Source organism: Bradyrhizobium sp. CCBAU 11434, assembly GCF_028128895.1.
In the GTDB taxonomy this organism is placed as follows: domain Bacteria; phylum Pseudomonadota; class Alphaproteobacteria; order Rhizobiales; family Xanthobacteraceae; genus Bradyrhizobium; species Bradyrhizobium zhengyangense.
This window is the reverse complement of the sequence record NZ_LBJX01000078.1, coordinates 1-55633: the sequence shown is the minus strand read 5'-3', so window position 1 is coordinate 55633 and position 55633 is coordinate 1. Positions and strand designations below refer to the sequence as shown.

Annotated in this window: 48 protein-coding genes; 29 read left to right on the top strand and 19 right to left on the bottom strand. The window is 63.6% G+C overall.

The window, feature by feature from the left end; all coding sequences use genetic code 11:
* The first annotated feature begins 132 nt into the window (after positions 1-132).
* The 3 genes from XI06_RS16885 (at position 133) to XI06_RS16875 (ending at position 2767) form a co-directional block, all read left to right on the top strand.
* A complete protein-coding gene (locus XI06_RS16885; protein ID WP_271605924.1) occupies positions 133-450 on the top strand; it encodes a DUF1648 domain-containing protein in 318 nt (105 codons plus the stop codon).
* Positions 451-479: 29 nt separating this feature from the next.
* Positions 480-719, top strand: a complete 240-nt coding sequence (locus tag XI06_RS16880; RefSeq protein ID WP_271605923.1) for a hypothetical protein — start codon at positions 480-482, stop codon at positions 717-719.
* Between the two features lie 236 nt (positions 720-955).
* On the top strand, positions 956-2767 hold the full coding sequence (locus XI06_RS16875) for a methyl-accepting chemotaxis protein (protein WP_271605922.1): 1812 nt from the start codon (positions 956-958) through the stop codon (positions 2765-2767).
* A gap of 126 nt (positions 2768-2893) precedes the next feature.
* On the opposite strand, the gene XI06_RS16870 is transcribed toward XI06_RS16875, so the two are convergent.
* The 4 genes from XI06_RS16870 to XI06_RS16855 form a co-directional block, all read right to left on the bottom strand.
* Positions 2894-4714 (bottom strand): ArnT family glycosyltransferase, encoded by a 1821-nt coding sequence (locus XI06_RS16870; RefSeq protein ID WP_271605921.1) that lies wholly within the window; start codon positions 4712-4714, stop codon positions 2894-2896.
* Positions 4715-4776: 62 nt separating this feature from the next.
* Positions 4777-5268, bottom strand: a complete 492-nt coding sequence (locus tag XI06_RS16865) for a DUF2059 domain-containing protein (protein ID WP_237871449.1) — start codon at positions 5266-5268, stop codon at positions 4777-4779.
* Between the two features lie 23 nt (positions 5269-5291).
* Positions 5292-6503, bottom strand: coding sequence for an OpgC domain-containing protein (locus tag XI06_RS16860; protein WP_237865803.1), 1212 nt, complete (start codon positions 6501-6503; stop codon positions 5292-5294).
* A gap of 33 nt (positions 6504-6536) precedes the next feature.
* Positions 6537-7868: an OpgC domain-containing protein gene (locus XI06_RS16855; RefSeq protein WP_271605920.1), complete on the bottom strand. Its 1332-nt coding sequence runs from the start codon at positions 7866-7868 to the stop codon at positions 6537-6539.
* A gap of 538 nt (positions 7869-8406) precedes the next feature.
* On the opposite strand from XI06_RS16855, the gene XI06_RS16850 reads away from it, so the two are divergent.
* Positions 8407-10674, top strand: a complete 2268-nt coding sequence (locus XI06_RS16850) for a cation:proton antiporter domain-containing protein (protein WP_271605919.1) — start codon at positions 8407-8409, stop codon at positions 10672-10674.
* A 274-nt stretch (positions 10675-10948) separates the two neighbouring features.
* Here XI06_RS16850 and XI06_RS16845 read toward each other — a convergent pair whose 3' ends face one another.
* Both XI06_RS16845 and XI06_RS16840 read right to left on the bottom strand, forming a co-directional pair.
* Positions 10949-14104, bottom strand: a complete 3156-nt coding sequence (locus tag XI06_RS16845) for an efflux RND transporter permease subunit (protein ID WP_271605918.1) — start codon at positions 14102-14104, stop codon at positions 10949-10951.
* 12 nt (positions 14105-14116) lie between these two features.
* Positions 14117-15310, bottom strand: coding sequence for an efflux RND transporter periplasmic adaptor subunit (locus tag XI06_RS16840; protein WP_271605917.1), 1194 nt, complete (start codon positions 15308-15310; stop codon positions 14117-14119).
* Between the two features lie 253 nt (positions 15311-15563).
* On the opposite strand from XI06_RS16840, the gene XI06_RS16835 reads away from it, so the two are divergent.
* The 3 genes from XI06_RS16835 (at position 15564) to XI06_RS16825 (ending at position 19606) form a co-directional block, all read left to right on the top strand.
* Positions 15564-16355 carry an ABC transporter substrate-binding protein gene (locus tag XI06_RS16835; protein WP_271605916.1) on the top strand — a complete coding sequence of 264 codons (792 nt, stop codon included), beginning with the start codon at positions 15564-15566 and terminating at the stop codon, positions 16353-16355.
* 186 nt (positions 16356-16541) lie between these two features.
* Positions 16542-18245, top strand: a complete 1704-nt coding sequence (locus XI06_RS16830) for a phospholipase C (RefSeq protein ID WP_271605915.1) — start codon at positions 16542-16544, stop codon at positions 18243-18245.
* Between the two features lie 17 nt (positions 18246-18262).
* On the top strand, positions 18263-19606 hold the full coding sequence (locus tag XI06_RS16825; protein WP_271605914.1) for a cytochrome-c peroxidase: 1344 nt from the start codon (positions 18263-18265) through the stop codon (positions 19604-19606).
* A gap of 20 nt (positions 19607-19626) precedes the next feature.
* Here XI06_RS16825 and XI06_RS16820 read toward each other — a convergent pair whose 3' ends face one another.
* From XI06_RS16820 to XI06_RS16805, 4 genes are all read right to left on the bottom strand, one after another.
* On the bottom strand, positions 19627-20268 hold the full coding sequence (locus XI06_RS16820; protein WP_271605913.1) for a glutathione S-transferase family protein: 642 nt from the start codon (positions 20266-20268) through the stop codon (positions 19627-19629).
* Between the two features lie 47 nt (positions 20269-20315).
* Positions 20316-21389 carry a hypothetical protein gene (locus tag XI06_RS16815; RefSeq protein ID WP_271605912.1) on the bottom strand — a complete coding sequence of 358 codons (1074 nt, stop codon included), beginning with the start codon at positions 21387-21389 and terminating at the stop codon, positions 20316-20318.
* Positions 21390-21481: 92 nt separating this feature from the next.
* Positions 21482-22975 carry a flavin-containing monooxygenase gene (locus tag XI06_RS16810; RefSeq protein ID WP_271605911.1) on the bottom strand — a complete coding sequence of 498 codons (1494 nt, stop codon included), beginning with the start codon at positions 22973-22975 and terminating at the stop codon, positions 21482-21484.
* A 106-nt stretch (positions 22976-23081) separates the two neighbouring features.
* Positions 23082-23531, bottom strand: coding sequence for a cupin domain-containing protein (locus XI06_RS16805; protein WP_194479904.1), 450 nt, complete (start codon positions 23529-23531; stop codon positions 23082-23084).
* Between the two features lie 186 nt (positions 23532-23717).
* On the opposite strand from XI06_RS16805, the gene XI06_RS16800 reads away from it, so the two are divergent.
* A complete protein-coding gene (locus XI06_RS16800) occupies positions 23718-24743 on the top strand; it encodes an AraC family transcriptional regulator (protein ID WP_237865938.1) in 1026 nt (341 codons plus the stop codon).
* An 18-nt stretch (positions 24744-24761) separates the two neighbouring features.
* On the opposite strand, the gene XI06_RS16795 is transcribed toward XI06_RS16800, so the two are convergent.
* Both XI06_RS16795 and XI06_RS16790 read right to left on the bottom strand, forming a co-directional pair.
* Positions 24762-26624, bottom strand: coding sequence for an ATP-binding protein (locus tag XI06_RS16795; RefSeq protein WP_271605910.1), 1863 nt, complete (start codon positions 26622-26624; stop codon positions 24762-24764).
* A 166-nt stretch (positions 26625-26790) separates the two neighbouring features.
* On the bottom strand, positions 26791-27423 hold the full coding sequence (locus tag XI06_RS16790) for a helix-turn-helix domain-containing protein (RefSeq protein ID WP_237865815.1): 633 nt from the start codon (positions 27421-27423) through the stop codon (positions 26791-26793).
* 204 nt (positions 27424-27627) lie between these two features.
* On the opposite strand from XI06_RS16790, the gene XI06_RS16785 reads away from it, so the two are divergent.
* The 7 genes from XI06_RS16785 to XI06_RS16755 all read left to right on the top strand — a co-directional run bounded on the left by XI06_RS16785 (position 27628) and on the right by XI06_RS16755 (position 36504).
* Complete coding sequence (locus tag XI06_RS16785; protein WP_271605909.1) at positions 27628-29319, top strand: peptide ABC transporter substrate-binding protein; 1692 nt, start codon at positions 27628-27630, stop codon at positions 29317-29319.
* Between the two features lie 27 nt (positions 29320-29346).
* The gene (locus XI06_RS16780; RefSeq protein WP_237871423.1) at positions 29347-30297 is read left to right on the top strand and encodes an ABC transporter permease; all 951 of its coding nucleotides are present in this window, start codon (positions 29347-29349) and stop codon (positions 30295-30297) included.
* 4 nt (positions 30298-30301) lie between these two features.
* Positions 30302-31177 carry an ABC transporter permease gene (locus XI06_RS16775; protein WP_237865818.1) on the top strand — a complete coding sequence of 292 codons (876 nt, stop codon included), beginning with the start codon at positions 30302-30304 and terminating at the stop codon, positions 31175-31177.
* A 34-nt stretch (positions 31178-31211) separates the two neighbouring features.
* Positions 31212-32540, top strand: coding sequence for an NAD(P)/FAD-dependent oxidoreductase (locus XI06_RS16770; protein WP_237865819.1), 1329 nt, complete (start codon positions 31212-31214; stop codon positions 32538-32540).
* Between the two features lie 7 nt (positions 32541-32547).
* The gene (locus XI06_RS16765; protein ID WP_237865820.1) at positions 32548-33474 is read left to right on the top strand and encodes a 2-hydroxyacid dehydrogenase; all 927 of its coding nucleotides are present in this window, start codon (positions 32548-32550) and stop codon (positions 33472-33474) included.
* An 8-nt stretch (positions 33475-33482) separates the two neighbouring features.
* Positions 33483-35351: an ABC transporter ATP-binding protein gene (locus XI06_RS16760; protein ID WP_237865821.1), complete on the top strand. Its 1869-nt coding sequence runs from the start codon at positions 33483-33485 to the stop codon at positions 35349-35351.
* 223 nt (positions 35352-35574) lie between these two features.
* On the top strand, positions 35575-36504 hold the full coding sequence (locus XI06_RS16755; protein ID WP_237865822.1) for a helix-turn-helix domain-containing protein: 930 nt from the start codon (positions 35575-35577) through the stop codon (positions 36502-36504).
* Positions 36505-36545: 41 nt separating this feature from the next.
* On the opposite strand, the gene XI06_RS16750 is transcribed toward XI06_RS16755, so the two are convergent.
* Complete coding sequence (locus XI06_RS16750; protein WP_237865823.1) at positions 36546-37769, bottom strand: polyhydroxyalkanoate depolymerase; 1224 nt, start codon at positions 37767-37769, stop codon at positions 36546-36548.
* Between the two features lie 121 nt (positions 37770-37890).
* Here XI06_RS16750 and XI06_RS16745 point away from each other — a divergent pair, with 121 nt between their 5' ends.
* The gene (locus XI06_RS16745) at positions 37891-38547 is read left to right on the top strand and encodes a glutathione S-transferase family protein (protein ID WP_237865824.1); all 657 of its coding nucleotides are present in this window, start codon (positions 37891-37893) and stop codon (positions 38545-38547) included.
* Positions 38548-38825: 278 nt separating this feature from the next.
* Here XI06_RS16745 and XI06_RS16740 read toward each other — a convergent pair whose 3' ends face one another.
* A complete protein-coding gene (locus XI06_RS16740) occupies positions 38826-39050 on the bottom strand; it encodes a hypothetical protein (RefSeq protein ID WP_237865825.1) in 225 nt (74 codons plus the stop codon).
* Positions 39051-39236: 186 nt separating this feature from the next.
* Between XI06_RS16740 and XI06_RS16735 the strand changes: the two genes are divergently transcribed.
* The 6 genes from XI06_RS16735 (at position 39237) to XI06_RS16710 (ending at position 44489) form a co-directional block, all read left to right on the top strand.
* Complete coding sequence (locus XI06_RS16735; RefSeq protein WP_237871415.1) at positions 39237-39584, top strand: hypothetical protein; 348 nt, start codon at positions 39237-39239, stop codon at positions 39582-39584.
* 213 nt (positions 39585-39797) lie between these two features.
* Positions 39798-40655 carry an AraC family transcriptional regulator gene (locus XI06_RS16730; RefSeq protein ID WP_237871413.1) on the top strand — a complete coding sequence of 286 codons (858 nt, stop codon included), beginning with the start codon at positions 39798-39800 and terminating at the stop codon, positions 40653-40655.
* A 136-nt stretch (positions 40656-40791) separates the two neighbouring features.
* Positions 40792-41718, top strand: coding sequence for an SMP-30/gluconolactonase/LRE family protein (locus XI06_RS16725; RefSeq protein WP_271605908.1), 927 nt, complete (start codon positions 40792-40794; stop codon positions 41716-41718).
* A 111-nt stretch (positions 41719-41829) separates the two neighbouring features.
* On the top strand, positions 41830-42423 hold the full coding sequence (locus XI06_RS16720) for a GNAT family N-acetyltransferase (protein WP_271605907.1): 594 nt from the start codon (positions 41830-41832) through the stop codon (positions 42421-42423).
* 16 nt (positions 42424-42439) lie between these two features.
* Positions 42440-44086 (top strand): GMC family oxidoreductase, encoded by a 1647-nt coding sequence (locus XI06_RS16715; RefSeq protein WP_271605906.1) that lies wholly within the window; start codon positions 42440-42442, stop codon positions 44084-44086.
* A 97-nt stretch (positions 44087-44183) separates the two neighbouring features.
* Positions 44184-44489 (top strand): hypothetical protein, encoded by a 306-nt coding sequence (locus XI06_RS16710; RefSeq protein ID WP_237865831.1) that lies wholly within the window; start codon positions 44184-44186, stop codon positions 44487-44489.
* 219 nt (positions 44490-44708) lie between these two features.
* On the opposite strand, the gene XI06_RS16705 is transcribed toward XI06_RS16710, so the two are convergent.
* Complete coding sequence (locus XI06_RS16705; protein ID WP_237871410.1) at positions 44709-45551, bottom strand: AAA family ATPase; 843 nt, start codon at positions 45549-45551, stop codon at positions 44709-44711.
* Positions 45552-45656: 105 nt separating this feature from the next.
* Positions 45657-45902 (bottom strand): GlsB/YeaQ/YmgE family stress response membrane protein, encoded by a 246-nt coding sequence (locus XI06_RS16700; protein WP_237871409.1) that lies wholly within the window; start codon positions 45900-45902, stop codon positions 45657-45659.
* Between the two features lie 123 nt (positions 45903-46025).
* On the opposite strand from XI06_RS16700, the gene XI06_RS16695 reads away from it, so the two are divergent.
* From XI06_RS16695 to sseA, 3 genes are all read left to right on the top strand, one after another.
* Entirely contained in the window at positions 46026-47201 is a 1176-nt protein-coding gene (locus tag XI06_RS16695; protein ID WP_237871407.1) for a vWA domain-containing protein, read from the top strand.
* Between the two features lie 128 nt (positions 47202-47329).
* The gene (locus tag XI06_RS16690; protein ID WP_061027208.1) at positions 47330-47743 is read left to right on the top strand and encodes a rhodanese-like domain-containing protein; all 414 of its coding nucleotides are present in this window, start codon (positions 47330-47332) and stop codon (positions 47741-47743) included.
* A gap of 125 nt (positions 47744-47868) precedes the next feature.
* The gene (sseA, locus tag XI06_RS16685) at positions 47869-48720 is read left to right on the top strand and encodes a 3-mercaptopyruvate sulfurtransferase (protein ID WP_271605905.1); all 852 of its coding nucleotides are present in this window, start codon (positions 47869-47871) and stop codon (positions 48718-48720) included.
* Between the two features lie 18 nt (positions 48721-48738).
* Here the strand turns inward: sseA and XI06_RS16680 are convergent, their stop codons facing one another.
* Positions 48739-49539 (bottom strand): hypothetical protein, encoded by an 801-nt coding sequence (locus XI06_RS16680; RefSeq protein WP_271605904.1) that lies wholly within the window; start codon positions 49537-49539, stop codon positions 48739-48741.
* A 45-nt stretch (positions 49540-49584) separates the two neighbouring features.
* Between XI06_RS16680 and XI06_RS16675 the strand changes: the two genes are divergently transcribed.
* A complete protein-coding gene (locus tag XI06_RS16675) occupies positions 49585-49761 on the top strand; it encodes a hypothetical protein (RefSeq protein WP_237865835.1) in 177 nt (58 codons plus the stop codon).
* 142 nt (positions 49762-49903) lie between these two features.
* A complete protein-coding gene (locus XI06_RS16670; RefSeq protein ID WP_237871403.1) occupies positions 49904-51061 on the top strand; it encodes a L,D-transpeptidase in 1158 nt (385 codons plus the stop codon).
* Positions 51062-51133: 72 nt separating this feature from the next.
* Here the strand turns inward: XI06_RS16670 and XI06_RS16665 are convergent, their stop codons facing one another.
* Positions 51134-52096, bottom strand: coding sequence for a D-2-hydroxyacid dehydrogenase family protein (locus XI06_RS16665; protein WP_237865837.1), 963 nt, complete (start codon positions 52094-52096; stop codon positions 51134-51136).
* A 132-nt stretch (positions 52097-52228) separates the two neighbouring features.
* The gene (locus tag XI06_RS16660; RefSeq protein ID WP_194466555.1) at positions 52229-52438 is read right to left on the bottom strand and encodes a hypothetical protein; all 210 of its coding nucleotides are present in this window, start codon (positions 52436-52438) and stop codon (positions 52229-52231) included.
* A gap of 236 nt (positions 52439-52674) precedes the next feature.
* On the opposite strand from XI06_RS16660, the gene ettA reads away from it, so the two are divergent.
* Both ettA and XI06_RS16650 read left to right on the top strand, forming a co-directional pair.
* Positions 52675-54324 carry an energy-dependent translational throttle protein EttA gene (gene ettA / locus XI06_RS16655; protein WP_237865838.1) on the top strand — a complete coding sequence of 550 codons (1650 nt, stop codon included), beginning with the start codon at positions 52675-52677 and terminating at the stop codon, positions 54322-54324.
* Positions 54325-54331: 7 nt separating this feature from the next.
* Complete coding sequence (locus XI06_RS16650; RefSeq protein WP_237871401.1) at positions 54332-55558, top strand: lytic murein transglycosylase; 1227 nt, start codon at positions 54332-54334, stop codon at positions 55556-55558.
* Positions 55559-55633 lie beyond the last annotated feature (75 nt).

Genomic DNA, 55633 nt, shown 5'->3' with positions numbered 1-55633 from the left:
GAAGCGGTCGTAGCATCCAGTCAATCTACTAGCAACCATAGGAGGTAGACGCGGGCGGTTCCATCTTAACAAGAATGGATTGCTTCTCAGCCTTTGGATATTCTCGGGCTGGTGTTTGGAAGGCGGAAAAACATGGTGCCAGCAGACTACGTCTTTGGCTTCGCTATCGCGGTCGTCGTCGGGGCAAACCTTTATCTTGGTCCGCGTATCGCGAGCGAGCGCGTTGCCATGCAATGGGGTCCGAATGGCGAGCCAACTTGGTACGCCCCAAAATGGCTCACTATGTGGGGGATGATTGCCTTCATGGCAGCCGTCCGGCTCTTCATTTGGCTGGCTGCAACATACGCGCCGCAGCATGTGCACGGTGTTGAATTAGGGATAGTTATGTTCTCGCTGATCGCCGCCGTTTCTCATCTGTTCGTTTTGATGAAAGCGAGAACGGCGCGCTGAACGAGGTTCTGGCAGGGTGAGATGGTCGAATGCTGTGCTTGGTCAAGCCGGATAACAAACGCAACATCCCGACCGGACGGACCTATCTTGGGTTTGCCCTGGCTTGGACGGTCCTGCTTTTCTTGGTCTATCTGATTTGCATTGCTCTATTTGCCGCGGGTCGTTGGGAGATTGGCCTTCTCACCATCCTGCTCACCGTCTGTGGATTTGTTCGACACAGCGTGTGGCTTGGAAAACGTGCGAAGCGGGGCCTCGTTCGCAGGCGCTGAAGTCCGCTGGGGGTCAAAACCGGCAATACTCTGATTGAGCAGAAAAGTTCTGCTTAGACCCCAAAGCCGGCGTCTGCGCCTTTGCGAGTGTGCGCCCGCGTCTGCTCATTCTCAGAAGCTTATGCGCGCAGTTTGAAAGCCTCGGCAGATAGCCAGGGCCTAATTTTTATCTCGGATCGCGCGAAGCATAGTCGTAGCTTTTCGCTCCGGTCGTCGATGCAAGATGCGACTGGCCGATGCAAATTTCGCATAACATTTTGCGGATGGCGCCGCGTTCGGCGCTGTCGTTGAAAGTCCTCGTCAAGCTTTCGATTGCAAGCTTCGGCATTCATTGCAACGACAAGGGATTTCGCATGAAGAAGGTCAAGATCGCGTGGCGGTTGGGCATGCTCACGCTCGGCAGCGTACTCGCGATGATGGTTCTCGTTGGCGTGTCCCTGGTCCAGCTGCGCGATCAGATGGAGGCCGAGAGGACGCGGGCGCTGCGCGGCGCCGTGGACGCGGTCGCATCGCAGATCGCGGCCTATCAGCAGGACGTCCTGTCCGGCCGGATGAGCCGCGACGATGTGATTGGCAGGGTCCGGGAGATCATCGCGAAGTCGCGATATGACGGCAACAACTACTTCTTCGTCTATGACTGGGACGGGCTCAATCTCGCCGATGGCGGCACGCCTGAAAACGTCGGCAAGAACCTGATCGACAAGGGCGACGTCAATGGACATCTATTCCGGCGCGAGATCGTCGATCTCGCGCACACCGCCGGCGCCGGGACCGTGACTTATCATTTCCCCCGCAACGGCCAGCCGCAGCCCCTGCGTAAACAGGCCTTCGTCAGGGCGCTCCCGGAGCTGAAGATGATGGTCATAAGCGGCATGTATGTCGACGATCTCGACGATTCGTTCAGGGGCGCGGCGCTGCGGCTCGGGGGGCTCGCGCTGCTGGTCGTGCTCATCAGCGTGGCGTTTGCGGTGTTGATCGCAGGAACGATCTCCCGGCCATTGCGGCGTCTGGAGGAGCGGCTGCGCAAGATCGTGTCGGGCGAGATCGAGGGCGACATTCCGGGGCTGGACCGGGGGGACGAGATCGGCGCCATGGCCGCGGCGGTCGCCGTCTTGCGTGACCATTCGGCCGATCGATTGGAGCTCCAGGCGTCCCAGGCGAAGCTCAAGATGCAGGCTGAGAGCGAGCTGAAAGGCGTTCTGGCGCGCGCCGCCTCGTCCTTCGAGGAGTCGGTCGTTGGATCCGTGGATGAGGTCGTGGAGGCCGCCGGCCACATCGCCGATGCGATTCAGGAGTTGGAACGGTTCAACGCGGACAACATGCTGTGCAGCCGCACGGCTTCTGAATCCGCAGGCGGCATTGCCGGCAGCGTGCAGGCCATGGCTGCCGGGGTCGAGCAGCTCGATGCCTCCACCCGCAACATCAATGGACGGGCCCAGGAAGCAAGCCAGGTGGCTGACGTTGCCAGCGGCCGCGCGACCCAGGCCGGATTGATGGTGGAGAGCATGGTGCAGGCCGCGACAAAGATCGGAAGCGTCGTGGAATTGATCAGCGATATCGCCGGCCAGACCAATTTGCTGGCGCTCAACGCGACCATCGAGGCGGCGCGCGCGGGCGAAGCGGGCCGCGGCTTTGCAGTGGTGGCGGCGGAGGTCAAGACCCTCGCGACGCAAACGGCGCGCGCGACGGAAGACATCTCCTCCCAGGTGCTCGGCATCCAGTCGGCGACGCAGGCGGCGGCCGGCGAAATCGCTGCGATCGTCGCCGTGATCAGCGATATCAGGGAGCAGAGCGCGACGATCGCCAGAGCGGTCCAGGAACAGAGCGGCGCCACCAGCGACATCAACCGCGCGGCCCGCAGCGCCGCGGAAGGCGCCGAGCATCTCCAGAGGTCGGTCGAGGATGTCTGCTCGAAGGCCGCCACGGGGCAGTCGATCGCGCAGGGCGCGGGCTCGCGCGCGGAGGCGCTGCGAAGCCGGTTCGGCGATTTGAACGAAGCGGCGCTGGGATTCGTCCGGCGGCTCCAGGCTCTGCAGTCGGCGGCGTAGGACTCTCGCCAGCCGCTCATGAGCCAATGATGACATTATGGCGGTGTTGCACGCGTATGCGGGCCCGTGCCTGCTGGCGATTGCAGCCGCCATCATCCTGCCGCGCGGGATCCGGACGCCGGCGGGTCAGAACGCCTGACCGGAAGACGATAGCTGTCGAAATTCTCGCGCGATCTCGTTCGCAGCGGGAATCTGACGCGTGAGCGGCGATGAGACGTCTGTCGTTGGGTGCTTCACGATGGCCCGCCTGTCTTTCACATAGGCGATGGGAACGCCCATCCTTTCCACGCGGCCGATGATCGCGCCATTCAGGTCGCGATCGCAGTTCATGTGCGTCGGGGCGATGAAGAATTCCGATTCGTCCCATTCGGACCGGAAGTCCCAACGCAATTGCGGAAGCGTGACGGTGTGATCGAACGCTGGACGTTCTCCACACACAGCGACCGAATAGATCGTCGGCGATTTGATGTCGCCGGGCGGTGTCGTTTCGCGGACGAAGGTCTCGAGCACGCGGATCGCTTCCGGCATGCTGTTGAACCAGTAGTCAAGGTCATAGCGACGGAATGCGCCCGGAAGGCCTCCGACCATCGCGTTGTAGGATAGATTCTCGTAGGGATGAAGCCTTGCCAGCAGGACCCCTTCCGAGAGGAAAGACGCGCACATCGCTGCAAGGGCCGCCCAGGCCAGTCGTCGGCTTCGCACGGCAATTGCATCGAGGAAATCGCTCAGGCCCACGCCGGCCAGCACGGCCAAGGGAGGAAGCACAAAGAGAAAATGACGCATGCCGCTGAACGCAGGGCCATGAACGAGGGCTTGGCATCCCAGGGGAAGCAGAATCATAGTCGATAGCAATGCAAGTTCGCGCCAGCGGTGCGAGCCTTTCTTGAGGGGAAGCCAAAGAAGCGAAGTCATCCCCAGCGCGGCACCCGCCTGGGTGATCAGCGGCACGCGGATGAAGAGATAGAAGGGAACATAGGCGCGCGGCACCTTGGCCATCTCGTACACGTGCCCGGCAAAGAGCGTGCGGATCGCATACTGAAATTCCGAGAAGGCAAACAGGCCGCGAATGGGATTGAGCGGCGACAGCGCAGCCCATGGCCAGGCCAGGATCATCAGCAGGTAGGCGCCTGCCATGGCGGGGCATGTCTTCAACACGGAGTTAGCCACGAAGGTCAGGCGCGCCCCGCAGCTTTCCGTCCAGGGCAGATAGATCAGGATTGCAATTCCGAGGTAGACGAACACCAGCAATCCGTAGCTACGCAGCCCGAGAGCTGCTCCGGCAAGACAGCCGAAGACCACAAGGTCAACGGCGCGCGGCGCCGGCAGTTGGCGCGCCAGGCGGAGAAGGACGAGCGTCGCTCCGGACATGGCCGCTGCAAATGGAATGTCCTTGGTATGGTTGAACATGGCGCCGTACCAGGCGCCGCAGAGCGCAAGCGCAATCGTCGCAATAAAGCCCGCGCGCGGTCCGGCGATCAATCGCGCGGCGGCGCCACTGAGGGCGATGCCGGCGAGGCCCGTAGCGGCGCAGAGGATGTGCCGCAATTCGTAGATGTCGATGGGGATAACCTGGCCGAGCGCGATTGCCGTGACGTCGAACAGACCTCCATAGAGATACAGGTTATCGAAGCTGAAGAGATCGCGTACCCGCAATCCACTCCGATAGTAGGCAATGATCAATTCACCGTAGTGATGCTGGACGCCCTCGTCATTGGAGATCGCGTAATCCTTCGCCGTGAAGCACACGAGGACAGCCAGAGCCGTGAGAAACGCCAGGGCCAAGAAATCGAAGGTGTTCGAAGGGATGCTGCTGCGCGCAGGGCGCTCGCCAAGCCCCTTCAGTGCGTCATCGACGAAAGCACGGTCGTCCGCTGCTTTTGATCCAACTCTCGACAACACATGATCGGATCTCATGTGCGCCCCGCTCGCCTGCAAGGCGAGCCGCAAGGCCGTTTCCCGGCGGCGGCCTCTTGTTCGCTGCGTGCTGAGTTATCCGTCACGACCGATTCCTAGAGTTTGTGGCCTTTGTCCCGCAGCAACCGGGTCATCTGCGCCTTGATCTCGTCGGTCGCTTCGCGCGAGATTTCATCGCCGATCTGTCGGCCGATCTCCGAGAGCTCGTGCGATTTCCCGGTGTACTTTTGGCCGACCGCGCTGCCATAGAACGCCTCGATCGCGTGCAGTTCATCCGCGGAGAAATTCGCCGCATAGGCCGCCGCAGCACGCTCGATCATCGAATTGCTGTATTTCGACTGGCCGGCTTCCAGGATCGCCGGCACTGCGGCGTCGAAGTCGCGCTCGATCTCGGGACGGTCCTGAGACAAAACCGGTCGAAGGCTGAACAGAATACCCGGAAGCAAAACCTTGTATTGATCGGTCACCCGCAGCGTCGTGACGAGGCGCCGAGCCGCGTCCATTGCGGCGGGTGATGGGTCGTCTGCCCGCGCTAAACCCATTGTGAACAGGATGGCGCAAACAATGATCGTCAGTACCTTGTACATGCCTGTCTCCTCCTCGAATCTACTCACGCGGCACTCGGCTGAGTGCGAGCCACGGGCGCGACCTCCTGTTGGAGTTTAGTGGCCAAGCGCTCATCGCCGCCGGCGTCCACAAAGAGATTCCGGACCCGCTGCGCACGATCCAGAAGCCAGGCGACAGCGGTCATGATGACCATTCCGCCGATGCTGAGCAGAATTTGCTCGACCACCTGGTGCTTCCACTGAACCAGCATCCAATGCACCCCGAACGACAGGAAGACGCCGAGGCAGAACAGCGGCAGCGAATGCTGCCCGCACAACACCAGCGGTCGCAGCCATTTCGACTTCAGTCCTTCCCAATCCGGGTTGAGATAACGCGAGACGATGACTGCCAGCGCAAGGAAGTGCGTGAACCGGAGCATGTCGAGGTCGGTCTTGTCGATCGGATAGATCAGCTTGATCATCCATTTCGGGATCAGCGACTCCAGAAATGCGCTGTGCCAGGTCATCACGATCACCAGCGCAAAAGCGATCCAGCCGATCGCGACTGCGAAGACGATGCGCGACTGAATGAATTTGCTGATTTGAGCGACCGCGCCGCACCCGCACCAGGCGCCGAAAAAGAACATCAATTGCCAGGCGAACGGATTGAAATACCAGGTCGCCCCTTTCGGATAGGACGGCAGGTTCCAGTCGAAATAGCGAGCGAGCAGGTACAGCACGATCGAACCTGCCAAGGTCAGATTCGGGCGTCGCACGAGGCACCACACCACGAACGGCGAAACGAGCACCAGGGAGATGTAAAGCGGCAGGACGTCCAGATCGACAGGCTTGTATTGCAACGTGAGCGCCTTGCCTATCAGCTCGTCGGGATGCGCGAGGAAGTTGGCGACGTTGAACTCATCCTTGTACATGGGATTGTCCCACTTCCTTGCCGCACGGGCGATCTGTGCCGTGAAGGCGAGGAACAGCAGGATGTGAGCAACGTACATTTGCCAGGCGCGCAGCCACAGCCGCTTCAACGCCGGAAGAAACTGGCCCGCGGCCACGATCGGGACGTAAATGAACCCGAGGAGATAACCGGAGATGAATACGAAGAACTCGGCTGCGTCGCTGAAGCCGTAATTGCGCAGCGTGAGCCAGGCCACCACGTCGTCCGGAATGTGGTCGAGAAAGATCATCCAGAGGCCGAGACCGCGCAGAAGATCGAGCCTCAAGTCCCGTTCTACGACGAAAAGATCCGTGCTCTCTTTTGCCATGTCAGCCTGTCCGATTCGTTGAGTGGGCCATCATTAAGAACTTTGCGCGATCAGCTTGGGAATATCCGCCTTGGCGCGTTCGTGCCCCGACATCGCCCATTTGTACCAGGTGAATACCCTTGCTACGCCGTACAGGATCAAGATGCCGCCGGCGCCGACCGCCGCGTGCAGCACAAAACCCGCATCAAGCTCGATGAGCAGGGCGTAGCCTGCGAATGACAGCGCAACGCCGAGCGCAAAAATTTGAAGAGAATACTGTCCGCAAAGGATGAGAGGGCGCGCCCAGGCCGATCGTAGCCCCGTCCAATCGCCCGGCACGAAGCGTAGTGCGACGACGGCCAGCGCCAGGAAATGGGCAAACCTCAGAACGTCGAAATCGGTCTTGTTTATCGGATAGATTAGTCGCGCGACCCAGCCGGGGATCAGGCGCTCCAGGGGCGGAAAATACCACGTCATAGTCACAAAGAAAGCAGCGCAGAGATAGGCGACGGCCAGCCACAACACCGATCGGGAATTGAGGATCGGCGATAGTCGCTTGCCTCCTCCAAGCGCGCACCAGGCGCCGAACACGAACAGCAGCTGCCATCCATACGGATTGAACGACCAGAAGCCGTCTGGATAGGTCGACAAATGCAAGTCGTATCGAAGCATGAGCACATACAGTCCGGCCGACAGGGCGAGCGGCAGATCCCTGTGCAATCTAGCGAGCAGCAGCACCAACGGTAGAACAGCCATCAGAACGACATAGAGCGGCAGGACATCCATGTTCAGCGGGCGGAATCGCAACAGCAGCGCCTGGATCATTTCGGAGCCAGGTTGCTTGAAGAATTCTCCGACCTCCATCTCCTGGATGTAGAACGCCGGCTTCTCGGAAACCGCAGTAGCGAAAGCGATTTCAGCCATCAGAACCAGGAAGAGCAGAAGATGCGCGGTGTAGATTTGCCAGACCCGCCGCAGCACACGTGCTGTCCCGATCACGAAGCCAGCCTCGAAGGTCGCGCGACCGTAGACCAAAGCTGCGGTGAAGCCGGAGATGAAGATGAACACTTCGGCCGCATCGCTGAACCCGTAGTTGCGTATCGTGACCCAGGCCAGGAGGTCGGGTGAAACGTGATCGACATAAATGAGCCAGAGGGCCAGGCCGCGGAAGAAGTCGAGTCGTAATTCTCGCTCGCCTTTGGCGACGGCAAAGCTCGGTGTTGGGAGGGACTGCGACGAAGCCGGCGCAACGCCATGCCGCTTTGATTTGGGGTAACCTCTGGCGAACCAGGCGGCGAGCCAGATCAATCGGCGGTACTGGGGGCGACTCGTCACCCCAATTTCGGCCCGCGCGCCAAGGATACCAAGAATCGGCAAGCGCCTCATTGGTCCCCCTCCCTTTTCCGACGGAAGTCTAACCTCCGCTCCGGAACAAGAACATCGAAGATGCGATGCCTCCATTGAGAAGTCGACACTACCGAATACCTCTCACAACGAACGCTGCGCGTGGGGGCTGGATAATCGGTACGGAGAGACCTCTCCAATACCTTGGTTCTATGGGTTCGTTAGCCGATCGGCATTGGAGCTGACCGAGAAGGGCTGCCAAGCTAACGATCGAGGGATGCACGCGTTTGGCCGTTCATGGCACCCTGCTTCGCTGGGCTCCAAGGTCGGGGAATGTGCCGGCATCCCGCGCCATGCCATTCCTGCATTCCGCCGGTGTTTTGCCCGACGAAGCAAAGTCATTCTCGGCAAAGCAAAATTTTATCCGGATTCTTCCAAGCCAATCGTTGTAGTGGATGGGTTGTTTTCGCTCTTTTGTCTCCGCCACTCACCCCGCCGCGGAACCCGCCTCGCTCTCCGAGGGTTTTAACCTTGTCGCCCCGGCACTTCGCCGGCGCAGCAAACGGGGGAAGACGCCTGCATGCAGTGGAGCCTGCTCCGACCGGTCGGCCTTGTCCCCGCGACGCTTGTCCTCACCAGCATGGCCGCCAGCGCCGAGGGCGGCAAATCGGCAAGTCCCTCCGAATTCCTGCTGGTGACGCAGATCGTGCTGCTGATCGCGGTGGGGCGAGGCCTCGGCGAGATCATGCAGCGGATCGGCCAGCCCTCGGTGATCGGCGAGTTGCTCGCGGGCATTCTGCTCGGGCCATCGCTGTTCGGCTGGATCTGGCCGGACGCGCAAGCCGCGATCTTCCCGAAAATGCCCGAGCAGAAGGCGATGCTCGACGGCATCGCGCAGTTCGGCATTTTGCTGCTGCTCCTGCTCACGGGCATGGAGACCGATCTCAAGCTGGTGAAGAAGGTGGGTAAGGCAGCGATCGCGATCTCGATCGCCGGCATCCTCGTGCCCTTCGCCTGCGGCTTCGCGCTCGGCGAATTCCTGCCCGATGCGCTGCTGCCGAAGCCCGAGCAGCGCCTTGTGGCCTCGCTGTTCATGGGCACGGCGCTGTCGATCTCCTCCGTGAAGATCGTCGCGGTGGTGGTGCGCGAGATGAACTTCATGCGCCGCAATGTCGGACAGATCATTGTCGCGACCGCCGTGATCGACGACACCATCGGCTGGATCATCATTGCCGTCATCTTCAGCCTGGCCTCGCAAGGCACGCTGGATCTCGCCTCGGTGGCGAAAGCGGTGCTGGGCACGCTCGTCTTCCTCGCGGTCAGCTTCACGATCGGCCGTCGCCTGGTGTTCCAGCTCATTCGTTGGGCCAATGACAACCTCGTCAGCGTCGCTGCCGTCATCACCGTGATCCTGCTGCTGATGGGCGTGATGGCACTGATCACGCATGCGATCGGCGTCCACACCGTGCTCGGGGCCTTCGTCGCCGGCATCCTGGTCGGGGAGTCGCCAATCCTGACCCGACAGATCGACGAGCGCCTGCGCGGGTTGATCTCGAGCTTCTTCATGCCGGTGTTTTTTGGTCTCGCCGGCCTCAGCGCCGATCTCTCGGTGCTGCGCGATCCCAATCTCTTGCTGCTCACTGGCCTCCTCGTCGTGATCGCCAGCGTCGGCAAGTTCGGCGGTGCCTTTGTCGGCGGCACTCTGGGCGGGCTGAGCACGCGGGAATCGCTGGCGCTCGCGAGCGGAATGAATGCGCGCGGCTCGACCGAGGTCATCATCGCCACCATCGGCCTTTCCATCGGCGTGCTCAGCCAGAACCTATTCACGATGATCGTCACCATGGCGATCGTGACCACGATGGCGATGCCGCCGATGCTGCGCGCGGCGCTGGCCAAGCTTCCGATGAACAAGGAGGAAAAGGAGCGGTTGGAGCGGGAAGAGTTCGAGAAGCGCGGCTTCGTCGCCAATCTCGAACGTCCGCTGCTTGCCGTGGACGAAAGCGTCAATGCCACCTTTGCCTCGCACATCGTCGGGTTGATCGCCGGCATGCGCGGCCTGCCGATCACTGTGCTGCATATCGGCAAGCGGGCCGGGGAGCAGGAGAGGGGCCGCGACGAGGAGGCGAGCCATGAAGCCGTGGTGAAGAAGGCCGCCGAGACCGTCTCCGCCAATGGTGACGGTGAGGTGGGCAGCATCGATGTCGTCACCCGCGCCAGGCGCGCCGAGCTCGGCGAGACCATCACCGAGGAGGCGCGCAAGGGTTTTGATCTTCTCGTCGTCGGCGTCGACAAGGTCACTGCTGCCAAAGACCGCTTTGATCGCAAGATCGAGGACATCGCAGCAAAATTCGACGGCCCGCTCGCGATCGTCGCGGCCAGGGGCAAGCACCTGAAGCAGCCGATGCCTGATAGCCTCAACATCCTCGTCCCGGTCTCCGGCAGCGGCGTCTCCAAGCGTGGCGCGGAGGTCGCGGTCGCGCTGACGCAGGCCGGATCAGGCTCGCTCCGGGTGATCTATGTCGCGACGACCCGCGACAAGGGCGCGCAGCGCGGTGCTTCGCGTGGTCTCGGCCAGGAGGCGGGTATCCTCAAGGATGCCAGCGATCTCGCCGCCCGCTACGAGGTCGACATCACTACGACGCTGCGCGTCAACCGGGCGCCGGAGGCGGCGATCCTGCGCGAGATCGACACCACTGATGTCGACCTCGTCGTCATGGGCGTCGATCGCATCCAGGCCGATCACCTCTCCTTCGGCGGCGTTGCGGACGCCGTGCTTAGGCAATCGAAGGTCTCGGTGCTGCTGGTTTCCAGCGGCGAGGCGCGGCAGGCGCCGAGCGAGAAGGGGTGAGCGGGTACTGCATCCCGCATCATTGCGAGGAGCTCGCGACAAAATTGCGTAGCAATTTTGCGCTGATGCGACGAAGCAATCCAGACTGCTTCCACGGAAGGATTCTGGATTGCTTCGCTGCGCTCGCAATGACGGGGTGAGTGGGTAGGGACACCTCACGCACGCCCCATGATGTCATTATGCCGGTGTTTTGCCCGACGTTGCAAGCAATTTTCGGCAAAATCGAATATTTCGCGCTTTTTCAACCCCATGTCTACTGTGCATGGGGTTGTTTTTAGGACTTCAGCTCCGTCGCGGCCACCGCCTTCGGTGCCTTCTTCGAGGCGCGCCAGTTCTCGAACCGCTGCACCACCACGAAGAAGGCCGGCACGAACAGCACGGCCAGGCAGGTCGAGGCCAGCATGCCCGAGAACACGGTGATGCCGATCGACTTGCGCGCGCTGGCGCCGGCGCCGGTCGCGATCACCAGCGGCACCACGCCGAGGATGAAGGCGAACGAGGTCATCAGGATCGGGCGGAAGCGGGCGCGCGCCGCCTCGATCGCGGATTCGATGACCGGCTTGCCGTCGCGCCCGTGCAGCTCGAGCCCGACCTCAACGATCAGGATCGCGTTCTTGGCCGACAGCGCGATCAAGAGGATCAGGCCGATCTGGCAATAGAGGTTGTTGTCGATCTTGAGGCCCGAGAGGATCAGCATCGGCCCGAGCAGCGACAGCGGCACGGCGAGGATCACCGAGATCGGCGCGTACCAGCTCTCATACTGGCCGGCGAGCACGAGATAGACCAGCAGCATGGCAAGGCCGAACACCCAGTAGATCTGGTTGGAGACCGCCTTCTCCTGGTAGGACATCGCGGTCCATTCGAAACCGGTACCCGGCGGCAGCGTCTTGTCGCCGATCTCCTCCATCAGCTCCAGCGCCTGGCCCGACGAATAGCCCTGCGCCGGCAGGCCGACGATGGTGGAGGACGGATAGAGATTGTAGAGGCTGATCAGCGAGGGCCCCGTCACGGGCGTGATGGTGGCGACGGTGCCGATCGGGATCATGTCGCCGTTCTGGTTGCGCACCTGCATGTTGGCGATGTCGCGCTCGGTGACGCGGAAGGCCGGATCGGCCTGGGTGTAGACCTGGAACACGCGGCCGAACTTGTTGAACTGGTTGACGAAGGACGAGCCGAGATAGGTCGACAGCGCCGAGAACACGGCATCCGTCGTGACGTGCAGCGTCTGGGTCTTGACGCGGTCGATCTCGACATTGAATTGCGGCACCGCCGAGCGGAACGAGGACGAGACGCGCTGCAGCGCGCTCTGGCTCTGGGCGTTGGAGACCATCGCGCCGGTGATGGCCTGCAGCTTGGCGAAATCGCTGTTGCCGTCACGGAGTTCGACCTGCATCGAGAAGCCGGCCGCATTGCCAATGCCCTGGATCGGCGGCGGCGGCAGCACCAGCGTGCGCGCTTCCATGATGTTGGCGACCTTGTCATTGAGGCCATAGACCAGCGAGCGCAGATCCTCGCCTTTGCCGCGTGCCGACCAGTCCTTCAGGATGATGTAGGCGACGCCCGCATTGGCAAGGCTCGCGCTGTTGTCGAGGGCGGAGATGCCGGCGATGGTGATGACCTGCTGGACGCCGGGCGTGTCCTTGATGAGGTCGGCGGCCTTGTCGAGCACCTTCTGGGTTCGCTCCAGCGAGGCGCCATCGGGCAGCTGCACGGCTGCGATCAAATAGCCCTGGTCCTCGATCGGCAGGAAGCCGGTCGGCACCCGCGACAGGCCGTAGCCGCTGAGCCCGATCACGAGGAGTGCGAACGCGACAGAGATCGTTGCGTGCTTCACCAGAAACGTGATCAGCCGCGTGTAGCCCCGCTCGACCCTGTCATAGACGGCGTTGAAGCCGCGGTAGAAGAAGTTGCGTTGCTCCGGCGGCACCGTCGGCCGCAGCCACAGCGCGCATTGCGTCGGCTTCAAGGTGGCCGCGTTGATGGCGGACAACAGCGCGGTTGCCGCAATCACCAGCGCGAACTGCGAATAGATCCGCCCGGTGAGGCCGGCGAGGAACGAAGCGGGCAGGAACACCGAGATCAGCACCAGGGTGATGCCGACGATCGGCGCGAACAGCTGGTCCATCGCCCTGATCGCGGCGTCGTGCCCGTTCATGCCCTGCTCGATATTGTGGGCGGCGCCTTCCACCACGACGATAGCATCGTCGACGACGATGCCGATCGCGAGCACGATCGCAAACAGCGTCGACATGTTGATGGTGAAGCCGAGAGCCGCCATCGCGGCAAAGGCGCCGATGATGGTGACAGGCACCGTGGTCGCCGGCACCAGCATCGCGCGCCAGTCCTGCAGGAACACGAGGATCACGACCAGCACGAGGAGGCCGGCCTCGATCAGGGTCATGTAGACCTCATGCACCGAGGCATTGACGAATTTGGTGGTGTCGAATGGCGTGTCGTACTTGATGCCTTCCGGAAAGCGCTTGGCGAGCTCGACCATCTTCTTCTCGACGGCCTGTTCGACTTGAAGCGCGTTGGCGCCGGGCGACTGGAACACGCCGATGCCGGTGGCGGGCTGCCCGTTGAGGGAGAAGATCTGGCTGTAGGTCTGCGCGCCGAGCTCGACCCAGCCGACATCGCGCACGCGCGTGACGTCGCCGCTTGTGCCCGTCTTGACGATGATGTTCTCGAACTGGCCGGTGTCGTCGAGCCGGCCGTTGACGTTGAGCGTGTACTGGAACGCCTGTCCCGGCGGCGTCGGCGGCGCGCCGACCTGTCCGGCCGAGACCTGCTGGCTCTGCTGCTGGATCGCCTGGATGACATCCTGCGGCACGAGCCCGCGCGCCTGCAGCTTGTTCGGATCGAGCCAGATCCGCATCGAATACTGGCCGGCGCCGAACACCGTGACGTTGCCGACGCCGGGCAGGCGGGACAGCTCGTCGCGGATGTTGATGGTGGCGTAGTTGCTGAGGTAAAGGCTGTCGAACCGAGAATCCGGCGAGGTCAGCGTCACGAACAGCAGGATCGACGTCGATTTTTTCTGGACGGTAACGCCCTGGTTCTGCACCGACTGCGGCAGCTGCGACAGCGCGCTGGAGACGCGGTTCTGTACCAGCACCTGCGCGAAGTTCAGATCCGTTCCGATCTTGAAGGTCACGGTCAGCGTGTAGGTGCCGTCGGAGCCGCTGTAGGACTGCATGTAGAGCATGTCCTCGACGCCGTTGACCTGCTGCTCGATCGGCAGCGCGACGGTGTCGATCACGGTCTTGGCGCTTGCGCCGGGATAGCGGGTCGTCACCTGCACTGTCGGCGGAACTACATCAGGATATTGCGCGATCGCGAGGTTGAACAGCGCCACGCCGCCGATCAGGATCATCAGGAGCGCGATGACGTTCGAGAGGACCGGCCGCTCGATGAAGAATTTGGAGATCATGGGCCGGCGCTCCTACTTGGCAGACGCCTGCGGCTGCTCGATCTTGGTCTGTTGCGGGTCGATCTTCTGGCCCGGGATCACGCGCAGCAGCCCCGAAATGACCACGCGGTCGTCGGGCTGCAGGCCGCTCTCGATGACGCGCAGGCCATTGTCGGTCGGGCCGATCTGCACCTTGCGCTGTTCGACGACGTTGTCCTTGTTGGCCACCAGCAGATAGCGGCCGCCCTGGTCGCTGCCGAGCGCGGTGTCAGGGACGAGCAGGGCGTTCTTGTCCTGGTCGAAGGGGACGCGGACCCGGACGAAATAGCCGGGGAGCAGCACCCGCTTGTCGTTGGGGACGACGCCGCGCACGGCGAGGGTGCCGGTCGATGTGTTGAGGGTCGGCGCGACATAGTCGAGCCTGCCCTCATGCGGATAGCCGGTCTCGGTCTGGAGGCCGACCTCGATCGGAAATTGCTTGAGGTCGGCGGGGGTCAGTCCGCGGCGTTGCGCCTCGGCGCGAATGCGCAGCACGTCTTGCTCGTTGACGGTGAAGTTGACCCAGATCGGGTCCATGGCAACAATGGTCGCAAGCTGCGTCGGGGAGGAGGCGCCGACGAGCTCCCCGATCGAGACCAGATGCGCGCTGACGATGCCGTCGAAAGGCGCGCTCACTTTAGTGTAGCTGTAGTTGAGCTCCGCGATCCTGGTGTTGGCCTGGGCCTGCTGGAGGTTGGCCTGGGCGTTGTCGCGAGTCGATGTCGAGGTGTCGAGCGTCGCCTGCGAGACTGCCTGGCGCTGCACGAGGTCGACCTGCCGCTTGTAGTCGGCCTCAGCCTGCTTGAGCGAGGCCTGCGCGCCGGCCTCGGCTGCCTGTGCCTGCTCCAGCTTCAGCTTGTAGGTCTCGGGCTCGATCGTGAACAGCTGGGTGCCCTGCTTGACGAAGGTGCCATCGGTGTAGTCGATCGTTTGCAGAAAACCCTGCACGCGCGCGACGAGATCGACGCTCTTGATCGGCGCGGTGTTGCCGGTGGCTTCGACATAGCGCGTGACGGGGCGCTGTATGGGTGTGGCGACGTCCACCTTCGGCGGCGGCGGCGCCACGTAGGCGTTCTTGTCCTCGCAGCCGGCCAACGCAATCACGGCCGCCGAGGCGGCCAGGGCCCGCCCGATATGTCTCCACGCGCGATGAAATCTTGCGGGAAGAGCGGGATTCGCTGAGGTCATTCGGTGGTCCCCGATGATTGTCTGTCGGTGCGGCAGGCTACCAACAAATGCCCGGCCGTGGAACACCATAGCCATGGTAGTCACAGCCCTTGCACTGCAAACAGCGGCGAGGCCTTTGACAGTTCTGCCATGACAAATAGCTTTTCACCGAGCGCATGATCGACCAGAATTATGTCAAAGGCCGCACGCCCAAGCGCGAGGACCGACTTCAGGCAATCGGGCGACACAAGAGGAAACGCGAGGAGACAATGACATGCCAACGCCATTCTGGTCGGCCTGCGCGGTCCTTGCTCTTGCCGCTGTGGTCGCTGTGCCCGCGCTAGCCGATGGCCTGAAAGACGAGATCGCGCCGACCGGCAAGCTGCGGGTCGCGATCGCGATCAGCCCGGCGGGTGGAGCGTTCTGGTCGACCAAGACCGAAGCCGGCTATGCCGGCGTGCCCGTCGATCTCGGCAAGGAGATGGCCGCGCAGCTCGGCGTGCCCGTCGACTACGTCGCATACCAGAATTCCGGACAGATCACCGATGCGGCTGGCAAGGGTGCCTGGGACGTCACCTGGTTGCCGAAAGATCCCGAGCGCGAGATCCGGATGATGTTCGGTCCGATCTACGAGGTCGCGGACGCCACATACATCGTCAAGGTGGGTTCGGCGGTCACCAATTTCGCCACGCTCGACCAACCCGGCATCAAGGTCGCAGCGGTCAACGCGACGACGACGATGCGCGGCGCTGTTGCGCATCTGAAGAATGCGAAGGTCACGGGTTATCAGACCTACGACGAAATCTTCGGCCTTCTGAAGAGCGGCGAGATCGATGCCTTCGCGCTATCGCGCGACCAGCTCAACAAGATGGCGCAAAAGCTCCCGGGGACAAAGGTGCTGGACGAGACGTTCAAGAAGACGGTCACCGCCGTTGCCGTCCCGCTCGGCCATAGCCAGGCTCTGGCGTTCGCCACCAAATTCATGAACGAGGCGGTGACGAACGGCACCCTGCGCAAGGTCTACGATAATAACGGGCTGAAGGACACGCCGATCCGCACCGAATAGGCCCGGCCACATTGGATTTCGACCCGACGCCTCGTTGTTGGACCTTGGATTACAACTGCCAAATCTTTCCTGGTCCCGTCCGCTTTTTTGTCCCAGTTCCTACCCGACGCGTCTCTTGCGTCAAACTGACACAGCTCTGTCACTCGTGATCGTTAGGGTCGCCTGTCACTCCTTCGGGGCACAAAAATGAAAACCAGATTTTTGACGACGGCTGCGATTTTCGCGGCCGCGACGACACTTGCGTGCAGCATTCCGGTGTTCGCCGACGACTTCGACCGGGATCACGATGGCGATCATCGCCATCCGCATCACATCCATACGGAAACGCCGATCAAGCATCTCGTGATCATCTTCAACGAGAACCGCTCCTTCGACCATTATTTCGCGACTTATCCGAATGCGGCCAATCCGTCGGGCTCGATTCCCTTTGTGCCAAAGCCGCATACGCCGAAGGTCAACAACCTCGTCAACGCCAATCTCCTGGTGAACAATCCGAACACCAATCCGGCCAACGGCACCGGCGCAACCGATCCGTTCCGGCTCGATCGCACCCAGGCCAATACGCGCTCGCAGAATCACGCCTATACGCCCGAGCAGCAGGCCGTCGACAACGGCAAGGAAGACCTGTTCCCGAAATTCACCGGCCGCGGCACCGCCGGCGGCGCCGGCGCATTCGGCACCAACGGGCAGGTGATGGGATATTTCGACGGCAACACCACCACGGCTCTCTGGAACTACGCCCAGCATTTCGCCATGAGCGACAATGCCTGGACTGACACGTTTGGCCCGTCGACCCCGGGTGCGCTCGAAGTGGTCGCGGGTCAGACCAACGGTGCCGTGAACATCGTCGGCACGTCGACGCAGACCGTTCCCGATGGTCAGGGCGGCTTGACTCTGATCGGCGATACCGATCCTGGCAACGACGTCTGCTCGAGCACGACCAGCACGGTCCTGATGAATGGCAAGAACATCGGCGATCTGCTCAATGACGAGCACATCAGCTGGGGCAGCTTCATGGGCGGCTTCGATCTGACGCTCAAGAACGCCAACGGTACGACTGGTTGTGCCCGCAGCACCTTGACCACCGTCGTGGGCGCCGCCACTGCGGATTACATCCCGCACCACGCCTGGTTTCAGTACTACAAGTCGACCGCCAACTGGACTCATGCGCGGCCGAGCTCGGTGCACGCGATCGGTCATACCTATGCGGATGACCACAAGACCCTCGATCCGGCCAACCACGCCTACGATCTCGAGGACTTCTATGCTGCGGTGAAGGCGGGTCATCTCCCGGCCGTCTCCTACATCAAGATGCCGGCCTATCAGGACGGTCATGCCGGATATTCCGACCCGCTCGACGAGCAGGCCGGCAATGTCGAGCTGATCAACTTCCTGCAGAAGCAGCCGGAATGGCGGGAGACTGCCGTCATCATCACCTATGACGACTCCGACGGCTGGTACGACCACCAATACCTCACGCCGGAGAGCGCCTCCTATGATCCGACTGCCGATCAGGTCAACGGTCCGGGCCTGTGCGGCCTCGGCTCGGCCAAGCAGCCGGCACCGAACGGCCTCAACGGCAAGCCGGTGAACGGTCGCTGCGGTCCGGGCACCCGCATTCCCTTCATCGTGGTCTCGCCCTACGCCAAGACCAACCACGTGAGCCGCACTTACATCTCGCAGGCTTCCGTCGTGCGGTTCATCGAGGATAACTGGCTGCACGGCAAGCGTCTGGGTGGCGGCTCGTTCGATGCGACCTCGGGATCGATCATGGACCTGTTCGACTTCGATCAGGATCATAGCCACGACTTCCGCACCGACGCGCTGTTCCTCGATCCGACCGCCGGCACGGTCATCGTCAGCCCGCCGGACGAACACCACCACCACTAGTCTGACGGGACGTCAGAATGAACCGCCGCACTTTGTGGCTCCTCGGCGCCGGCCTGCTCTCGCTGGCCGGCGCCGTCATTGCGGCCGAGCCGCATGGAGCGGCCGAGGCGACACCATCGGGCCTCAACCCGAATCCGGTTCATCTCTACCGCCCTCCTGTCGAGCCGCTCTCAGCGATGGCGCAGCTCGGCAAGGCGATTTTCTTCGACGCATCGTTGTCCTCGTCCGGCGCGCTGTCCTGTGCATCCTGCCACAGCCCGGACCACGCTTACGGCCCGCCCAATGACGGTCCGGTGATGCTCGGCGGCGCCAGCCTGTCGCGGCAAGGCGCACGTGCCGTTCCGTCGCTGACCTATCTGGAGCGCCACCCGAATTTCAGCATCGGCCCTGAAAAGGCCGACGACGACAACGTGATGGATCTCGCGGAGATGGCGGCGCTCGGCCAGAGTGCCGTGCGCACGACCAAGACCGCGGGCGGTACCGGCGCGTCGGCGAACATTGTGCCGCAAGGGGGGCTGTTCTGGGACGGTCGCGCCGACACGTTGCAGGAACAGGCGCTGTTCCCGCTGCTCGATCCAAACGAGATGGACGGCGGCAGTGCCGAGATCGTGGCCGACAAGCTGTGCAGCGCGCCTTACGCCCAGCGCTTCGTCGAGTTGTTCGGCGCCGGCGTGATGAGAAATCAGCGGCTGCTGATTGCGGAGGCGATGTTCGCCGTCGCGCGCTATCAGGTGGAAGAGCAGAGCTTCCATCCGTACAGCAGCAAGTATGATGACTGGCTCGAGGGCAAGACGCGGCTCTCTGAGAGTGAGTTGCGTGGCCTGCAATTGTTCAACGATCCCGACAAGGCGAATTGTGCCGGTTGCCACACCTCGGCGCCGTCCCGCGATGGCCTGCCGCCGCTCTTCACCGATCACCAATACGAGGTGCTCGGCGCGCCGCGCAATGCCGCGCTGGCCGGCAACGGGGATCCCGGCTATTTCGACCTCGGTGTCTGCGGCCCGCATCGCACCGATATGGCCGAGCAGACGCAATATTGCGGCATGTTCCTGACGCCGACGTTGCGCAACACCGCGACACGTCACGCCTTCTTCCATAATGGCGTCTTCAAGACACTCGAGCAGGTGCTCGATTTCTACAATTTCCGCGACACAAATCCGGAGAAGGTATTTCCGCGCGCTGCCGACGGCACAGTGCGGAAATATGATGACCTGCCTGAAAGATATCACGCCAATGTCGATGTCACCGATCCGCCCTTCGATCGCCATCTCGGCGACAAGCCGGCGATGACAGAGCAGGACGAGGCCGACATCATCGCGTTCCTGAAAACGCTGACGGACGGCTACAAGGCGGAGAACTAGCGCTCTTCCCGATGGCGCGACTATAATCCCGGTGATCTCGCCGCCCAAGCCTTGGTGGCCTGGCAGCTTTCCATTGCTCGGGCGTAGGCAGGGCGTGCCGTCGTGCGGGCGAGATAGTCCCGCTCGACCGGATCGGGGACGTAGTTGCCCGTTCGCAGGCCGAGCAGGAGGGCGTAGCTCACCGAGATATCGGCCGCAGTGAATCGGTCGCCGGCCAGATAGGGGCAATCTGCGAGGCGGCGGATGACCAACCTCAGCCGGGTCTCGAAGGTTTCGGCTGCCCAGCGGGTCACCCGGACATTTCGCTCGGCTTCGGGCGCCAGGTTGCGACCGACAAGGACTGTATTCATCGGCCCGGCGAGCCCGGCCTCGCCCATATGGAGAAATTGCAGATAGGCCGCGAAGGCGGGATCATCAGGGGCGACGGCAAGCGAAGCCGAGCCGTGGCGGGCGAGCAGATATTCAAGAATCGCAATCGATTCGACCATGATCGTCTCGCCGTCCTGCAGTGCAGGAATGAAGCCGGCGGGGTTGATGGCGAGGAAATCGCGATCGTTCTCGACGGCGAGCAGATCGACCGGGCGCAGCCGATAAGCCAATCCTAGTTCCTCAAGCAGCCAAACAACACGGAAGCCACGACCTTCGCCATAGACGGTGAGCATGGTTGAACGTTCCTGGATTGGGCTGGATATACTAGCTCGCAGACGACCTAGCGGGGTCTGATCTCCGCATATTTCACCATAGCCTTGTCGAACTTCCGCTTGAACAGCCACATCGCGCCCAAGATCTCGCGGAAGCTGGCCGAGCTTCGCGCCCGGTCGACCTTGCCGAAGGCGAAGATGCTGTTGTTGCGTAAGTGTTTCATGATGGTGGAATTGGACACCCTATAGTTCAACAGGTCGCCCGACTTCAGTGCGGACCGCGTCGGTGTCGGGATGATCTGGATCAGCTCGAACAGCTTCATCTGCTCGATCGGATCGGGCAGCGTCTTCACGATCGCTGGGATTTCGGCAAATAGCTCCGCATGCGCGTTCATGAGGCCGTTGCGGACGTTGGTCCAATGATTGAAACGGCGGTCGGTGCCGCGGGATCGCGCCTCTTCCTTGTCGTCGCGCGCGTTCAATGCGGGATCGGCGGCCGCGATCGTGCCCTTGATCGCCTCCCATTTGCGCTGGCCGTTGCGGTCCTCGGACGGGCCGGTCTGCAGGCTTCCCATATATGTGTTCGAGCGTGCGTTGCGGACGTTTTGCTTGCCGTTGGTCTCGGCATAGAAGAGCCCCAGGCTGATGCGGCCCGCGGCCTCGGCGTCAGCGGGTGCGAGCCCTTTGGCGCGTGCAATCGCGGCGCCGAGATCAACGACGTCCTTGAACGGTGTCGGCGAATTCTGAGCGCTCGCGGGTGGCGCCTCCATGATCTCGAAGACGTCGGCATATTCGTCGACCAGCGGCTCGATCGCGGCGTCGAAATAGGCCGGGGGGATCCCGAACTTGTTCGGCTTGCCGATCCGCGACGGCATGGCGTCGGTCAGATCCTTATAGGTGCTGATGACCGCGACGCGCGCAAGATAGAGCGCCTGGCCCGGCAGGTTCGGCAGTGGCTGCTTCGTCTCGATCTGGTGGCGCCGCTCGGCCAGGATCGACTTGAAATCGCCGAGCGCGTGCTCGTAGGCGGCGAGCGCCTCCGACTGCGCCGGCGTCGGTGCTTGCGCCTGGCTCGCGATGGGTGTCGCGAGGATCAGCCCAAGCACCGCCACGGCTGTCGCGGCGTGACATTGTCGTCCCATGGCGGGTTCCCATGCGCAGGAGATTCGTCGGCCATGGGATCGTAAACGTCAAACCCGCGATCTGGCGAGCCCGCAAATCGGGCCCTCCGATCTCATCCCGCCGCCCGGTACTCCGGCGCTGACGTCAGGAATTTGGCATAGGCATCAGCGTCGGGCGGCTGGAAGTGTCCCTTGAGCCCGCCGCGCTTCTGCGTCTTTGCCCCGATGTCGGCCATCAGCTCGTCGAAATGGCGGTAGTGATAGGGCGCAACGCACAGGCCGCCATAGACGGCGGCGGCCGGCCGCTCCACGCGCTTGAAGTGCAGCATCATCTCGATGTTGTCGCGCATCTCTCGCTCCGTCGGCTGCCGCGCCAGTTGCCCGTCGGCATAGCGCACCAGCCAGTTGGCGGCGAGATCGGCACACAGCACGGTGCAGAACGACGAATTGAAGCCGACGAAGCCGAGGTCGGGCAAATCGGGGTTGGCGATCAGGCGATAGAGCCGATACTGCCCATCCGCATCGACCAGCTTCTGCTGATAGGCCTCGGGGAGGAAGGGCACGCCGAGCTTGTAGCCGATCGCGAGCACGGCGACATCGGCACCGATGCGCTCGCCGCCGCTCATCACGATGTTGTCGCCGTCATAATGATCGAACGTGCCGAACACCGCCTTGATCCGGCCATCGGCGACCATTGGGTAGAAGCCCGGCGTTGCGATCGGCACCGAGCAGTTGACGCCATCCTCGATCCGTTCTTTCGGCACCATCTTGCACTTGTTCAGCTTGAGCTGCGCCTTCAACAGGCTCTCGAGCCCGCGCCAGTTCGCCCAGATCAGCGGGGCGGCGAGACGGTACCCGAGCCGTGACATCGCACCGATGCCCCAGCCCGGAAACATCTCCTCCTGCGCGCGGATGTAGAGGATGCGCTTGAAGTTCACGAGCCCGCCGATGAAATAGGGGATGCGCCAGACCGGCTCGCGCATCACGATGGTGACCTCGCGCGCGCCTGATTTCACCGCGTTCACGGCAATGTCGGTCGCCGATTTCGAGCCGCCGAGCACGACGACGCGGCGGCCTTTCGCCAGCGCGGGATCGCCGTATTTCGACGAGTGCAGGATTTTCCCGCCCCGTGCCAGAAAGCCGTCCTCGCCCGGGCAATGCAGTTCGCGCGGCTCGTTGAACTGCCCGGTGCAAACAGCGATGAAATCGAAGTCCTCGCTGGTGGCAGCGGCATCCTTGCCCGATAGCGCGAGCGTCCAACCCGGTCGGCCGTCGGCGCGCCGCGCCATGCCGGAAACCGACGTATTGACGCGCAGCATGCGGTCGAGACCGAAGCTTTTCGCATAGTCGGCGAGATAAGCATGGACCTGCGGCCCGGTCGGCCATTCCGGATAGGCTTCCGGCATGGCGCGATCGGTGTAGCGGTAGAGATCCTTGGGGCTTTGCGTCTGCACCTCCGGATAGGAGCGCGCCGGCTCCCAGACGCCGCCGAGATCGGCACTGCGTTCGACGATGATGACGCGGTGGCCGCGGGCTGAGAAGGCTTTCGCTGTGGCGAGGCCGGAGACGCCGGCGCCGATCACGCAGACATGCTTGGGGCTGACCATGGGATGGCTCGCAATCGATGTGTTTTGCGCGCGAGCAACTTCGTTCGGCCGCAAGGTGTGGCCGGCGGAGCTGCAAGCAGATGAAAGCGGACGTGAAGGCGGGCGCCTAGTCGTTGGCCTCGGGCGGCAGGAAGTCGACCTCGTGTAGCGCCGAGATGCGCACGACCTCGGCCGGGTCAGTCAGATTGTGGAGCTGGTTGAACAGCGCCTCCAGCTTCTGCATCGGCGAGACCCAGAACAGCGCGCGACACGGCTTGTCGGACTTGTTGAAATAGCCGTGCGGGATGCCGCGGGGCATGCGCACGAGGTCGCCGGCATGGGCCTTGACCCAGACGCCGTCGAGCTTGAGGTCGAGCGTGCCTTCCTGCACCAGGATGAATTCGTCCTGGGTCGGGTGGATGTGCACCGGCACGAACTGGCCGGGATCGCTGTTGGTTTCGAAGGCGAAGGTGGAGTCGGTGACGGCCTTGGGGAAGTAGACCTGGCCAAGGATGTTCCAGGTTTTCCCGCCATAGCCCGTGCCGTTCGCGGTAATGCCCTTTTCGAGTGCAGTCATGGCTCGCCTCCTGTTGGATACCGGCAAGGGTGGAGCTTCAGCCACGCGCAGGCACCTGTCTATCCGCTAAACGAATCCGGCACGGCTGTTGCCATGCAGCACGACGATTTTGCGACACGGCCCTTTTCGCACCCCGGGAACTATTATAGGCTTAAAGCAATTCCGCGACGCGAAGCGTGGTCGATGATGTCCGCAGCCGTGCTGGAAATGAGCGCCAGGCCACCCGCAACCGAACGGCTTGCGGCCTTCGCCCGCGTCACCACTGATGATGTCGATGAAGCGGCCGAGCAGATCGGTCGCATCTTCTGCCCGCATGATCTGAAGCCGGCGCAAGCCCGCGCTTCCGGATTTTCGGCCCGGCACAATTGCGCCGCGTTCGACGGCTTTTCCATCAACTACGTGGCCTATGGTGGGACCGTCAGCATCGATCCCGGCTGTCTCGATCGCTTCTTCCTTGTCCAGATCCCGCTCACGGGAAGCGCCCATATTCATGCTGGTGCCAGCGGATTCGACGCCGCGCCTGGCAAGACTGCCTCGCTGCTGTCGCCGACCATCGCGACGCAGATGACGTGGCGTGACTGTGCGCAAGCGATCTTGCTGCTCGATCGCCGCATGGTGGAGCAGCGTGCCGCGGCGCTGTCGGGCAGGGCGGCCGCTGCGGTCGAGTTCGATCCCGTGATCGACCTGGGCGGGCCCTCGGGCCGCCATCTGCAAGCCAGCCTGGCCGAGCTGATGATGCTTGCCGAACGGCTGGGGCCGTCCGGCAGGCTTTCACCGCTGGCGATGGCTGATTGGCGCGAGCTGCTGCTCGATCATCTGCTCAATGGCCAGCGGCATGGCCTGTCGGATTCGATCACAACGTTCTCGGGTCAAGCCGAGCGTCTGCCGCGCGCGCTTCGCGCTGCGCGGGACTATCTTGCGGACAATGCCGGCGAGCCGCTCGATCTTGCGCAGCTGGCCTGTGTGTCCGGCATCGGCATCCGTGCGCTTCAACTCGGCTTCCGCCGTCACTTCGGGATGTCGATCTCGGAGATGCTGCTCGATATCAGGCTCGCCGGTCTTCACACCCGGCTCGCGCAGGCGTCGCCGGATGCATCCATCACCGACATCGCCTTCGATCTCGGCTTCACCCATCTCGGCCGCATGGCCGGAGCCTATCGCGAAAAATTCGGCGAGACTCCGTCGGCAAGGCTGCGGCGGCGGATGAGCTAGCGAGAGGTGCCGGGTGATCTATTTTCGTGATCGCGTGGCGCTGTCTTCGGCGGCCTGCCTGCGCAAGAACCCCTCGACGTCAGCCTGCACCGAATAAGGTGTCGGGATCGCATCGCCCACGGCATCGACGGCGGTGTCGAGCGAGCGGCGCAGCATGCGTGCGAGCTCGGCCTTGCGGTAGGGCTTTGTCAGGAGTGGCGCGCCCGTGGTGGCGCTTCCCGGCGCGTGCTGGGCCTCCTGGGCATAGCCTGAGGTGAACAGCACCCGCAGCGAGGGCCGTGCAGCCACCATCTGGTCCGCGAGCTCGCGACCGTTGATGCCGCCGGCCATCACGATGTCGGTGAACAGCAGGTCGAACGGCGTGCCGCTGGCCGCAATTGCAAGGGCTTCGGTCGCGCTGGCGGCGGGAATGACCTTGTAGCCCAGGCTTTCGAGCTGGACAGTGACGTATTGGCGGACGTCGCGGTCGTCCTCGACGCAGAGAATGGTCTCCGTTCCGCCCACGACCTTGCGCGCGTCATAGCTTGCGGGACGCAATGCGCTGGTCTCTGCCTTCGGCAGATAGATCGTGAAGGTCGTGCCGCGGCCTTCCTCGGATTTGACCTTGATGCCGCCACCGGACTGCTTGACGAAGCCGAACACCATGCTGAGCCCGAGACCGGTGCCTTTGCCGACCTCCTTGGTCGAGAAGAACGGATCGAAGATCCGCTCGACGTGCGCCTGCGAAATCCCCGTGCCGGTATCGGTGATCTCGATCTCGACATAGTCGCCGGCGTAGCCGGCGCCGACCGCAACGGCCTCGCGCACGCCGAACACCACATTGCGCGTCGTCAGCGTCAGGCGGCCACCCTCCGGCATCGCATCGCCGGCGTTGATCGCGAGATTGAGCAGCGCCGCGCTGAGCTGCCCGCGGTCGGCGTAGGCGAGCCAGATATTGCCGTCGAGCTTCCTGATGATCTCGATCTTCTTGTCGAACGTCGCCAGCAGCAGCTTGGAGAGCTCTTCGAGCAAATCGTTGACGTCGATCTCGGCCGGCTGCAGCGCCTGCTTGCGCGCAAACGACAGCAGGCTCGAGGTCAGCGCGGCGCCGCGGTCGGCGGCCTCGCTGATCAGCTTGGTGATGGTGGCGAGCGGCGGATTGTCCTTCACGGCCTCGGCCAGGATCTCGATCGTGCCCGTGATGACAGTGAGCATGTTGTTGAACTCGTGCGCGATGCCGCCGGTGAGCTGGCCGACCGCCTCCATCTTCTGGGACTGGATCAGCTGCTCCTCGGCTGCGCGCCTCTGCGTCACGTCCTTGACGAAAACGTTGATGACGGTGCGGTCGCCAATGCGGAGCGCGGTGCTCGACGCCTCGATCAGGATCTCGTCGCCGGTCCGGTGCAGGATGGTCGCCTCGAAACGAATGCCGATCGGCGTATCGGACAGTTCCGGCAGGATGCGCATCATGCGCTGCCGGAACCCGGCGCGGAGCGGCTCGGCGACGAGCAACTCGACGACGTCGGCGCCGAGGGCTTCCGTCCGCGACCAGCCGGTCAGGGCCTCGGCCTGCAGGCTCCACTCCAGGACAATGCCGGTTTCGTCGGTCTGCACGAAGGCGTCGAGCGCGGTCCTGATGACGGCTTGCGTCATCTGCGCGCTGTCCGCGCGCGCCTGTGCCTGCTCGGCCAGTTGGTCGGTGTCGCTTTTCTGCTGTGACTTCGCGATGCTGCGCGCGCAGATGTGCGCGAGCAGCACCGCAACGGCGCCGCTCGCAAGCAGGGCAATAATCTGAGCAGCGCCGAAGCCGTTGCCGGCCATCGCATGCGCCACGAAGAGAGCCACGGCGGTCACGACGGCCTGCGCGGCCATCGCAAGAGTCAGAAGCCCCCGGAGTTTCATGCTCTCACACCACCGACGTCTGCCGCGGACCCCCAAGGGGCCGCCACCGGGCCTGCCAAGGGGTCTCCAAGTCCGCCCTGTCAAAGGAGTCCGACTCCCTGTGAGCTACAGACTCCCTGCGGCGGCGTCGAGGGCATTTTCCGGCGGTATGGGGCGCGGGCCTGCTTCAGCCGGCCGGGGGATCGGTCTGGCGTAGCGTCGTGACCCAGATCACGCGCGCCGCCTGCTGGGTCGGGTTGTCGAACATGTGCGGCACGACGCTCGGAAAGCGAAAGCTGTCGCCGGCTTCCAGCACATGGGCCTGGTTGTCGAGCCAGAGCCGCAGGCTGCCGGAGAGGACGTAGCCCGCCTTCTCGCCGATATGCTGGAGGAAGTCGGTCCCTGAGGAGGCGCCGGGATTGAGCGTGAGCTCGTAGAGCTCCATCTGACCCTTGCCTTCCGGCGTCAGCGCCTCCTTGACGACGCCGCTCGCGGTGAGGCGCAGCAGGCGGCGGTTGTTCTTGCGCACGATGTAGCGCTGCACATCAGCGGGATCGCTGGTCTCGAAGAAATAGGAGATCGGCACGTCGAGCGCGATCGAGAGCAGGCGCAGCGTGCGGATCGAGGGCATCGCGCGTGCGCGTTCGAGCTGGCTGATCATGCCATTGGAGAGACCGGTCTTGTTGGCGACGTCCTGGATCGAGAGACCGGCGCGCTGGCGCAGCAGCCGCACGGTCTCGCCGAGACGCGCATCGATCGCATCATCGGTCCCGACCGCCGGGGCGTCCTTCGGGCGATCAGTTTCGCCGCGACCATCCATGTCGCTCTCTCCAAGCATTCCCGCGCTGCCGGCATGGCCGGCTGCGATGTGAAAAGGTCGCGCATCCTAGCAATGCGATTGACAGCTGTATTTAGTCATGATGAAATTTTAGCTGAAAAATTTAGAAGCACTAAAGCCCACTCCTGTCCCTTGCCGGGGTCTGGGGCGCGGGAGAGGTGCCGCGTGCGGGAACGGAGACTGGTCATGGCAGACAGCACCGGCAAGTTCGGCGTTGGCGGATTGCATCATCTCGGCCTTGCAAATCGCCGGCAATTCTTCCAGCTCAGCGTAGGCGCCGCGGCGGGATGGACGCTGTCAGGCAGCGCCTTTGCGCAGACCGAACGCCCGGGCACTCCGCCGGACAAGCCGCGCGGGCAGGTGATCGCCGCGCTGTCGCAGGAACCGACCGTCTTTCATCCCCTGATGCCCGGCATCGAAGTCGACCAGGGCGTCTGGTGGCAGGTTTTCTCGCCGCTCTGGTTCATCGATCCCGACGGCAAGTTCGTGCCCGACCTCGCGCGCGAAGTCCCGACGGTCGAGAATGGCGGCCTTTCGGCCGATGGCCTGACCTGGAAGATCAAGCTGCGCAAGAACGTGAAATGGCACGACGGCACGGTCTTCACGGCCGACGACGTCAAGTTCTCGCTCGACCTGATCAACAATCCCGACTTCCGTGTTCGCAACCGTGTCGGCCACAGCCTCGTCAAGGACGTCACGATCATCGCGCCTGACGAGATCCACTGGCGAATGGAAGCTCCCTATTCGCCCTACATGTCGATCCTGTCGCTCACCTTCATCGTGCCCAAGCACATCCTGGAGAAGGTGCCCGATCCGAATTCGTCGCCGTTCCACAACGCGCCCGTCGGCACCGGGCCGTTCCGCTGGGGCGAGCGCGTGCCCGGCGACCACATTCAGGTCAACGCCTATGCCGGCTATCACGGCAAAGGGCCTTACGTCGAACGCGTGGTCTTCAAGTACATTCCTAGCCTGACTGTCCTCTATACCCAGTTCCGCACCGGCCAGGTCGATTACACCGGCCTGCAGGGCATCCTGCCGAACTTCGTGCAGGAGGCGAAAGCGCTGAAAGCGAGCAAGATCTTCGTCTCGTCGACGTCGTCAGTGGAGCACATCGCGCCCAATCTGGAGTTCGGTCCCTTCGCCGACCACGCGGTGCGCGAGGCGCTCTATCTCGCCATCAACAAGCAGGCGATCATCGATGCGCTGAACTACGGCCTGCCGATGCCGACCGAGAGTTTCGTGCCGCAGGAGGCCTGGTCGTTCCAGCAGGGCCTGCCGCAGCATAAATACGATCCGGCCAAGGCCAATGCGTTGCTCGATGCGGCAGGCTGGGTGCGCGGCTCCGGCGGCGTCCGCGAGAAGGGCGGCGTGAAGCTCGAATTCACCAATTCGACCACATCAGGCAATGCCGTGCGCGAGCAGACCCAGCAGCTCCTGATCCAGGACTGGCGCGCGATCGGCGCCAGCATGCGCGTCAACAACATGCCGGCCGCCGTGATCTGGGGCGATTTCTGGCAGCAGTCGAAGTTCAACTCGGTGATCGTCGGCGTGAACTTCATGCTGGGCAGCGATCCCGATGTGACGCCGCGGTTCGGCTCCGGTGCGATTCCGGCCAAGGGCGGCCGTGGTTACAACACCTACCAATACCAGAGCGCTGAGGCTGATCGTCTTCTTGCCGAGGGCGCCAGGCAGTTCGATCTCGAACAGCGCAAGAAGACCTATGGCGACCTGCAGAAGCTGATCCGTAACGACCTTGCGATCCTGCCGCTGTTCCAGGGCTTCATCGCCGAGGGCGTGAAGGAGGGGCTGCAAGGCTTCCGTCCCAACATCAACACGTCGACCAATTGCTGGAACATCCGCGAATGGTACTGGGCCTGACGCCTCAGGCTGGCTGGATCGCCTGAGATGGCCCGTTACGTCCTCAACCGGCTGGCGCAGGCAGTGATGCTGCTGGTGATCGTCTCCGCGATCGGCTTCGCTCTGCTGCATCTGGCGCCGGGCGGTCCGCTGTCGCAATTCGCAGCCTCCGCGCAGATGACGCAGGAGGATCTCGACCGCGTCTCCAAGCAGCTCGGGCTCGATCGCCCGCTGCCGATCCAGTATCTCGACTGGTTCCTCCGCATGCTCAGGGGCGATTGGGGCAAGTCCTATCGCGACGGCGAGGCGGTGCTGTCGGTGATCTCCTCCCATCTCGGCGCGACGCTGGAGCTGATGGTCACGGCGACGATTGTCGCCGTGCTACTCGGCTGCTGGATCGGGATATTGGGCGCGCTCCGGCGCTACTCGCTGTTCGATTCGCTCGCGACTGTCGGCGCCATGATCGCGCTGTCGATCCCGACTTTCTGGTTCGGTCTCGTCACCATCTACGTCTTCTCGGTGACTCTTGGCTGGCTGCCGGCGGGCAATCGCGAGACCGTCGGCGATGGCTCTTTCCTCGACCTGCTGCATCATCTGATCGCGCCGGCGTTGGTGCTGGGACTGGTCGAGACCGCGATGTGGGGCCGCTTCATGCGCTCCTCCATGCTCGAGGTGATCAACCAGGATTACATCCGCACCGCGCGCGCCAAGGGCATGCCGGAATGGCGCATCCTCACCGTCCACGCCTTGCGCAACGCGCTGCTGCCGATGATCACGGTCGCGGGCCTGCAATTCCCGACGCTGCTCGGCGGCGCGCTGGTGGCCGAGACCGTGTTCACCTGGCCTGGCATGGGCCGGCTGTTCCTGGATTCCATCGGCTATCGCGATTATCCCGTGGTGATGGGCATCCTGATGTTCTCGGCGATCATGGTGCTGATCGGCTCGCTGATTGCCGACATCCTCTATGCCGTGGTCGATCCGCGCATCCGGGTGGGCTGAAGCGATGGCGACTGCAGTCTTGTCCACCGCTCATCCCACACCCGGCCAGGGCGCGTGGCGACGCTTCTGCCGGCACCGGCTCGCGCTGGCAGGCGCGGTGACCATTCTGGTGCTCGTCCTCGGCTCGGCGTTCGGCCCCTATCTGCTGCCGTTCGATGACACCTATATCGACATCTTGAAGCGGTTTGCGCCGCCGCTCTCGGGCGCGCACATCCTCGGTACTGACGAACTCGGCCGCGACGTGCTGGCGCGGTTGATGATGGGCGCACGTGTCTCGCTGTCGATCGGCTTGGTCGCGATGGTGATCGCGATGGTGGTCGGCATCGTCGTCGGCGCCTTTGCCGGCTTCTATGGTGGCGTGGTCGGCGCGGTCTTGATGCGGCTGGTCGACGCCGTGCTGTGTTTTCCGACCATCTTCCTGCTGCTGGCGCTGGCGGCGCTTACCGAGCCCGGTTTCGTCACCACCACCGTGCTGATCGCGGCAACCGCCTGGATGTGGGTGGCACGGGTCGTCGAGGCCCAGGTGCGCTCGCTGCGGGAGCGCGAGTTCGCGGTGGCCGCGCTCGCCTTCGGCTCGTCGAACCTGCGGATCATGTTCCGCGAGCTCGTGCCCAATGCGATGGCGCCAATCCTGGTGGCTGCGACGCTCAACGTCGCCAAGGCGATCCTGCTGGAATCCTATCTCAGCTATCTCGGCTACGGCATTCAGCCGCCGGCCGCGAGCCTCGGCAACATGCTCAACAATGCGCAGATCTATCTCACCAGCGCGCCTTGGCTTGCGATCGCGCCCGGTGTCGTCATCACGCTGGCGGTGACGAGCTTCAACTTCCTCGGTGACGGCCTGCGCGATGCGCTCGATCCGCGGATGAATATCTCATGACGAAAAGACACGAACCGACGCCCAGGAGTGCATCATGTCCCCGCCGCTCAACCGTATAAACAGCGACGAACGCCTGCCGCCGCAGGCTGATGTCGTCGTCATCGGCGGCGGCGTTATCGGCGTTTCTGCGGCTTATCATTTGGCCAAGAAGGGCCTGTCGGTCGCATTGGTCGAGAAGGGGCATGTCGGCGGCGAGCAGTCGAGCCGCAATTGGGGCTGGTGCCGCCAGCAGGGCCGCGCGCGCGAGGAAATTCCGCTCGCACGCGAAGCGCTGCGGCTGTGGGAAGACATGCAGAACGACGCCGGCGTCGACGCCGGCTTCCGCCGCACAGGTGTGCTGTTCCTGACCAAGAACAAGGACGAACTTGCAAGCTGGGAGCGCTGGGCCGCGGTCGCACGCGAGATGCAGGTGCACTCCACCGTGCTGACGCCGGCAGAAGTGGCCGCGCGCATGCCCGGGAATACCGACACATGGGTCGGCGGTTTGCACACACCGAGCGACGGCCGCGCCGAGCCGTCGATGGCGGTGCCTGCGCTGGCCACCGCCGCGCGCAAGCATGGCGTCACAATTCACCAGGGCTGCGCCGCGCGCGGGCTGGAGACGACAGGCGGAAAGGTCAGCGCCGTCGTCACCGAGAAGGGCACGATCAAAGCGCGCGCCGTGCTGCTGTCGGGCGGCGCGTGGTCGTCGCTGTTCTGCCGCCGCCACGGCATCGAGCTGCCGATCGGTCTCGTTAACGCCACGGCATGCCGGACCACGCCGGCGCCGGAGATCACGTCCGGCGCGCTGGGCACCGATCTCTATTGCATCCGCCGCCGCCTCGACGGCGGGTTCACGCTGGCCCTGCGCAACCGTGGCACGGTTGAGCTGTCGCCCGATCTGTTCCGCTACGCGCGCACTTTCTGGCCGACCTATCAGCATCGCAAAGGCGGGCTGAAGCTGTCGTTCGGCAAGTCGTTCCTCGACCAGATCATGCGCGGCACCAGCTGGAGCTTTGACAAGCCGTCGCCGTTCGAGACCGAACGCGTGCGCGATCCCGCGCCCGACATCTCGCTGGTCAATGCGGCCCTGGCCTCGCTGATCAAGGCCAATCCGGAATTGAAGGACATCGAGATTGCGGAGGCCTGGGGCGGCACCATTGACTGCACGCCGGATACGATCCCGGTGATCTCGCCGGTGGACGCGTTGCCCGGCTTCTTCCTCGCCACCGGCTTCTCCGGCCATGGTTTTGGCATCGGGCCCGCGGCCGGCAAGCTCGCCGCCGACATTGTCACCAATGCGACGCCGCTGGTCGATCCCGCCGCCTACAGCCACAAGCGCATGATCGACGGCCGGCGGCTCGCGCCAGTCAGCCCGTTCTGAGGCCCGCATGACGGTTCTCTACAAGGCCAATCTGGTGCGCGGCGCGGAGTGGGCGCGCCTCTTCGTGCAGCGCGCGCCCGATGTGCCGTTCCGGCTCTGGCCCGATATCGGCGATCCCAACGATATCCGCTATCTCGTGGCATGGGTGCCGCCCGATAATATCGCGACGACGTTTCCCAATCTCGAGCTGGTGTTCTCGGTCGGCGCGGGCGTCGACCAGTTCGACATCAAAAAGGTTCCGGCACACATTCCGCTGGTTCGCATGCTGGAGCCCGGCATCGCCGAGACCATGGTGGAGTACGTCACCATGGCCGTGCTCGGCTTGCATCGCGATCTCCTGCACTTCATCAACCAGCAGAAGGAGCAGGTCTGGCGCGAGATCCGGATTACGCCGGCCAAGCGCCGGCGCGTCGGTGTGATGGGGCTCGGCCAGCTGGGGCAGGCCGTGCTCGAGCGCCTTAGGGCGTTCGGCTTTCCGCTGCTCGGCTGGAATCGTTCGCCGCGCCAGATCGACGGCGTCACCTGCTATTCGGGTGTGGATTCGCTGCCGGAGTTTCTCGCGCAGGCCGACATTCTCGTCTGCCTGCTGCCACTAACTGACGAGACCCGCGGCATCCTCAACGCCGATTTGTTCGCGCGCCTGCCGCGGGGCGCCTGCCTCGTCAATGTCGGGCGCGGCCCGCATCTTGTCGAGGCTGACTTCCTCGCCGCACTCGACAGCGGCGTGCTGTCCGGCGCCGTCCTCGACGTCACCGATCCCGAACCCCTGCCGACGGGGCATCCGTTCTGGAGCCATCCGCGTATCCTGCTGACGCCGCACAATGCCAGCATGACGAGCCCGGATTCCGCTGTCGATTTCGTGCTCGACGTCATAGCGCGCCACCGCCGCGGCGAAGCGCTGCCGGGGCTGGTCGACCGTAGCCGCGGTTACTAGGGATTCGCATGAGCATCGGTGCAACGAGATCTGATCGAGTCGTCGCGGACGCACAGACGCCGGTGCTGTCGGTCGCGGGCCTGACCACGTCGTTCCTGCGCGAGCGGGAATGGATCCCGGTCGTCCGCAGCGTCTCCTTCGACATCGCGCCGCGCGAGACCGTGGCAATCGTCGGCGAGTCAGGCTCCGGCAAGAGCGTCACCGCGCTCTCGATCATGCGGCTCATTCCCAAAGAGAGCGGCCGCATCGAGGGCCGCATCGCGCTTGCCGGCCGCGATCTGCTGACACTCCCTGAAACGAGCATGAAGGACATCCGCGGCAATGACGTCGCGATGATCTTCCAGGAGCCGATGATGAGTCTCAATCCGGTGCTCACCATCGGTTTCCAGATCGCGGAGGCGTTGATCCAGCATCGCGGCTTGTCGCGTGCTGCGGCCGAGGCCGAGACCATCCGCTTGCTCGATCGCGTCCGCATTCCTGCGGCAAAGTCGCGTTTCCACGAGCATCCGCACCGCTTCTCCGGCGGCATGCGCCAGCGCGTCATGATCGCGATGGCGCTTGCCTGCAAGCCCAGGCTTCTGATCGCGGACGAGCCGACCACCGCGCTCGACGTCACCATCCAGGCCCAGATCCTGGAATTGTTGAAGGAGCTTCAGCAGGAGGAGGGGATGTCGATCCTCTTCATTACCCACGACATGGGCGTGGTCGCTGAGATCGCCGACCGCACAGTCGTGATGTATGGCGGGCAGGCCGTGGAGACGGATGCGACCGCGCGCATCTTTGCCGCGCCCTCGCATCCCTACACCCGCGCGCTGCTCGCGGCCGTGCCGCGGCTCGGTTCGATGGACGGGCGTCCGCGGCCGATGCGCTTCCCCATCGTCGACAAGGTCACGGGCACCTCGGACGAGCCGGCTGAAACACCCGATACCGTCTCGACCGCGGAACGTCCGTTGCTGGAGGTGTCAAACCTCACCACGCGCTTTCCGATCCGCTCAGGCCTGTTCGGCAAGGTCTCGGGCCGGGTCCATGCGGTCGAGAATATCTCCTTCACTTTACGTGCCGGCGAAACGCTGGCGCTGGTTGGCGAGTCCGGTTGCGGCAAGTCGACCACCGGCCGCTCCATTCTCAAGCTCACCGAGCCCGACAGCGGCACCGTTCTGATCGACGGCCAGGACGTGCTCGCCATGAGTGGCCGCACATTGCGCGATTTCCGCAAGCACATGCAGATCGTGTTTCAGGATCCTTTCGCCAGCCTCAATCCGCGCATGTCGGTGGGCACGGCGATTGCCGCGCCGCTGCTGGCCAACGGCCTCGCCACGGCCCCGCAAGCGCGCGACAAGGTTGCGGACCTGCTCGTGCGTGTTGGCCTCTCCGCCGATATGGCCGCGCGCTTTCCGCACGAATTCTCCGGCGGCCAGCGCCAGCGCATCTGCATCGCACGCGCGCTCGCGCTCGGACCGAAACTGATCGTCGCGGACGAGGCGGTCTCCGCGCTCGACGTCTCGGTCAAGGCGCAGGTCGTGAACTTGATGCTCGATCTCCAGGCCAGCATGGGCCTCGCCTATCTCTTCATTTCCCACGACATCGCCGTGGTCGAGCGCATGAGCCACCGCGTTGCCGTGATGTATCTCGGCGAGATCGTCGAGATCGGTCCGCGCGCGTCCGTGTTCGGCGATCCGCAGCATCCCTATACGAAGAAGCTGATGGCCGCCGTCCCTGTCCCTGATCCGTCCCGCCGCGGAAGCAAGCGCGAGGTCGCCAACGACGAGATCAGGAGCCCGGTGCGCGCGCCGGACTACCAGCCGCCGGCCCGGCAATACCGCGAGGTCTCACCCGGCCATGTCGTGCAGGTCTGGGGCGAGGAATGGTCGGCGTAGCTTCGAAGGCTTTTCGAGAACGCACGACGATGACGTGCCTACACGTTCCTGCCGCTGCTGTTCGTGATACCTTCTGGGCAGATCGCGCTGAATTCACAATGAATTCACCGCAAAGCGATTGAGCGTGACCGCCTGCTAGCTGGACCGCGGGCGGTCGATCTTGATAATGCATCGACGCGCAGAGGCTGGCGAAGACACGCCTTCCGCGGGTGGATTTTCTGAGATGACACAAGCTGGCGTCTACGGGCAGAGGCTCGGGCGTGGCCTTCATGTGAGGGACGCGCCGGTGCTTGTCACGCGTTCGCTGCGCAGCGCAGCACTCGCGGTCACGGAGGTGCGCAACGACGCCCCGGTGCCGAAATTTTCGGGCTCGCTGCCTGCGGAAGATGCCTATCTCGTCAGCCTGAAGATCCGCGATTACCCGGATTGCGAATGCTGGGAGAATGGTCGCTTCGTCACCAAGGCGAATGTCCGTGCAGGTGCCACCTATCTCTATGACCTCAAACGCGATCCGCGCTATGTGATCGACAAGCCATTTCACTCGCTGTTCTTCTATCTGCCGCGCTCCGCGCTCAATGACATAGCAACGCAGCCCGGCGCATCGCGCGTTGAAGAGCTCAACTACAGCCCCGGTGTCGGCCATGATGATGAGGTTGTCCGCCATATCGGCGCAACCTTGCTGGCGGGTTTCCGCCGGCCTGACGAGCCCAATCAGCTTTTCGTCGATCACATGTTGCTCGCGTTTACCGCGCATGTCGGTCTGACTTATGGTGGGCTGAAGCCTGTCGTCGAGCCCGGCCGGGGCGGCCTCGCGCCATGGCAGGTGAAGCGCGCATGCGAGCGGCTCGACTCCGATCTCTCAGGCGGCCTCATGCTGCAGCAGATTGCGGCGGAGCTCGGTCTTTCAGTCAGTCACTTCTCGCGCGCCTTCCGGATCTCCACCGGCCTGCCGCCGCACCAATGGCTGCTGCGCCAGCGCGTGGAGGCCGCCAAGCAGATGATGGCGGTTCGCGGCCTTCCGTTGTCCGAGATCGCGATCTCGGCGGGCTTTGCCAATCAAAGCCATTTCACGCGGGTTTTCTCGCAAATGGTCGGCGTCAGCCCGGGCGCGTGGCGCCGCGAGACGTCTGGCGGGCCGGCGACGGAGGCCTGATCAGCGCATTTGTCGGCGAGCCGATAGCGCGGCCAGGCGCCTCACGCATTCACGTGCACGAAATCCCGCAGCAGCGGATAGATCTCGTTGTTCCAGCGCTTGCCGGAGAATACGCCGTAATGGCCGACGCCGGCCTGCATGTGGTGGACGCGGCGATAGGCGCGCACGCCGGTGCAGAGGTCTTGCGCGGCAAGCGTCTGGCCGATCGAGCAGATGTCGTCCCTCTCGCCCTCGACCGTCATCAGACCCATGCGGCTGACGGCCCTGGTGTCGACGGGGCGGCCGCGATGCATCAGCTTGCCCAGTGGCAGCAGGTGCTCCTGGAATACGTCGCGCACGGTCTCGATGTAGAATTCGGCCGGCAGATCCATCACCGCGAAATATTCGTCGTAGAAGGTCTTGATGGTCGCAGCCTTCTCCTTCTCGCCCTTGGCAATGTGGTTGGCGAGATCCATGTGCTGCTTGATGTGTCGCTCGAGATTCATCGAGACGAAGGCCGTGAGCTGCACGAAGCCGGGATAGACTTTGCGGAACGCACCGCGGCACTGCACCGGCACGTAGTTGATCAAGTTGCGCTCGAACCATTCGATCGGCTTGCTCTTGGCGAACTCGTTGACCTTGGTCGGCTGGATCCGCGTGTCGATCGGCCCCGCCATCAGCGTCAGCGTCGCGGGGCGCGAGGGATGGTTGCCCTCGCACATGATCGCCGCGGCCGCGAGCGCCGAGACCGACGGCTGACAGATCGCCACCATGTGCGGCCGCGGGCCGAGCTGCCCCAGGAAGTCGATCAGATGCTCGGTGTAGTCGTCGAGCCCGAAACGACCCTCGCTGCGCGGGATGTCGCGCGGATTGTGCCAATCGGTGATATAGACATCGTGGTCCTGCAGCAGCGTCTTCACCGTGCCGCGCAAGAGCGTGGCGAAATGGCCGGACATCGGCGCCACCAGCAGCATGCGCGGCTGCTCGCTCACGCCGTCCTTCTTGAAATGCAGCAGCGAGCCGAACGGCGTGGCGTAGGCGATCTCCTCGGTCACGCCGACCTCGCGATTGCCCATCGTGACACTGTTGATGCCGTAAGCCGGGCGGTCATAGGTGAGGGTGGAGCGCGAGATCAGCTCCAGCGCCGCGGAGAGCCGGCCGACCACCTGGTCCGACATGCCCTGCGGTACCAGATGGAGGAATTTGAGCGCGGAGGAGGCGCCCGCCCGCAACGGTGCCGTCAAATCCATCTGGTTCTGAAAAGCCTGATAATACATCGACATCATACTGAAGCGCCCGCCTATCCGCTGCCGCCATGCAATATCGGAGCCAGACGAGAGCGGCCCGTCCTTGGAATTGGCACGTCGCTTGCTGCGCACTTGGTCGGAAACGTGAGGGAAGGGCCCTATGGCGAAGGCGACACTGACCATCAGCAGCAAGAACTACTCGTCCTGGTCGCTGCGTGGCTGGCTGCTGGCGAAGTTCTCCGGGCTCGATTTCGAGGAGATCATCACCGCGCCTGATGACGCGTCGGCGCGCGCCGAAATCCTGTTGCTGTCGTCCTCGATCCTAGTGCCCTGCCTGCGGCACGAGGGCGCGACGGTCTGGGATACGCTCGCCATCGCCGAATATCTCAACGAGGTGATGCCGTCAGCCGGGCTGCTGCCTGATGATCGCGTCCAGCGTGCGCATTGCCGCTCGATCTCAGGCGAAATCCATTCCGGCTTCACCACGCTGCGCGCCTCGCTGCCGGTGAACCTGAAGGGGCACTTCCCCGGTTTCAAGATCTGGTCGCGCGCACAGGCCGACATCGACCGGGTCTGGTTCATCTGGCGCGATTGCCTGGAGAAGTCGGGCGGCCCGTTCCTGTTCGGCGACAAGCGCACCATGGCCGATGCGATGTACGCTCCCGTGGTGACGCGCTTCGTCACCTACGACGTCAAGCTCGACCCGCTTCTGAAGACCTATGCCGACACCATCATGGGCATGCCCGAGATGAAGGAATGGATCGCGGCCGCCAAGGACGAGCCGGCCGAGATCGAGGAGCTCGAGGTCGAATATTAGGCAGGCGCCGTCAGGCCTTGCCTGTTTCCGGAGCGGACGCGGCCAGCGCCCGCACCTGCCTCTATGTCTTTGCGAATATTAACTTTTGAAGCCGGTCATCGGCAGCGCGATCTTGCGCGCTGCGCAGATATTGTGCGTGCCGGCGCAACCATGTCGACATCTAGCCGTGAACAGCAGCGTACGAAGCTATCGGGCTGATTCGGACGTGATTCGTTCGGGCCGCGTTCCGTTCGTTAAGGCAGAGCGCGGCCCCGTTGCATTTTGAGACACGCGCGGCGTCAGGCCGCGCCGGAATGCTTCACGCGCGGCACGCGCCAGCCGATGACGGTGGCCTCTACCGGAACGCCGGCCGCGTGGTTCTGCCAGCGTCCCTCGACGTAGCGGCAGGCAAAGGGCAACTGATACGTTCCGCTGTGGTCCTCACACAGCACTTCGACGGGCACGCCAGGTGGCGGTTCTCCGGTGCCATCGAATTCCGCCAGACGTCTATCGCGCGTTGCCATTCCAAAAATCTCCCCTAATCAAAGCGGCGGAAAGAGCGCCCACTTCTTCCGCGCGCGGTTTAGTGCTCCCCTGTCCAAAGGGAACACGCCAAGCTCAACGCGAGAATGCGGTGCGAGTGTGGTAGCCTCACGCGGCTCTGCGCAATCGGCGCACATTGCCGTGATCGATTTTAATGAGGAACCTTGATGTTGCGCCGGATCGCTGCCGTCTCTTTCGTCGTGTTACCGCTCGTCGCGCACACGCAGGTCGCGGCGCAGGACGTTCCCGGCATCGAGATCTGCACCGTCGAGAAGACCATGGAGCGGCGAACCAGCTGTCTGCAGAGCAATGTCGATTTCCTGCAGAAGACCATCACCAAGCTCAATCTCGATCATCAGCAGAAGCTGGATGCCGCCATCAGGCAGATCGATGCGCTGAAGGTGACGCTCGCCGGCTTGCAGAAAACCATCGGCGATCTCCAGGCCGCGCAGGCAAGGCAGGCGGAGGATCTGAAGAAGAAGCAGGATGCGCCGCCGCCGAAGGATGCGAAGTAGGTGCCGTAGGGTGGGTTAGCTGAGCAGATGCACAAAGCGCATCTGCTCACCGTAACCCACCTCTATCGTTTCCGAGGAGACAGAAGTGGTGGATTACGCCTTCGGCTAATCCACCCTACGAGTTCAGCGCCTGCGGCTCGACCGCAATCCTGATCAAGCAAGGCGCGGGGCAAAGGCGCATCATCCCCCCGCTTCGAACGAGAGCCTTAACCCGTGAATCCAGCCCAGCGCGCGCTCTGGTACATCGAAAGCCATCTGGCCGAGCCGATGACGCTCGACGAGATCGCCGCGATCGGCGGCGTGTCGCGGTTCCACATGGTGCGCGCGTTTGCCGCAGCCACCGGCTTCCCGGTGATGCGCTACGTGCGCGCGCGGCGGCTGAGTGAGGCGGCGCGCAGTCTCGCCAAGGGCGCGCCGGACATTCTCAGCGTCGCGCTGGAGGCAGACTACGGCTCGCACGAAGCATTCACCCGCGCGTTCCGCGACCAGTTCGGCACCACGCCCGAAACGGTGCGAGCGGCGACGTGCACCCACCAGCTCAGGCTTCAGGAGCCGATCCTCATGGACTCCACGATCTCAAGCAATCTCAAAGCTCCGCGTTTCGAAACCGCCAAGGCCTTCCTCGTGGCCGGCATTGCCGAGCGCATCTCCTGCGACAATGGCGCCATCATCCCCGGCATGTGGGCGCGCTTCCACCAGCAGGTCGCCGACATTCCCGAGCGCGTCGGCCAAGGGAAAAATGAAGAGAAAAATCGAGTCGCCTACGGCGTCTGCTGCAACGGCGACGATTCCGGCAACTTCGATTACATCGCCGGCGTCGAGGTTCGCGATTTTTCCGATCTGCCACGCGGCTTCGGCCGCATCCGCATACCCGAGCAGCGCTATGCGGTGTTCACCCACAGCGACCACGTCGCCTCGATCCGCCGCACCGTCAACGCGATCTGGAATCAATGGCTGCCGGCATCTAGCTACAAGGCCGCGGACGCCCCGAATTTCGAGCGCTATGACGAGAAGTTCGATCCCGTCACCGGCAATGGCGGCTTCGAGATTTGGGTGCCGGTGAAGGAGTAACGCTGCAACGCTGGCATACCATCCCGCTTGCTTGGCAAGGGGGACCTACTTTGTCATAACCGCTGGCAAAACTTGCCAGCGGGGCCCGTGCCGGACATCCCGAGCAAGCCATAACAAGCTGCCGGGAGGTCCCACCATGTCCAACATCCGCGTTCTCGCCACCGACCTCGAATTTCCCGAAGGCCCCGTGGTGATGCCGGATGGTTCGGTCGTGTTGGTGGAAATCCGTGGCCAGCGTCTGACCCGCGTCTATCCCGATGGCCGCAAGGAGATCGTCGCGAAGGTCCCCGGCGGCCCGAACGGCGCCGCGCTCGGCCCCGACGGCAAGATCTACGTCTGCAACAATGGCGGCTTCTCCTGGATTCCGACCGGCAAGATGATCATGCCGGGGCCGCAGCCCGAGGATTATCTCGGTGGCTCGATCCAGCGCGTCGATCTGCAAACGGGCAAGATCGAGACCGTCGTCACCAAATGCGGCGAGCGCGATCTGCGCGGGCCGAACGATCTGGTATTCGACAAGCACGGCGGCCTCTGGTTCTCCGATCTCGGCAAGCGCCGTCCCCGCGAGATGGATGTCGGCGGCATGTATTATCTCAAGCCCGGCATGAAGGAGATCGTCGAAGTCGTGCACGGCGTGCTGCCGGCCAACGGCATCGGCCTGTCGCCGGACGAGAACACCGTCTACATCGCGGAGACGCCGACGGCCCGGCTCTGGGCCTATGAGCTCTCGGCGCCCGGCATGCTGAAGCCGCGCGAGGTGATCTATCGCGGCGAGCGCGGCAAGCCGATCTGCGGCCTTGGCGGCTACCAGATGTTCGACTCGCTCGCGGTGGAGGCGAATGGCAATGTCTGTGTCGCCACCCTGGTTTCGGGGTGCATCTCGGTGATCGCGCCCGATGGGACCCTGGTCGAGCAGGTCCCGACCGGCGACCCCGTCACCACCAACATCGCCTTCGGCGGCCCCGAGCTGAAGACCGCCTATGTCACGCTGTCCGGCAAGGGCGAGCTGATCGCCATGGACTGGCCGCGCGGCGGTTTGCCCCTCAATTTCCTAAACAAGTAAACGGTGCTAGTGACCGTCATTGCGAGCGCAGCGAAGCAATCCAGGAATGCGTCCGCGGTGACAATCTGGATTGCTTCGCTGCGCTCGCAATGACAACGGAGAGTCTCTCAAATGCCCTGGCCTGATCCCATCACCCTGCGTGGACAGCACGCCCGTCTGGAGCCGCTGGCGAAAGAACATCTTCCGGCACTGACGGAGGCCGTGAAGGACGGCGAGCTGTCGAAGCTCTGGTACACCGCGATCCCGTTGCCTGAGAACATGGGCAAGGAGATCGACCGCCGCCTCGGCCTTCAGGCCGCAGGCTCGATGCTGCCGTTCACGGTGTTCGATGCCGGCGGCAACATCGTCGGCATGACGACCTACATGAACATCGATGCCAACAACCGTCGCGTCGAGATCGGCTCGACCTGGTATGGCAAGAGCGCGCAGCGCGGCCCGCTCAACACGCAGTGCAAGCTGCTGCTGCTCCAGTACGCCTTCGAGACGCTGAACTGCATCGCGGTGGAATTCCGCACGCATTTCTTCAACCACCAGAGCCGCCGCGCCATCGAGCGCCTGGGCGCCAAGCAGGACGGCATCTTGCGCAGCCACCAGGTCGCGCCGAACGGCACGCTGCGCGACACCGTCGTGTACAGCATCACGGCGGCAGAATGGCCGACGGTGAAGGCGCATCTCAACTACCAACTCAACGAAAAGCCGCGCTAGGGGCGGCCGGGGCACCATGGATAGATTTGACTACGTGATCATCGGCGCGGGCTCGGCCGGCTGCATCCTCACCTCCCGGCTCAGCGAAGATCCGAACGTGAGCGTCTGCGTGCTCGAGGCGGGCCCGAACGACTGGCATCCCTACATCCATCTGCCGGCGGGCTTCATCAAGACCTTCCACATGAAGAGCATCAACTGGGCCTACCAGCAGGAGGTCGGGCCCTGGACCGGCGGGCGCAGCATCTACGCGCCGCGCGGCAAGACGCTCGGCGGCTCGTCCTCGATCAACGGCCACATCTACAACCGCGGCCAGCGCATGGATTTCGACACCTGGGCGCAGATGGGCAATCGCGGCTGGGGCTATGCCGACGTGCTGCCCTACTTCAAGCGGCTGGAGAAGCGGGTCGGCGAGGGCGAGGACACCTATCGCGGCCGCGACGGCAATCTCATCGTCACCACCATGGACTGGCGCGATCCGCTTTGCGAAGCCTTCATGGAAGGCGCGGTCTCGCTCGGCATTCCCCGCAACCCCGACTATAACGGCGCCAAGCAGGAAGGCGTCTCCTACTGCCAGCGCACCATCGACAAGGGCCTGCGCGTGTCAGGCTCGACCGCGTTCCTCAAGCCCGCGATGAAGCGGCCCAACGTGCATGTGCACACCCATGCGCATGCGACCGAGATCATCTTCGAAGGCAAGCGCGCCGTCGGCGTGCGCTACACCAGGGGCGGCCGCGGCGGCACGCCGGTGGAGGTGCGTGCCAACAAGGAAGTGATCCTCTCCGGCGGCACCTATAATTCGCCGCAGCTCCTGCAGCTCTCCGGCATCGGGTCGCCCGATCTGCTGAACGCCCATGGCATCCAAGTGCGCCACGCGCTGCCGGTCGGCGAAGGCCTGCAGGATCATTACGCCCCACGCACGGTCGCGCGCGTCAAGGACATCAAGACCATCAACGAGCTTCGTCGTGGCTTCTCGCTCTGGATCGAAGCGCTGAAATGGGCGACGGCGCGCAAGGGCCTGCTCTCGCTGTCGCCGACCATGGTCTATTGCTTCTGGCACTCCGGCGAGAGCGCTGACTCATCCGACCTCCAGCTCACCTTCACGCCGGCAAGCTACAAGGAAGGTGTGCAGGGCCAGCTCGAAGACGAGCCCGGCATGACGGTGGCCTCCTGGCAGCAGCGCCCGGAGAGCCGCGGCTATGTCCGCATCCGCTCCAATGATCCGTTCGCGCCGCCGATCATCCAGACCAACTATCTCGACGACGAGCTCGACCGCCGCGTCATCGTCGGCGGCATGAAGCTCGCCCGGCGCCTTTTGAAGAGCGCGCCACTCTCGCCTTACTACGCCTACGAGGATTTCCCCGGCCCGAACGTTAACACCGACGACGAATTTTTGCATGCGGCGACCGAGCGTGGCACCACCACCTTCCACCCCGGCTGCACCTGCCGCATGGGCCCGGCCGACAGCACGTGGGCAGTGGTCGACGACCAGCTCCGCGTTCACGGGCTGGAGGGCCTCCGCGTCATCGACGCCTCGGTGATGCCGCGCATGATTTCGGCGAATTTGAACGCAGCCACGATGATGATCGCGGATCGTGCCTCGGACCTCATCCGCGGCAAGGCGCCGATGGAAGCCGCGCGGATTCCGGACGCGGCGGTGGCGTGAGGGTGTCTTCGCCTCTCCCCACTTGCCGGGAAAGGCCGGATCGCATCGGAGATGCGATCCGGGTGAGGGCGAGTCTCCGCGAGTCGGGAGACAGCCGATGGACATCGGTGCGATCGTCGAACAGCTGGAAACCGAATGGGATACGAATGGCTTCTTCGATCGTGTCCGCAACGGTGATTATGACGCCGTCCGGCGGCAAGCCGTCCTCGCAACCCTGCGTATGATCAGTATTGGCGATGAAGAGACGGTACCAAAGCGCTTGGTATCCTTGCTTTGGTATCTGCCGTCCTTTCTGGTTTGGCAGACCAAACGGATCTCTGAGAGAGGTGGTGATCGTATCGCCTACGAGCGTTTTGTGACCGAGGTTCTCAATACTCTGCAAGAGGTTCTTGGTGTTCCCTAGGGCGATCCGCGTAGGGTGGGTTAGCGTAGCGTAACCCACCACTGCTGCCGATGCGGAAACGAAAGAGTGAGTTACGCTACGCTGACCCACCCTCCGAGCATTAGCGGCCCTCGAAGGGCGATCGCCCCTCTACATCTTGGCCCTCCATCCTTCGAGGCCTGCGGTGCGGTGCTGTGCCCCACACTGCTCGCACCTCAGGATGACGGGAGAGGCAGTGGCTTACACTTCCCGCCGGCTCAAGAACGCCAACCGCTCGAACAGATGCACGTCCTGCTCGTTCTTGAGCAGCGCGCCGTGCAGCGGCGGGATCAGCTTGCGCGGGTCGCGTTCGCGCAGCTGCTCGACGCTCATGTCCTCGTTGAGCAGCAGCTTGAGCCAGTCCAGAAGCTCCGACGTCGACGGCTTCTTCTTCAAGCCGGGCACCTCGCGCACCTCGAAGAAGATGCGCAGCGCTTCCTCGACCAGGCGCTTCTTGATGCCGGGGAAGTGGACGTCGACGATGCGGCCCATCGTGTCGGCGTCGGGAAACTTGATGTAATGGAAGAAGCAGCGGCGCAGGAAGGCGTCCGGCAGCTCCTTCTCGTTGTTGGAGGTGATCATCATGATCGGGCGCTGCTTGGCCTTGATCGCCTCGCCGGTCTCGTAGACATGGAATTCCATGCGGTCGAGCTCGAGCAGGAGATCGTTCGGGAATTCGATGTCGGCCTTGTCGATCTCGTCGATCAAGAGCACCGGGCGCTGCTCGGCGGTGAAGGCCTCCCACAACTTGCCGCGCTTGATGTAGTTCTTGATGTCGGAGACGCGCGCGTCGCCGAGCTGGCTGTCGCGCAGGCGCGACACCGCATCGTACTCGTAGAGGCCCTGCTGCGCCTTGGTAGTGGACTTGATGTGCCAGGTCAGCAGCGGTGCGTTCAACGCCTTCGCCACTTCCTCCGCCAGCACCGTCTTGCCGGTGCCGGGCTCGCCCTTGATGAGGAGCGGGCGCTCCAGCACGATCGAGGCATTGACGGCGACCTTGAGATCGTCGGTCGCAACATAGTCCTTGGTGCCGGTAAATTTCATTGCGCGTCCTTGTTGGTCGTCATCCCAGGCATTGCCAATTTCTTGGCTCTGGTCGCGACATGGGAACGGCCGCGCATGGCGGCCGTTCCTGGTTCGGTCAGGCTTTCAGGCCCGTCTTATCAGCGAAAGGATGACCAGCACAATCACCGCGCCGATCGTGGCATCCACGATGGCGCCGATCGTGCCGGTGGCGAGCTCGATGTGCAGCTGGGGCAGCACCCAGCTCGCCACCAGCGCGCCGATGATGCCGATGACGATGTTGCCGATCAGCCCAAATCCCGCCCCGTGGACAATCTTGCCGGCAAGCCAGCCGGCGATGGCGCCAATGATGAGCGCCGCGAGAATACCCATGACAAACGTCCCCAAAACAACCCGTTGAGGCGGTCAATTCTAGAGCAAAAAGCCTCCCGGTCCAGCGTCCCACGCCGGCCTCCGCCCCTTGACGTCCGTCCCCCGACGGGCAATCTGTCACCCATGTTCCTGCAATTCTTTACGTCTCTGCGCGATGCGCAGGTCCCTGTGACGCTGCGCGAATACCTCACGCTGCTGGAGGCGCTCGACGCTGACCTGTCGGACTATTCGGTCGAGAATTTCTACTATCTGTCGCGCACCTCGTTGGTGAAGGACGAGCGAAATCTCGACAAGTTCGACCGCGTCTTCGGCACGGTGTTCAAGGGGCTGGAAAGCCTGCTCGACGCCATGGAGAAGGCGGAGATTCCCGAGGAGTGGCTGAAGAAGCTCGCCGAGAAATATCTCAGCGAGGAAGAGAAGAAGCAGATCGAGGCCATGGGCTGGGACAAGCTCATGGAGACCTTGAAGAAGCGCCTCGAGGAACAGAAGGGCCGACATCAGGGCGGCTCGAAATGGATCGGCACTGCCGGCACCTCGCCGTTTGGCGCGCACGGCTACAATCCTGAAGGCGTCCGCATCGGCCAGGAGAAGAACCGCAACAACCGCGCCGTGAAGGTATGGGACAAGCGCGAGTTCAAGGACCTCGACGGCAATGTCGAGCTCGGTATCCGCAACATCAAGGTGGCGCTGCGGCGCCTGCGCAAATTCGCGCGCACCGGCGCGCCCGATGAGCTCGATCTCGACGCCACCATTCGCGAGACCGCCAATCACGGCTATCTCGACGTCCACATGCGGCCCGAGCGGCGCAATGCGGTGAAGCTCCTGGTGTTCTTCGACATCGGCGGCTCCATGGACTCGCATATCGAGCAGGTCGAGGAGCTGTTCTCGGCGGCGAAGAGCGAGTTCAAGCACATGGAGTATTTCTACTTCCACAACTGCCTCTATGAAGGCGTGTGGAAGCAGAACAAGCGCCGCTTTACCGATCGCACGCCGACTTGGGACGTGCTGCACAAATATCCGCACGACTACAAGGTCGTGTTCGTCGGCGACGCCTCGATGTCGCCTTACGAGATCATGGTGCCCGGCGGCTCGGTCGAGCACGTCAACGAGGAACCCGGCTCGGTCTGGCTCGACCGCATCATCCGCACCTATCCGCATACGGTGTGGCTCAATCCGGTCGCGCAGAAGCACTGGGACTATTCGGAATCGACCACCATCATCAAACGCATTTTTGCAAACCGCATGTATCCGATCACGATCGAGGGTCTGGAACATGCGATGAAGGAACTGACGCACTAGCTTCTTGTCATTCCGGGGCGATGCGAAGCATCGAGCCCGGGAATCCATCGGGCCGCAGTGCGTGTAGAGAAATGGATTCCGGGCTCGCGCTACGCGCGCCCCGGAATGACAACAAGAGGGAGACCCATATGCCTCAGACCATCACCCGCGGAATCAAGGCGCTGATCGACGAGGCCAATGCCGAGATCGAGACACTCTCGGCCAAGGACGCCATCGAGATCTCCAAGAACGGCGACGTCGTCATCGTCGACATCAGAGATCCCCGCGAGATCGAGCGCGAGGGCCGCATCCCCGGCGCGTTCTCCTGCACCCGCGGCATGCTCGAATTCTGGATCGATCCGCAGAGCCCGTACGCAAAGCCGATCTTCCAGGAGGACAAGAAGTTCGTCTTCCATTGCGCCGGCGGACTGCGCTCTGCGCTCGCGGCCAAGACCGCGCAGGATATGGGCCTGAAGCCCGTCGCCCACATCGCCGGCGGCTACGCCGCCTGGCGCGATGCCGGCGGCCCGACGGAAGCGTGGGAGCCGAAGAAGAAGGGGTAACCCTTCTCGTCATTCCGGGGCGCGACGAAGTCGCGAACCCGGAATCCATTCATCCACCGCCCCCGCTGCACGATGAAATCTGGATTCGTGCTGCGCACGCCTCGGAATGACAAGGAATACTCCGTATGGCCACCGATCCCCTCGTCTCCACCGAATGGCTCGCCGCCCATATCAACGACGCCAACGTCAAGGTGCTCGACGCCAGCTTTAAGCTGCCGGGCGTGCTGCCCCTGCCGAAGGATGATTATCTCGCCGCGCATCTGCCGGGCGCGGTGTTCTTCGACGTCGACGCGGTGTCCGACCATTCCAATCCGTTGCCGCATATGTATCCCAGCGCCGAGCAGTTCGGCCGCGACGTCGGTAATCTCGGCATCGGAAACAGCGACACGGTGGTGCTCTACGACGCCGGCGGTTGGGTCGCGGCGCCCCGCGCTTGGTGGATGTTCCTGGCCTTCGGCCACAGCAATGTCCGCATCCTCAATGGCGGCCTGAAGAAGTGGCGCGCCGAGGGACGCTCTGTGGAGAGCGGCGAGGTCAAGCCGAAGGCCGCGACCTTCAAGGCGAGCTACGATCCGAAGCGCGTGCGCAGCATGCAGCAGCTGGTCGCGAACGTTGAAAGCCGCGCCGAGCAGGTGATCGACGCCCGCGCTGCCGACCGCTTCGAAGGCCGCGCCCCCGAGCCGCGCGAGGGTATCCGCTCGGGCCACATCCCCGGCGCGCGCAACGTGCCATACGTCAAACTGTTCGATGCCGCGACCGGCGTGATGAAGCCGCTCGAAGACATGCGCGCTGCCTTCACTGGTGCCGGTGTGAAGCTCGACGCCCCGATCGTGACCAGCTGCGGCTCCGGCGTCTCCGCCGGCGTGCTGACGCTCGCGCTCTATCGCCTCGGGATCACCGACACCGCGCTCTATGACGGCTCGTGGTCGGAATGGGGCCAGGAGGGCGGCCCGGCGATCGCGAGCGGGCCGGCGTAAAGAGAGTTGGAGTAAGTCTCAGCGCGTTCGCGCAGCCGTCATGGCGAGCGTCTGCTGTTGCTGGCCGAACGGATCGAGCGCCTGGTTGACCTGCTGAGGCGGCGGCGCGCGCCGCACGATGCGGTGACGCTTCCTCGGCTTGTGCGCGCGCGGCTTGCTGTCTTGCGTCGCGCGGCCCGCCTTGGGCTTCGCCGGCGCAAGCTCGTTCAGCGCCGCCACCCGGGCGGCTGCGATGTCGCTCACGCGCGAGGCCAGTGCCGGCGTTGCAGTTCGCGGCACATCGGTGGCGGACGTCGCCGGAGCCGACGGCGGGGTGGCAATTGAAACGGTCGTGTCGGCCGGCGTGAGCGTGTCGGTTGGCGCGGGTGCCGCGGCCTCGCTCCTGGCCGGCTCAACAGCCGGCGCTTCGGTGGCGGACGGAGCCGTCTCGACAGCCGGCGCGACGGCGACGAGCTGAGGCTCAGGCTGGGCTTGTAGCGTCACCGCGGCCATCTGCTCGGGCCCGGTCTCGACCGCGGGCTGCCCAATGCTCGGTACCTGATTGGTCAGAACCTGATTGCTCGAGACCTGGTCCGGCATCGCCGGCGCCGCCTCGTTGGCGACGGGCGCGGCGGGCTCGACGCGCAGGGCCGCGAGCACTGGCTGGGCCGGCTCGGGGCTTTGTGCGAACACTTGCTCCTGCGGGCCGTTCCGCCAGGAGGGGTTGCTGACATACTGCTCGTGGCTCGCCCGCACGAGTGCGGCGGCGCCTAGGCCGAACACCAGGATGGAGGTAGACAGCAGGATCGCGGCAAGCAGGAAGCGAAAGCCGGGAAGCATTGACGGGTTGCGAATTTCCGCCCCGGCAGCGTGTGGCCAGGGCCCATGAGCCATCTGAACGCGGTGACGGTACTGAACGCCGCCTTCGCCACGCGGGGATTCGAGCTCAAATCGTGGCGAATCAGGCTGATTCGACCATATCGCAACGTCTTCGCGCCGTTCCGTAAAAATCGGGGTGTTGACTCCGGCAATCTACGGCGCAATGCGATTTTCACCCCGTGATGCAACGGAGCAACTGTGTGCGATTGCATCACAAATCGCACAATCGGCACATATCAGCCTGTTATGTCTTGAATGTGCCGCTATCTTCGGTCATCTGGCCGTCGACGGCTCGGACGGGGCCCGGGACACCACAAGAGCGATGATGATCAAACATTTTCTGACGATATGCGCTGCCGCAACAGTCGCTGCGGCGGGAACCTCGCTTGCACAGGCCCAGAGCTATCCGGTTCAGCAGGCGCCGAGCTATGGCGCTCCGGCCGAATACCGGCCCGGTGACCGCACCCCGAATTTCGACTCTCTGGAAGACGACGACGCGATGCCGCAGGCCTCGCTGCCGCCGCCCGGTCCGGCTGACGATCCGCGCTACGCTCGCCCTGCAGGCCCGCCGGTCTACTCTGCAGCCCCGCCGCAGGGCCCGGTGATGTCGCCGGATGATCCGCGTTACGGCCGTCCGGCCGGTGCTCCGCCGGTTTATTCCGCCGCTCCGCCGCAGGGGCCGGTGATGTCGCCCGACGACCCCCGCTACGGCCGTCCCGCCGCTCCGCCGGCAGTGATCTACGCTGATCGCCCGGGCCAGGCGCCCGCCAGCGATGGCATGCGTCCGCCGGAAGCCGTCAGTGGCCCCGCCGCGACTGGCGCGGTCCCGCAGCAGGGCGCCGATGGCCGGCCGATGTCGGTCGCCGCGCTGCCGCCCGAGGAGCAGCCTGACGCGGCCCCGGCGCAGCTGGCGCCGAACCTGCGCCGCCAGGAGGTCGCGTTCCAGACCAAGGAGCCGGCCGGCACTATCGTGGTCGATACGCCGAACACCTATCTCTATTACGTCCTCGGCAATGGCCGGGCGATCCGCTACGGCGTTCGCGTCGGCCGCGACGGCTTCACCTGGACCGGCGTGCAGAAGATCACCCGCAAGGCCGAGTGGCCGGATTGGCATCCGCCGGCGGAAATGATCGAGCGCCAGCCCTATCTGCCGCGCTTCATGGCCGGCGGCGAAGGCAATCCGCTCGGTGCCCGCGCGATGTATCTCGGCTCGACCGTGTACCGCATCCACGGCACCAACCAGCCCTCGACGATCGGCAAGTTCGTCTCCTCCGGCTGCATCGGCATGCTGAACGAGGACGTGTCTGACCTCTTCGACCGCGCCAAGGTCGGCACCCGCGTGGTGGTGATGCCGGGCAATCCGCCGCAGGCAACCGCGTCGGCCGCGCCCGGTCCGGCTCCGATGGCTGCCCAGGCTGGCCCGGTCCCCGGCACGCAGCCGACGGTCGTGCCGCCGCTGCCCGCGCCTGTCACCGTGCGCTAAGCGCTTCAAGACAACTGGAATTGAGAAGGGCGTGCCATCGGCACGCCCTTCGTCGTTTGAGATCTGCGTCGATCAGGCCAGCTTCCGCGGCATCTCGTTGCCCTTGGTGAAAGCGTCGATCGCCTCGACCATCTGGCCATAATGGATGCGCAATCCGTCCTCGGTGGCGTAGCCGAGATGCGGCGTCAGCACGAGATTGTCGAGCTTGCGGAAGGGATGATCGAGCGGCAATGGCTCGACCGAGAACACGTCAAGGCCGGCACCGGCGATCCTGCGCTGCTGCAACGCCTCCAACAGCGCAGCTTCATCAACAATGGGTCCGCGCGCGGTGTTGACGAGGAACGCGGTTGGCTTCATCCGTGCAAGATCTGCGCGGCTGACGAGGCCGCGCGAGCGATCGCTCAGCACCACATGGATGGTGATGATGTCGGCCTTGGCAAACAGCTCCTCCTTGGTGGCGTAGCCGACGCCGGCGGCCGCGCACTTCTCCGGGGTGAGGTTCGGGCTCCAGGCGATCACGTTCATGCCGAACGCCTTGGCAATGCCGGCCATCTTGGTGCCGAGCTTGCCCAGCCCAACGACGCCGAGCGTCAGGCCTTCGATCTCGACGCCGGCAAAGGTCTGCCAGGGCTCGCCCGCATGCATGCGCGCATTCTCGCGGCCGATGCCGCGAGTCAGTTCGAGGATCAGGCCCATGGTGAGCGGCGCGGTCGGGTCGCGCGAATATTGCGTGCCTGCGAGCGCTATGCCCTTCGCCTTCACGGCCTCCATGTCGATCGCGGCATTGCGCATGCCCGACGTGAGCAGCAGCTTCAGCTTGGGCAGCTTGTCGAACAGGCTTCTGGGGAACGCCGTGCGCTCGCGCATCGCGCAGATGATCTCGAAGTCAGCGAGCGCGCTGGCCGCGGCCTGCTCCGAGGCGAAGGGATGGCTGAACACAGTGGTGTCGATCCGGTCGGATAGTTTCGACCAGTCGGCGACGTCGAGGGCGAGGTTGAAATAGTCGTCGAGAATTGCACAGCGCAGCCGCGTCATCAGCGTCAATCCATGGCGAGAGGTGACAGCGCCGGGCGGGGCGCCATTGTCGGAACCGGGCCATGGTTGCGCGCAATCAGCCTCGCGCGCAAGCAGTCTGGGTCTTCAAAAATCCGACAGGGACGGGGCGATTCAGCGCGGCTTCAACCGGATCGGCGCATCCATGCCGTGCTTGGCCCGCCAGGCGGGACCGGGGCCGCGCATGTAATGCAATTCGGGCCGGTAGGGGTTGAAGGCGGTGGCGAAGAAGCGCTTCCAGAAACCCTTGATCTCCAGGACGAGCGCGTTGGCGCGACCGGCTTCTGCCGGAACGGGAAGGGAATGAGTCTCGATCAGAGCCATGATGTGGGCCTCGCTGTACTCCCCGTTCATTCTGAGCAGGGGGCGCTGTTACCGCGCGAAACCGAGCTTTGGCCTGATTGATTAAAAGATGGTTTCAATTGTCCGGATATGGGTCCGGATGGTGTCCGACCAGTATTCATCCGTGGTGAACGGAGGGAAAACATTGCCCTTTGGAGGCGGGATCGCTACATCGCTGGCTAAGCAAATCTCCTCAAATTGAAGGTTTCACGGGACCGATGGCGCGCCAGTTCATCTATTTCATGCAGGGCCTGACCAAGAGCTACCCGACCCGGAAGGTGCTCGATAATATCCACCTCAGCTTTTACCCGGACGCCAAGATCGGCGTTCTCGGCGTCAACGGCTCGGGTAAGTCGACCCTGCTCAAGATCATGGCGGGCCTCGACAAGGAATATACCGGCGAGGCCTGGGTCGCCGAGGGCGCCCGCGTCGGCTATCTCGAGCAGGAGCCGCACCTGGATCCTGCGCTCTCCGTCCGCGAGAACGTCATGCTAGGCGTCGCCAAGCAGAAGGCGATCCTCGACCGCTACAACGAGCTCGCCGTCAACTATTCGGACGAGACCGCCGATGAGATGACCAAGCTGCAGGACGAGATCGAGGCCCAGGGCCTCTGGGATCTCGACAGCAAGGTCGACCAGGCCATGGACGCGCTGCGCTGCCCGCCCGACGACGCCGATGTGACGAAACTCTCCGGCGGTGAGCGCCGCCGCGTCGCGTTGTGCCGTCTTTTGCTCGACCAGCCTGACCTCCTGCTGCTGGACGAACCGACCAACCATCTCGACGCCGAATCCGTGTCGTGGCTGGAAGGCCATTTGCGCAATTATCCTGGCGCGATCCTGATCGTCACCCACGATCGCTACTTCCTCGACAACGTCACCGGCTGGATCCTCGAGCTCGATCGCGGCCGCGGCATTCCCTACGAGGGCAATTACTCGTCCTGGCTGGTGCAGAAGCAGAAGCGCCTCGAGCAGGAAGGCCGCGAAGACGCCGCGCATCAGAAGACGCTCGCCCGCGAGCAGGAATGGGTCGCGTCTTCGCCCAAGGCACGCCAGGCCAAGTCCAAGGCGCGCTACCAGCGCTATGAGGAACTGCTCAAGCAGGCGAGCGAGAAGCAGAGCCAGACCGCGCAGATCATCATTCCCGTGGCCGAGCGGCTCGGCGCCAACGTGGTCGATTTCGAAGGCCTCAGCAAAGGCTTTGGCGATCGGCTCCTCATCGACAATCTCACCTTCAAGCTGCCGCCCGGCGGCATCGTCGGTGTCATCGGTCCCAACGGCGCTGGCAAGACCACGCTGTTCAGGATGATCACGGGGCAGGATAAGCCCGACAAGGGCACGATCACGATCGGCGAGACCGTGCATCTCGGCTATGTCGACCAGTCGCGCGACGCGCTCGACGGCAAGAAGACCGTCTGGGAGGAGATCTCCGGCGGCAACGAACTGATCCTGCTCGGCAAGAAGGAAGTGAACTCGCGCGGCTATTGCTCGTCGTTCAACTTCAAGGGCGCCGACCAGCAGAAGAAGGTCGGCGCGCTCTCCGGCGGTGAACGCAACCGCGTCCATCTCGCCAAGATGCTGAAGTCCGGCGCCAACGTTCTGCTGCTCGACGAACCGACCAACGACCTCGACGTCGACACGCTCCGCGCGCTTGAAGAGGCACTGGAGGATTTCGCCGGCTGCGCCGTCATCATCAGCCACGATCGCTGGTTCCTCGACCGCATCGCGACCCACATCCTGGCCTTCGAGGGCGACAGCCACGTCGAATGGTTCGAAGGTAACTTCCAGGACTACGAGAAGGACAAGATGCGCCGGCTCGGCCAGGACAGCATCATTCCGCACCGCGTGAAGTACAAGAAGCTGACGCGGTGATCTCGGCATGATGTGGCGGGCGCTCATCGCTGCTGTGACTGTGCTCACCTGCGGATGGTCGTCCGCCCACGCCGCCGACGCTGCGTTCACGCAGTTCATCGCTTCGCTCTGGCCGGAAGCGCAAGAGGCCGGCGTGTCGCGCGCAACGTTCGATCAACAGACGCGCGGGCTCGAACCGGACTACAAGCTGCCTGACTTGATCCTGCCGGGACGCCCCGCGACCGGCGCGCCGTCGCAGGCCGAGTTCGTGCAGGTGCCGGCCGACTACGTCAGGGAAGCCTCGATTGCCAATCTTGCGGGCGAGGGGCGGCGGCTGCTGCAAAAATACAGTGCTGCGCTGGCGAAAATCGAGAAGAGCTCCGGCGTGCCTGCGACCGTCATGCTCGCGATCTGGGGACGCGAGACCGATTACGGCCGCTATAAATTGCCTTACGATCTCGTCCGCGTGCTGGCGACGCAGGCCTATGTCGGCCGGCGCAAGGATACCTATCGCAACGAGTTCATCCTCGCGCTGAAGATCCTCGGCGAGGGCGTGGTCGCGCGCAAGGACATGACCTCGTCCTGGGCCGGTGCCACGGGACTGACGCAGTTCCTGCCGTCCGAATATTACAAGCACGGCGTCGATTTCGACGGCGATGGCCGCATCGACATCTGGCACTCGGTGCCGGATGCGCTGGCCTCGGCTGCGCAGCAGCTCGTTAACAAGGGCTGGCAGAGCGGCGTGCGCTGGGCCTACGAGGTGCAGGCACCGGCGAAGGTGGATTGCACCGTCGGTGTGCCTGAGGTGACCAAGCCGATCGGCCAGTGGTTGCGTGAAGGCTTTGTGCCGGTGCGCGGACAGAAACTGAGTGCCGCAGAGCAGGCCCAGCCGGCCTCGCTGCTTCAGCCGGAGGGTATCTATGGTCCGGCATTCCTGACGACGAAGAATTACTTCGTCATCAAGGAATACAATTTCTCCGACCTCTACGTGCTGTTCGTCGGCCATCTCAGCGACCGCATGACGAGCCCATTGCCGTTCGCGACGCCTTGGTCGGCGTCGAAGCAATTGCGCACGAGGGATGTGGAGGCGATGCAGCGCGGGCTCACCCGCGTTGGTTTGTACAAGGACAAGATCGACGGCAAGGCCGGCATGCAGACGCGCGCCGCGCTCGGCGCTTATCAGAAATCGGCGGGGCTCAAGGTCGATTGCTGGCCGAGCGAAGAGGTGCTGCGCTCGATCCAGGCAGCACGCTAGAGCGTTTCACATTTTGATTGAACCATAGCCGGCGCTGGCGAAGTAGTTGGCGCATTCGCGAGGTTGGATGTCTTG

Excerpts from the sequence above, each read along its gene's own strand:
- XI06_RS16885 (WP_271605924.1), top strand. The coding sequence starts at position 133 with ATGGTGCCAGCAGACTACGTCTTTGGCTTCGCTATCGCGGTCGTCGTC.
- XI06_RS16880 (WP_271605923.1), top strand. The coding sequence starts at position 480 with ATGCTGTGCTTGGTCAAGCCGGATAACAAACGCAACATCCCGACCGGA.
- XI06_RS16875 (WP_271605922.1), top strand. The coding sequence starts at position 956 with ATGCAAATTTCGCATAACATTTTGCGGATGGCGCCGCGTTCGGCGCTG.
- XI06_RS16865 (WP_237871449.1), bottom strand. The coding sequence starts at position 5,268 with ATGTACAAGGTACTGACGATCATTGTTTGCGCCATCCTGTTCACAATG.
- XI06_RS16860 (WP_237865803.1), bottom strand. The coding sequence starts at position 6,503 with ATGGCAAAAGAGAGCACGGATCTTTTCGTCGTAGAACGGGACTTGAGG.
- XI06_RS16855 (WP_271605920.1), bottom strand. The coding sequence starts at position 7,868 with ATGAGGCGCTTGCCGATTCTTGGTATCCTTGGCGCGCGGGCCGAAATT.
- XI06_RS16850 (WP_271605919.1), top strand. The coding sequence starts at position 8,407 with ATGCAGTGGAGCCTGCTCCGACCGGTCGGCCTTGTCCCCGCGACGCTT.
- XI06_RS16845 (WP_271605918.1), bottom strand. The coding sequence starts at position 14,104 with ATGATCTCCAAATTCTTCATCGAGCGGCCGGTCCTCTCGAACGTCATC.
- XI06_RS16840 (WP_271605917.1), bottom strand. The coding sequence starts at position 15,310 with ATGACCTCAGCGAATCCCGCTCTTCCCGCAAGATTTCATCGCGCGTGG.
- XI06_RS16835 (WP_271605916.1), top strand. The coding sequence starts at position 15,564 with ATGCCAACGCCATTCTGGTCGGCCTGCGCGGTCCTTGCTCTTGCCGCT.
- XI06_RS16830 (WP_271605915.1), top strand. The coding sequence starts at position 16,542 with ATGAAAACCAGATTTTTGACGACGGCTGCGATTTTCGCGGCCGCGACG.
- XI06_RS16825 (WP_271605914.1), top strand. The coding sequence starts at position 18,263 with ATGAACCGCCGCACTTTGTGGCTCCTCGGCGCCGGCCTGCTCTCGCTG.
- XI06_RS16820 (WP_271605913.1), bottom strand. The coding sequence starts at position 20,268 with ATGCTCACCGTCTATGGCGAAGGTCGTGGCTTCCGTGTTGTTTGGCTG.
- XI06_RS16815 (WP_271605912.1), bottom strand. The coding sequence starts at position 21,389 with ATGGGACGACAATGTCACGCCGCGACAGCCGTGGCGGTGCTTGGGCTG.
- XI06_RS16810 (WP_271605911.1), bottom strand. The coding sequence starts at position 22,975 with ATGGTCAGCCCCAAGCATGTCTGCGTGATCGGCGCCGGCGTCTCCGGC.
- XI06_RS16805 (WP_194479904.1), bottom strand. The coding sequence starts at position 23,531 with ATGACTGCACTCGAAAAGGGCATTACCGCGAACGGCACGGGCTATGGC.
- XI06_RS16800 (WP_237865938.1), top strand. The coding sequence starts at position 23,718 with ATGTCCGCAGCCGTGCTGGAAATGAGCGCCAGGCCACCCGCAACCGAA.
- XI06_RS16795 (WP_271605910.1), bottom strand. The coding sequence starts at position 26,624 with ATGAAACTCCGGGGGCTTCTGACTCTTGCGATGGCCGCGCAGGCCGTC.
- XI06_RS16790 (WP_237865815.1), bottom strand. The coding sequence starts at position 27,423 with ATGGATGGTCGCGGCGAAACTGATCGCCCGAAGGACGCCCCGGCGGTC.
- XI06_RS16785 (WP_271605909.1), top strand. The coding sequence starts at position 27,628 with ATGGCAGACAGCACCGGCAAGTTCGGCGTTGGCGGATTGCATCATCTC.
- XI06_RS16780 (WP_237871423.1), top strand. The coding sequence starts at position 29,347 with ATGGCCCGTTACGTCCTCAACCGGCTGGCGCAGGCAGTGATGCTGCTG.
- XI06_RS16775 (WP_237865818.1), top strand. The coding sequence starts at position 30,302 with ATGGCGACTGCAGTCTTGTCCACCGCTCATCCCACACCCGGCCAGGGC.
- XI06_RS16770 (WP_237865819.1), top strand. The coding sequence starts at position 31,212 with ATGTCCCCGCCGCTCAACCGTATAAACAGCGACGAACGCCTGCCGCCG.
- XI06_RS16765 (WP_237865820.1), top strand. The coding sequence starts at position 32,548 with ATGACGGTTCTCTACAAGGCCAATCTGGTGCGCGGCGCGGAGTGGGCG.
- XI06_RS16760 (WP_237865821.1), top strand. The coding sequence starts at position 33,483 with ATGAGCATCGGTGCAACGAGATCTGATCGAGTCGTCGCGGACGCACAG.
- XI06_RS16755 (WP_237865822.1), top strand. The coding sequence starts at position 35,575 with ATGACACAAGCTGGCGTCTACGGGCAGAGGCTCGGGCGTGGCCTTCAT.
- XI06_RS16750 (WP_237865823.1), bottom strand. The coding sequence starts at position 37,769 with ATGATGTCGATGTATTATCAGGCTTTTCAGAACCAGATGGATTTGACG.
- XI06_RS16745 (WP_237865824.1), top strand. The coding sequence starts at position 37,891 with ATGGCGAAGGCGACACTGACCATCAGCAGCAAGAACTACTCGTCCTGG.
- XI06_RS16740 (WP_237865825.1), bottom strand. The coding sequence starts at position 39,050 with ATGGCAACGCGCGATAGACGTCTGGCGGAATTCGATGGCACCGGAGAA.
- XI06_RS16735 (WP_237871415.1), top strand. The coding sequence starts at position 39,237 with ATGTTGCGCCGGATCGCTGCCGTCTCTTTCGTCGTGTTACCGCTCGTC.
- XI06_RS16725 (WP_271605908.1), top strand. The coding sequence starts at position 40,792 with ATGTCCAACATCCGCGTTCTCGCCACCGACCTCGAATTTCCCGAAGGC.
- XI06_RS16720 (WP_271605907.1), top strand. The coding sequence starts at position 41,830 with ATGCCCTGGCCTGATCCCATCACCCTGCGTGGACAGCACGCCCGTCTG.
- XI06_RS16715 (WP_271605906.1), top strand. The coding sequence starts at position 42,440 with ATGGATAGATTTGACTACGTGATCATCGGCGCGGGCTCGGCCGGCTGC.
- XI06_RS16710 (WP_237865831.1), top strand. The coding sequence starts at position 44,184 with ATGGACATCGGTGCGATCGTCGAACAGCTGGAAACCGAATGGGATACG.
- XI06_RS16705 (WP_237871410.1), bottom strand. The coding sequence starts at position 45,551 with ATGAAATTTACCGGCACCAAGGACTATGTTGCGACCGACGATCTCAAG.
- XI06_RS16700 (WP_237871409.1), bottom strand. The coding sequence starts at position 45,902 with ATGGGTATTCTCGCGGCGCTCATCATTGGCGCCATCGCCGGCTGGCTT.
- XI06_RS16695 (WP_237871407.1), top strand. The coding sequence starts at position 46,026 with ATGTTCCTGCAATTCTTTACGTCTCTGCGCGATGCGCAGGTCCCTGTG.
- XI06_RS16690 (WP_061027208.1), top strand. The coding sequence starts at position 47,330 with ATGCCTCAGACCATCACCCGCGGAATCAAGGCGCTGATCGACGAGGCC.
- sseA (WP_271605905.1), top strand. The coding sequence starts at position 47,869 with ATGGCCACCGATCCCCTCGTCTCCACCGAATGGCTCGCCGCCCATATC.
- XI06_RS16680 (WP_271605904.1), bottom strand. The coding sequence starts at position 49,539 with ATGCTTCCCGGCTTTCGCTTCCTGCTTGCCGCGATCCTGCTGTCTACC.
- XI06_RS16675 (WP_237865835.1), top strand. The coding sequence starts at position 49,585 with ATGAGCCATCTGAACGCGGTGACGGTACTGAACGCCGCCTTCGCCACG.
- XI06_RS16670 (WP_237871403.1), top strand. The coding sequence starts at position 49,904 with ATGATCAAACATTTTCTGACGATATGCGCTGCCGCAACAGTCGCTGCG.
- XI06_RS16665 (WP_237865837.1), bottom strand. The coding sequence starts at position 52,096 with ATGACGCGGCTGCGCTGTGCAATTCTCGACGACTATTTCAACCTCGCC.
- XI06_RS16660 (WP_194466555.1), bottom strand. The coding sequence starts at position 52,438 with ATGGCTCTGATCGAGACTCATTCCCTTCCCGTTCCGGCAGAAGCCGGT.
- ettA (WP_237865838.1), top strand. The coding sequence starts at position 52,675 with ATGGCGCGCCAGTTCATCTATTTCATGCAGGGCCTGACCAAGAGCTAC.
- XI06_RS16650 (WP_237871401.1), top strand. The coding sequence starts at position 54,332 with ATGATGTGGCGGGCGCTCATCGCTGCTGTGACTGTGCTCACCTGCGGA.